This is a genomic window from Actinomadura rupiterrae (assembly GCF_024172125.1).
Lineage (GTDB): Bacteria > Actinomycetota > Actinomycetes > Streptosporangiales > Streptosporangiaceae > Spirillospora > Spirillospora rupiterrae.
In genome coordinates this window covers 229,259-286,929 of the sequence record NZ_JAMZEA010000004.1, presented here as the reverse complement: position 1 = coordinate 286,929, position 57,671 = coordinate 229,259, and the positions used below count along the sequence as shown (strand labels likewise).

51 protein-coding genes and 2 pseudogenes (2 of these 53 running past the window's edge) are annotated in these 57,671 nt (G+C 67.6%); 36 read left to right on the top strand and 17 right to left on the bottom strand.

From position 1 onward, the window contains the following. The 9 genes from FHU30_RS14300 to FHU30_RS46070 all read left to right on the top strand — a co-directional run. A protein-coding gene (locus tag FHU30_RS14300) for a helix-turn-helix domain-containing protein (RefSeq protein WP_253875906.1) crosses the window boundary here: on the top strand, window positions 1–1,048 show its 3' portion. The gene continues 320 nt to the left of window position 1, outside the view; 1,048 of the gene's 1,368 nt are visible here — the last part of the coding sequence; its start codon lies beyond the left edge, outside the window; the stop codon is at window positions 1,046–1,048. Continuing rightward, window positions 1,045–1,587 (top strand): GNAT family N-acetyltransferase, encoded by a 543-nt coding sequence (locus FHU30_RS14295; protein ID WP_253875904.1) that lies wholly within the window; start codon window positions 1,045–1,047, stop codon window positions 1,585–1,587. Before FHU30_RS14300 ends, FHU30_RS14295 begins: the two co-directional genes overlap by 4 nt. A gap of 656 nt (window positions 1,588–2,243) precedes the next feature. Next, entirely contained in the window at window positions 2,244–2,729 is a 486-nt protein-coding gene (locus FHU30_RS14290) for an ATP-binding protein (RefSeq protein ID WP_253875901.1), read from the top strand. A 914-nt stretch (window positions 2,730–3,643) separates the two neighbouring features. Next, on the top strand, window positions 3,644–4,417 hold the full coding sequence (locus tag FHU30_RS14285) for a transposase family protein (RefSeq protein WP_253874200.1): 774 nt from the start codon (window positions 3,644–3,646) through the stop codon (window positions 4,415–4,417). 1,618 nt (window positions 4,418–6,035) lie between these two features. Next, window positions 6,036–7,955: a recombinase family protein gene (locus FHU30_RS14280; protein ID WP_253875897.1), complete on the top strand. Its 1,920-nt coding sequence runs from the start codon at window positions 6,036–6,038 to the stop codon at window positions 7,953–7,955. Window positions 7,956–8,174: 219 nt separating this feature from the next. Further along, on the top strand, window positions 8,175–8,852 hold the full coding sequence (locus FHU30_RS14275) for a DUF2637 domain-containing protein (protein ID WP_253876838.1): 678 nt from the start codon (window positions 8,175–8,177) through the stop codon (window positions 8,850–8,852). 952 nt (window positions 8,853–9,804) lie between these two features. Beyond that, window positions 9,805–10,575: a hypothetical protein gene (locus FHU30_RS14270; RefSeq protein ID WP_253875895.1), complete on the top strand. Its 771-nt coding sequence runs from the start codon at window positions 9,805–9,807 to the stop codon at window positions 10,573–10,575. A 491-nt stretch (window positions 10,576–11,066) separates the two neighbouring features. Continuing rightward, on the top strand, window positions 11,067–11,282 hold the full coding sequence (locus FHU30_RS47060) for a LuxR C-terminal-related transcriptional regulator (RefSeq protein ID WP_308211314.1): 216 nt from the start codon (window positions 11,067–11,069) through the stop codon (window positions 11,280–11,282). A gap of 206 nt (window positions 11,283–11,488) precedes the next feature. Beyond that, the gene (locus FHU30_RS46070) at window positions 11,489–11,614 is read left to right on the top strand and encodes a hypothetical protein (RefSeq protein ID WP_301323128.1); all 126 of its coding nucleotides are present in this window, start codon (window positions 11,489–11,491) and stop codon (window positions 11,612–11,614) included. A 222-nt stretch (window positions 11,615–11,836) separates the two neighbouring features. On the opposite strand, the gene FHU30_RS14260 is transcribed toward FHU30_RS46070, so the two are convergent. The 9 genes from FHU30_RS14260 to FHU30_RS14220 form a co-directional block, all read right to left on the bottom strand. Continuing rightward, window positions 11,837–13,045 (bottom strand): serine hydrolase domain-containing protein, encoded by a 1,209-nt coding sequence (locus FHU30_RS14260; RefSeq protein ID WP_253875890.1) that lies wholly within the window; start codon window positions 13,043–13,045, stop codon window positions 11,837–11,839. Continuing rightward, window positions 13,042–13,944, bottom strand: a complete 903-nt coding sequence (locus FHU30_RS14255; protein WP_253875887.1) for an aKG-HExxH-type peptide beta-hydroxylase — start codon at window positions 13,942–13,944, stop codon at window positions 13,042–13,044. Before FHU30_RS14255 ends, FHU30_RS14260 begins: the two co-directional genes overlap by 4 nt. Before the next feature lie 69 nt (window positions 13,945–14,013). Continuing rightward, window positions 14,014–14,172, bottom strand: a complete 159-nt coding sequence (locus tag FHU30_RS14250; RefSeq protein WP_253875885.1) for a hypothetical protein — start codon at window positions 14,170–14,172, stop codon at window positions 14,014–14,016. Between the two features lie 20 nt (window positions 14,173–14,192). Further along, window positions 14,193–15,077, bottom strand: a complete 885-nt coding sequence (locus FHU30_RS14245) for a protein kinase domain-containing protein (protein WP_253875881.1) — start codon at window positions 15,075–15,077, stop codon at window positions 14,193–14,195. Continuing rightward, a complete protein-coding gene (locus FHU30_RS14240; protein ID WP_253875878.1) occupies window positions 15,074–15,670 on the bottom strand; it encodes a nucleoside/nucleotide kinase family protein in 597 nt (198 codons plus the stop codon). The genes FHU30_RS14245 and FHU30_RS14240 overlap by 4 nt, the downstream gene beginning before the upstream one ends. 2 nt (window positions 15,671–15,672) lie before the next feature. Further along, window positions 15,673–16,398 (bottom strand): 2OG-Fe(II) oxygenase, encoded by a 726-nt coding sequence (locus tag FHU30_RS14235; RefSeq protein ID WP_253875875.1) that lies wholly within the window; start codon window positions 16,396–16,398, stop codon window positions 15,673–15,675. Continuing rightward, complete coding sequence (locus FHU30_RS14230) at window positions 16,395–16,946, bottom strand: hypothetical protein (RefSeq protein WP_253875873.1); 552 nt, start codon at window positions 16,944–16,946, stop codon at window positions 16,395–16,397. Before FHU30_RS14230 ends, FHU30_RS14235 begins: the two co-directional genes overlap by 4 nt. Continuing rightward, window positions 16,943–18,733: a radical SAM/SPASM domain-containing protein gene (locus FHU30_RS14225; RefSeq protein WP_253875871.1), complete on the bottom strand. Its 1,791-nt coding sequence runs from the start codon at window positions 18,731–18,733 to the stop codon at window positions 16,943–16,945. Before FHU30_RS14225 ends, FHU30_RS14230 begins: the two co-directional genes overlap by 4 nt. Before the next feature lie 18 nt (window positions 18,734–18,751). Further along, on the bottom strand, window positions 18,752–19,186 hold the full coding sequence (locus FHU30_RS14220; RefSeq protein WP_253875868.1) for an NUDIX hydrolase: 435 nt from the start codon (window positions 19,184–19,186) through the stop codon (window positions 18,752–18,754). Window positions 19,187–19,497: 311 nt separating this feature from the next. On the opposite strand from FHU30_RS14220, the gene FHU30_RS14215 reads away from it, so the two are divergent. Next, entirely contained in the window at window positions 19,498–20,796 is a 1,299-nt protein-coding gene (locus FHU30_RS14215) for a helix-turn-helix domain-containing protein (RefSeq protein ID WP_253875865.1), read from the top strand. Then, complete coding sequence (locus tag FHU30_RS14210; protein ID WP_253875862.1) at window positions 20,793–21,650, top strand: NAD(P)-dependent oxidoreductase; 858 nt, start codon at window positions 20,793–20,795, stop codon at window positions 21,648–21,650. Before FHU30_RS14215 ends, FHU30_RS14210 begins: the two co-directional genes overlap by 4 nt. A gap of 180 nt (window positions 21,651–21,830) precedes the next feature. Here the strand turns inward: FHU30_RS14210 and FHU30_RS14205 are convergent, their stop codons facing one another. The 4 genes from FHU30_RS14205 to FHU30_RS14190 form a co-directional block, all read right to left on the bottom strand. Continuing rightward, entirely contained in the window at window positions 21,831–22,007 is a 177-nt protein-coding gene (locus FHU30_RS14205) for a hypothetical protein (protein WP_253875859.1), read from the bottom strand. A 108-nt stretch (window positions 22,008–22,115) separates the two neighbouring features. Then, complete coding sequence (locus FHU30_RS14200) at window positions 22,116–22,931, bottom strand: ExeA family protein (protein WP_253875856.1); 816 nt, start codon at window positions 22,929–22,931, stop codon at window positions 22,116–22,118. After that, a complete protein-coding gene (locus FHU30_RS14195) occupies window positions 22,928–24,340 on the bottom strand; it encodes a DDE-type integrase/transposase/recombinase (protein WP_253875854.1) in 1,413 nt (470 codons plus the stop codon). The genes FHU30_RS14200 and FHU30_RS14195 overlap by 4 nt, the downstream gene beginning before the upstream one ends. 80 nt (window positions 24,341–24,420) lie before the next feature. Next, window positions 24,421–25,023, bottom strand: a complete 603-nt coding sequence (locus FHU30_RS14190) for a DUF6431 domain-containing protein (protein WP_253875851.1) — start codon at window positions 25,021–25,023, stop codon at window positions 24,421–24,423. Window positions 25,024–25,070: 47 nt separating this feature from the next. Here FHU30_RS14190 and FHU30_RS14185 point away from each other — a divergent pair, with 47 nt between their 5' ends. The 6 genes and pseudogenes from FHU30_RS14185 to FHU30_RS14160 all read left to right on the top strand — a co-directional run. Further along, entirely contained in the window at window positions 25,071–25,325 is a 255-nt protein-coding gene (locus tag FHU30_RS14185; protein ID WP_253875849.1) for a hypothetical protein, read from the top strand. 685 nt (window positions 25,326–26,010) lie between these two features. Continuing rightward, on the top strand, window positions 26,011–26,520 hold the full coding sequence (locus tag FHU30_RS14180) for a DUF8711 family protein (RefSeq protein WP_253875847.1): 510 nt from the start codon (window positions 26,011–26,013) through the stop codon (window positions 26,518–26,520). A gap of 186 nt (window positions 26,521–26,706) precedes the next feature. Continuing rightward, window positions 26,707–30,465 (top strand): LamG domain-containing protein, encoded by a 3,759-nt coding sequence (locus tag FHU30_RS14175; RefSeq protein ID WP_253875844.1) that lies wholly within the window; start codon window positions 26,707–26,709, stop codon window positions 30,463–30,465. 116 nt (window positions 30,466–30,581) lie between these two features. Further along, window positions 30,582–37,676 (top strand): RHS repeat-associated core domain-containing protein, encoded by a 7,095-nt coding sequence (locus FHU30_RS47055; protein WP_253875841.1) that lies wholly within the window; start codon window positions 30,582–30,584, stop codon window positions 37,674–37,676. A 382-nt stretch (window positions 37,677–38,058) separates the two neighbouring features. After that, a pseudogene (locus FHU30_RS14165) lies at window positions 38,059–38,757 on the top strand (formylglycine-generating enzyme family protein); the annotation flags it as partial. Window positions 38,758–38,814: 57 nt separating this feature from the next. Further along, window positions 38,815–39,037: pseudogene (locus FHU30_RS14160) on the top strand (transposase family protein); the annotation flags it as partial. A 10-nt stretch (window positions 39,038–39,047) separates the two neighbouring features. Here the strand turns inward: FHU30_RS14160 and FHU30_RS14155 are convergent. The 3 genes from FHU30_RS14155 to FHU30_RS14145 form a co-directional block, all read right to left on the bottom strand. Next, window positions 39,048–39,836 (bottom strand): SUKH-4 family immunity protein, encoded by a 789-nt coding sequence (locus FHU30_RS14155; protein ID WP_253875838.1) that lies wholly within the window; start codon window positions 39,834–39,836, stop codon window positions 39,048–39,050. Between the two features lie 95 nt (window positions 39,837–39,931). Beyond that, entirely contained in the window at window positions 39,932–40,696 is a 765-nt protein-coding gene (locus tag FHU30_RS14150) for an ATP-binding protein (protein WP_253875835.1), read from the bottom strand. An 855-nt stretch (window positions 40,697–41,551) separates the two neighbouring features. Further along, a complete protein-coding gene (locus FHU30_RS14145) occupies window positions 41,552–41,791 on the bottom strand; it encodes a hypothetical protein (RefSeq protein WP_253875832.1) in 240 nt (79 codons plus the stop codon). 451 nt (window positions 41,792–42,242) lie between these two features. Here FHU30_RS14145 and FHU30_RS14140 point away from each other — a divergent pair, with 451 nt between their 5' ends. Together FHU30_RS14140 and FHU30_RS14135 are read left to right on the top strand one after the other, a co-directional pair. Continuing rightward, on the top strand, window positions 42,243–43,106 hold the full coding sequence (locus FHU30_RS14140; RefSeq protein WP_253875829.1) for a helix-turn-helix domain-containing protein: 864 nt from the start codon (window positions 42,243–42,245) through the stop codon (window positions 43,104–43,106). Between the two features lie 25 nt (window positions 43,107–43,131). Continuing rightward, window positions 43,132–43,335: a DUF397 domain-containing protein gene (locus FHU30_RS14135; protein ID WP_253875826.1), complete on the top strand. Its 204-nt coding sequence runs from the start codon at window positions 43,132–43,134 to the stop codon at window positions 43,333–43,335. Between the two features lie 264 nt (window positions 43,336–43,599). Here FHU30_RS14135 and FHU30_RS14130 read toward each other — a convergent pair whose 3' ends face one another. After that, window positions 43,600–44,052 (bottom strand): hypothetical protein, encoded by a 453-nt coding sequence (locus FHU30_RS14130; protein WP_253875823.1) that lies wholly within the window; start codon window positions 44,050–44,052, stop codon window positions 43,600–43,602. A 334-nt stretch (window positions 44,053–44,386) separates the two neighbouring features. Here FHU30_RS14130 and FHU30_RS14125 point away from each other — a divergent pair, with 334 nt between their 5' ends. The 17 genes from FHU30_RS14125 to FHU30_RS14045 all read left to right on the top strand — a co-directional run. Beyond that, window positions 44,387–44,893: a hypothetical protein gene (locus tag FHU30_RS14125; RefSeq protein ID WP_253875820.1), complete on the top strand. Its 507-nt coding sequence runs from the start codon at window positions 44,387–44,389 to the stop codon at window positions 44,891–44,893. Beyond that, entirely contained in the window at window positions 44,872–45,687 is an 816-nt protein-coding gene (locus tag FHU30_RS14120) for a hypothetical protein (protein ID WP_253875818.1), read from the top strand. Before FHU30_RS14125 ends, FHU30_RS14120 begins: the two co-directional genes overlap by 22 nt. A gap of 108 nt (window positions 45,688–45,795) precedes the next feature. Continuing rightward, window positions 45,796–46,392, top strand: coding sequence for an SAF domain-containing protein (locus tag FHU30_RS14115; RefSeq protein ID WP_253875815.1), 597 nt, complete (start codon window positions 45,796–45,798; stop codon window positions 46,390–46,392). Continuing rightward, complete coding sequence (locus FHU30_RS14110; RefSeq protein ID WP_253875812.1) at window positions 46,392–47,186, top strand: hypothetical protein; 795 nt, start codon at window positions 46,392–46,394, stop codon at window positions 47,184–47,186. The genes FHU30_RS14115 and FHU30_RS14110 overlap by 1 nt, the downstream gene beginning before the upstream one ends. 38 nt (window positions 47,187–47,224) lie before the next feature. After that, the gene (locus FHU30_RS14105) at window positions 47,225–48,652 is read left to right on the top strand and encodes a TadA family conjugal transfer-associated ATPase (RefSeq protein WP_253875810.1); all 1,428 of its coding nucleotides are present in this window, start codon (window positions 47,225–47,227) and stop codon (window positions 48,650–48,652) included. Window positions 48,653–48,870: 218 nt separating this feature from the next. Continuing rightward, on the top strand, window positions 48,871–49,530 hold the full coding sequence (locus FHU30_RS14100) for a type II secretion system F family protein (protein ID WP_253875808.1): 660 nt from the start codon (window positions 48,871–48,873) through the stop codon (window positions 49,528–49,530). After that, window positions 49,527–50,378 carry a type II secretion system F family protein gene (locus FHU30_RS14095; RefSeq protein WP_253875806.1) on the top strand — a complete coding sequence of 284 codons (852 nt, stop codon included), beginning with the start codon at window positions 49,527–49,529 and terminating at the stop codon, window positions 50,376–50,378. Before FHU30_RS14100 ends, FHU30_RS14095 begins: the two co-directional genes overlap by 4 nt. Before the next feature lie 14 nt (window positions 50,379–50,392). Beyond that, on the top strand, window positions 50,393–50,596 hold the full coding sequence (locus FHU30_RS14090) for a hypothetical protein (RefSeq protein ID WP_253875803.1): 204 nt from the start codon (window positions 50,393–50,395) through the stop codon (window positions 50,594–50,596). A 47-nt stretch (window positions 50,597–50,643) separates the two neighbouring features. After that, window positions 50,644–51,012, top strand: a complete 369-nt coding sequence (locus tag FHU30_RS14085; RefSeq protein WP_253875800.1) for a TadE family protein — start codon at window positions 50,644–50,646, stop codon at window positions 51,010–51,012. Window positions 51,013–51,038: 26 nt separating this feature from the next. After that, the gene (locus FHU30_RS14080; protein WP_253875797.1) at window positions 51,039–51,437 is read left to right on the top strand and encodes a TadE/TadG family type IV pilus assembly protein; all 399 of its coding nucleotides are present in this window, start codon (window positions 51,039–51,041) and stop codon (window positions 51,435–51,437) included. Beyond that, window positions 51,434–51,859: a pilus assembly protein TadG-related protein gene (locus tag FHU30_RS14075; protein ID WP_253875794.1), complete on the top strand. Its 426-nt coding sequence runs from the start codon at window positions 51,434–51,436 to the stop codon at window positions 51,857–51,859. The genes FHU30_RS14080 and FHU30_RS14075 overlap by 4 nt, the downstream gene beginning before the upstream one ends. Then, the gene (locus FHU30_RS14070) at window positions 51,856–54,627 is read left to right on the top strand and encodes a BTAD domain-containing putative transcriptional regulator (protein WP_253875789.1); all 2,772 of its coding nucleotides are present in this window, start codon (window positions 51,856–51,858) and stop codon (window positions 54,625–54,627) included. The genes FHU30_RS14075 and FHU30_RS14070 overlap by 4 nt, the downstream gene beginning before the upstream one ends. Before the next feature lie 532 nt (window positions 54,628–55,159). Then, window positions 55,160–55,399, top strand: a complete 240-nt coding sequence (locus tag FHU30_RS14065) for a hypothetical protein (RefSeq protein WP_253875786.1) — start codon at window positions 55,160–55,162, stop codon at window positions 55,397–55,399. 103 nt (window positions 55,400–55,502) lie between these two features. Then, window positions 55,503–56,294: a hypothetical protein gene (locus FHU30_RS14060; protein ID WP_253875784.1), complete on the top strand. Its 792-nt coding sequence runs from the start codon at window positions 55,503–55,505 to the stop codon at window positions 56,292–56,294. 239 nt (window positions 56,295–56,533) lie between these two features. Further along, on the top strand, window positions 56,534–56,875 hold the full coding sequence (locus FHU30_RS14055) for a hypothetical protein (protein WP_253875781.1): 342 nt from the start codon (window positions 56,534–56,536) through the stop codon (window positions 56,873–56,875). 112 nt (window positions 56,876–56,987) lie between these two features. Then, complete coding sequence (locus FHU30_RS14050; protein ID WP_253875778.1) at window positions 56,988–57,401, top strand: hypothetical protein; 414 nt, start codon at window positions 56,988–56,990, stop codon at window positions 57,399–57,401. A gap of 44 nt (window positions 57,402–57,445) precedes the next feature. Then, window positions 57,446–57,671, top strand: the 5' portion of a protein-coding gene (locus FHU30_RS14045) for a DUF8033 domain-containing protein (RefSeq protein ID WP_253875775.1). The gene runs 74 nt beyond the window's last position; 226 of the gene's 300 nt are visible here — the first part of the coding sequence; the start codon lies at window positions 57,446–57,448; its stop codon lies beyond the right edge, outside the window.

Here is a 57,671-nt window from a genome sequence, read left to right as displayed (position 1 = left end):
ACGGAGGGAACCTGTGAAACGCCGCGAGTTCGGGTCGGCGGTACTACTGGTTGGACTATCGGCCTCCCTCCCAGCAGGAACATCCGGCCAGCCGCGCGGAGTCCAAGACGTCCTGACGTCCTTGAAAAGGCCCAGCGACATCGCCGCCGACCTGTACGCCATGGACGATCGGTTCGGCGGGGCGTCGCTGGTGGAGATCGCCCGAGCCCGTCTCGCGAGCCTCCGCGAGCAGATGAAGCGGGTGACGCTACCTCCCGAGCGTGAACGCATGGCGGTCTCGGTGGCCGGGGAACTGGAGGTGTGCGCAGGCTGGTTCAGCCATGAGGCGGGCAAGTACCGAGAGGCCGCAGAGCACTACAGCCGCGCCCTGTACGCCTCCCACGAAGCCGGGAACGAAGCCGTCCGGCTCCATGCCCTGAACCTCATGGCGATGCTCGCCATGGCCGAACCCGATCCCGGCAAACAAGGCCCCGGCCCGACTCCCGACAAGGCGCTCCAGATCGCGGGCACCGCCCTGGACACCGCACCTGACGCCGACCCACGCCTGCGGTCCCTGCTGGCGATGCGACAAGCCCTCGCTGCCGCCAGGATCGACGACCCGAAGGACTTCGAACGCTTCCTCGGCCAGGCGTGGGACGAGTTGGACGTCAATCGGGCTCGCGAGGACGAGCCCTGGTTCGCATTCTTCTCCGTGCGGGAACTGCGGGGCCTGGAAGCGATCGGCCGAAGCTACCTCGGCCAGCACGACCGCACCGTGGAGATCCTCACCGGCGCGATCCCCGGAATGCTGCCGCGCAATGCCGCCTACTACAGCCTCGATCTGGCCCGCTCGCTGGTCCTGGCCGATGAGGTCGACGCTGGTGTCGACACTTTCCACCGGGTGCTTCCGTCGCTGATCGAGGTGTCGTCGATCCGCGTGCGGAAACGTATCGGGGAGTTCGCCCTCACCCTGAGCCCGCACGCCCGCCGCAGTGAGGACGTCGCCGAGACCCGTCGCGTCGCCCTCAAGGTGGCGGGGAACACCACCCTCGCCGGAAGGACGTCATGAGCGACTACATCATCTCTCGCATCGGGACCGACGAAGCCGTAGCGATCGAGGACGAGCTGACGCGGCTGTACGTCGCGGTCTACAACGAACCGCCTTACAACGGCCACGGCGTCTATAACGAGGAGGGGTTCCGTAGCCGCAACGCCAGCCAGCTCCGCGCACCCGGGTTCAGCCTCGTTACGGCCAGAACCGACGGCGACGAGCTGGCGGGATTCGCGTTCGGGTTCACCATGTCCGGAGATAGGTTCTGGAGCGGCGTGGACGAACCCGCGCGGGTGAAGGGACGCGACAAGTTCGCCTGGATCGAGCTGGTCGTGGCCGCGGCCCATCGCGGGCGAGGGCTGTCGCACCGGCTGCGTGACGAACTCCTCAGCGACCGGCCTGAACCGTTCGCGACCCTGTGCGCGCACCCCGACGCCGAACCGGCCCGGTCAATGTACGAGCGCTGGGGATGGCAGAAGGTCACAACGATCGGGCTGGCCGACGACCAGGCCGACATCATGCTTCTCGACCTGAGCACCAACCAGGCCCGAAAGTAGACGCTCCGGAGAAACGGGCGGTCCGGGTCAGCGGTCTCGCTGGGCCGGACCTGCGCTGTTTGTGATCGGCAGCGCAAGGAAGCGAGGAACTGCCCGGCTGGTTGAGTCCAAGGCGACCAGGGCCTCCGTCGTGGCGTACGGAGGCGCAACCTCTGAGCGCCAGCCCCTGAGTGACGAGGCCAGTGAGTTCCTGAGCGGGGAAACGATCGCGCCGCGGCAATACGCGTTGAGCGGTCAGGCTCGTTGAGTTGGATAGCCAGGCTCGCGTGTTCCGCCTGCCAGTACTCGGGACTACTTCGACCAGGTGCCGGCGTCCCCTCGACCTGCCTGGCTGGGGTGCCCCCGAAGGTCGATCACCGCGAAGGCCCACTTGCCGTCCGCCTCGGTGAAGCCCGGCTCTGCCCAGGCGGGGTCCGCTTCATCAGCGGTTGCCGCACAGCCCCGGTTTAGGTCCATATCGACCGCTCCTGTCGAGGCCGACGTTCACATGGTGCGAGAAGGCAGAAAGCTTGTGGTGCCGCTGCGTCGCAGGTGGGGCGGAGGGGTGCGCTGCCTTGACCTTGGTTTCGGAGGTGTTGGTGGATGTCGGTCGGTTCGCCCGTGGCATATCCGGGACCGTTGATCGGTCGGCGGGCGAGGGACCAAGGAGGACATAGATGGGGTTCAACAGGTGCCCGTTGGGTTCGGCGGGTGACTGGTTGTGGGGGCCGGAGGAGATGCGGTGGCGGCGTACGTTCTCGGGCCGTCCGGAGCAGACGGCCTCGGCGCGTGATTTCGCCGCGACGTTGTTCGCCGGGGCCGAGTGCGTGGACGTGGTGAAGTTCGTGGTCGCGGAGTTGACCGCCAACACCCTCCGGCACACGCGCAGCGGTGAGGACGGCGGGTGGTTCGGCTTGGAGGTGGTGTTCGACGACCCGGCTTATGTCGCGGTGGTCGACAACGGCGGGCGGGGGATTCCGGCGGTGCGGCAGCCGGTCGACCTGCTGGCGACCGGCGGCCGGGGCCTGTACGCGGTGTCGCAGCTGGCGCACCGGATGGGGATCGAGGGTAGTCCGGTGCTGGGTCACCGGGTGTGGGTCGAGGTCGAGCTCGACAAGCCGCTGACCGACCCGTTCGGCACGCTGCGCTCGGTCGCCTCATAGCGAGGGACCAGCCTGGTCGTAACAGGCTGGTCCCCGGCTCAAGGGTACGTGAGCCGGGTCTTGGCACCCTGTCGTTCCCGTCCTCCGAGGCGGGAACGACAGGGTGCTCTTTCGTTCCAGGACTGTGGCGGGCGCGAAAGATCAGGGCCGTCAAGGATGAACAGTGCCGTCGGGCCTCCGTGTGGATGACAGACGGGAGCCGGGAGGGCGAGTTCGGGTCCTCGTGGCGGTGCGTAGATCATCCGCGTCCCCTGATCCTGGAGGCGCAAGTCGCCTTGCCGAGCGAATTGTCGGCACCAGATGAGGCTTTCCATCTCGAACGACACCCGAGAGCGACCACTCCTCAGTCTGCCTCTACAGATATAGATACACCAACTGAAGGCAACAATCGGCTCGATGCGTCATTAGTGCCCGACGCCCAGAAAGACGCTCTAGAAAAGATGGCAATAGGGGCCGCCGACGGCGAAGCTCCGCCGAGGCGTCGTCGGATGGACGGACCCGGCCGCCCGGCAGCCCGAACTGTTGACATTTCTTTGCGGCGAAGAAGTGTCGCAAGAAAAACGGCCCGTTATTGGGAGAAAGTGGCTGATTCTAGGTCATCGTTTTTGGTGGTCGGTTCCGTATCCGTTTCCGTGGTCGTTTCGGTGGTCTCCTTAAGAAGAGGTGGGGCCGGGGACTGCATAGTTGCAGGTGGGTTCGCGTGTCGGAGGTTGGGAAGTGCCCCCGACTCGTCCCTGTAGACGACAGGTAGTAGGTGGGCGCATGGGGGCCGGACCCGTGAACCTTTTCCAGCAGCCTCTTCAAGGCTGCTGATCACAGCATGATCGCGGGCGGCGTGGCTGGCCGTGGACGTGAAGAAACCCCTGGTAGGAGAGGGGTCTCTGACCTCCGCCCCCCACAACCAGAGGTTTCACGTGCTTTTCTATCGTGCTTCGCTGCCGTTGTCGCGTTCGACTCTGAACTACCTGACCGGTCTCGTCCGGCGGGAGCGGACGAAGCTGAAGAGCAAGGGCCGGGCTTTGAACGCGGGGCAGCAGGCGCTGATGACGCTCGCATACTTGAAGAAGGGCGATACGTTCGCGCAGCTCGCGGCAGGTTTCGGGGTCGGGACGACGACCGCGTGGAGGTATGTGAACGAGGTCGTGGCTTGGCTGTCGGCCCGCTCACCCAAGCTCGGCACCACACTCGCCAGGGCGAAGAAAGACGGGCTGGGACATCTGATCCTGGACGGCACTCTCATCGCGACCGACCGCCTCCGCGCCGACCGGCTCTTCTACTCGGGCAAGCATCACAAGCACGGCGTGAACCTGCAGGTAATTGCCGGCCCGTACGGGCAGATCGTGTGGGTGTCGGGTGCGGTACCCGGCTCGATCCACGACCTGAAAGCGGCCCGGAACTGGGGAATCATCCGCGCCCTGGCAGCGTGCGGGCTGCCGGTCCTGGCCGACAAGGGCTACGTCGGCGCCGGTCCCGCGATCATCGTTCCTTACAAGGGCAGGAACAAGCCCGCCTCCCAGAAACAAGCCAACCGGGCCCACGCCAAGCTCCGCGGACCAGGTGAACGCGGAAACGCCCAGCTCAAGTCATGGAAGATCCTCACCAAGCTCCGCTGCTGCCCCTACCGCGCCGGCCACCTCGCCAAGGCCATCAGCGTCCTACAAAACCGCGAGGCCGCCCTCGCCCCGTGATGGAAAAGGCTCCGTGTAGCTATCTCCTGAAGCGCCATCTCCCTCTCCTTCTTTTAGGCCGGTACTTAAACAATCGCCATCCACTCCGAACGACTCAAAGGATGCTTCGCGCGCGGATCCGCAGATGAGGCACGTGCCGCCGAGTGCTTCAATCCTGGGTGACACGTCCTCCCGAATCTCGGGATGAAGAAGCTCTGAAGGATCGGATATTTCCGGGCCGGGGAAGGGCTCGGCACATTGGACCCGAGGAAGAAAACAATGCTTATCGGGCGAAGGCCCGCAAGGGGTATCGAAACTTTGAGGGTGTCGTGAGTGGTGTATGAGTGGCGCTTGGGTGTATTTCCCTGACGGCAACCCCCACGGGGTATAGAAATCGCAGGTCAGAGGCCATATAGGCGGCCTTAAGGCGCCCCGACTCGTCCTCACAGACGCCCCAGTGGCAGACGTGCGTGAATCCAGGGGAGGTGACTCAAGCCCTGAACCGGCACCCTCGCCCCCTTCACGCCTACCGACGCGAGTCGTAGGCCAAGGTGGCGAGACGAGGCTACGGTCCCTCGATCAGCGGCACCCGAATGGCGCTACGCGCCCGTGAGGGCAACACTGCGGGCCGATCGCCGTCACCTGGTGTCCGGGGAGGCCGTCGGCGGATTTCGATGCGGGAGTCGCCAGATCAGCGCGTCTCATCCGACTTGGGGAGAACTTTGAACTTCCCCACGGGAATCGGTTCCGGTGACGGGCTTCAAGAGGTGTCCGAGATTCCTGGCCCTCGCGGCACCACCACCTGCCGCTCGAGAGGAAAGTGGAGGTTGTAGTTTGTTGTCCGATTTCGTGTGCTCGGCAATCAGGCGCGATTCAGAGAACTGCCACAACCGGAGTTGTCGCGCGCCGAATCGACCTGTGAGTTCGGCCGCCCCTTGGACGATGGCCGATCTCCTTGGGGCTGGGACGGTCAGGCAGCGCCTGATGCGGTTTGGCTTGATCATTACCTGGCCGGATGGCGAATCTGCGGTTACGGACCCCTTCTACATAGTGAAGGGGGAAGTCGGTTGGGGCGCCCAGGCCGCCGGCGAACACACCATTCGCAGACCAGAGCAGTTCGAACCGGAACAACACCAGCAGGCGCGGTGGAACGAGTCGACCGCGTGCGCACACCGCCGCCGTCCGCCAAGCCCACTGCTGGGCCGCAAGGTTGGAGCGGTCCGCCAGAGAGGTGAGGAAGGGGGATCGGAGGAGCGGTCTCGGGCAGTTGTCACACGAAGCATTCATCGACCGGGCCCAGACCCCGCGCGAACCACGCTGACCAGAGCGTTCCAAAGATACGACCGCTTCGGCGGTCCGGCTCGGTCGCAGGCCGCGCCGGGCCGGTGCGGACTGGACCTTGACCGCCAAGCCGAGCGTCAATGCTGGTCCCGCCGCCATGCGGCCGGTGACCCGCACGGGCACCGGAACCGGCGGCGTCGGGCAAGTGTCACCGGCCTGCCGGAGGCCCGTTGACAGGGAGCGAGCCGATCTCCGGCGGCAAGCCCCCTGACTTCGTGTGGACGATCGTTCATCTCGAAGGCGAGCAGGGGCGACGGGTCCAGATCCTTCAGGCGCAAGCGATCAAGGAGGCGTTGGAATGGCTCAAGAACCACCCATCCCGCTCGAGGTCTTCGTCACCCGCCACAGCGGCCGACCAGCCGTGACAGGCCAGCGCGGCGGCCACCGGCCTCCCGGACCGCTGCGGGTGGCGTTTCTGGGGCGCACCTCCACCGAGGACCAGCAGGACCCCACCTTGTCGATCCCTCGGCAGCTGGCCAACTGCCGCCAGGCGCTCCCCGCCGAAGCAGTGATCGCAGCACACTTCTATGACATCGAGTCCGGCCGCAAGGAGCTGGCCGCACGCGGGCAGGGGCGGGGGCACGAACGGTTCGTGATCCCCGTCCCGCGTGAGGGCGGCATCCGGGACCTGCTGACCGAGGCCGAAACCAGCGACCGGCGTTTCGACGCGGTGATCTGCGAGTCCATCGACCGGATCGCGCGCCGCACCTACATCGGCACCCAGATCGAGAACCAGCTCGAAGCCGTCGGCGTCCCCCTGCTGGCCGCCGACGAACCGATCATCCTGAACAACCGCAAACGCGCCACCCAGGTCCTCACCCGCCGCGTCAAGCAAGGCGTCGCCGAGTGGTACGTCCTGGAACTCCTGGAGAAGTCCCGCGGCGGCACCGAGACCCACACCCAGCAGGGCTACAACATCGGCAAACCGCCCTACGGCTACACCGCATTGAAGGTCCCGCACCCCGTCGCAGCCCGCCGCGCCGAAGGCGCCACCAAGCACCGGCTCACACCAGACCCGGTGCGCGGCGAGGTGGTGACGCTGATCTTCGACCTCCGCGTCGCGTTGCGCCTCGGTTACAAGGCCATCGCCGACCACCTCAACCTCGACCTGGACCGCTTCCCACCACCGGTGCCCGTCGACCCGTCCCGCTCGGCCGGACGCTGGACCCAGTCCTCTGTCCGAGAGATCATCAAGAACCCCAAGTACACCGGCTACATGGTCTGGAACCGCCGCGCGACCAAGACCGCGAGCGGCAGGATCAACCCGCCCCACGAGTGGGTCTGGTCCCTGGTTCCCACCCACGAACCTCTGGTGTCCAAAGACAACTTCATCGCCGCCCAACGGGTAGGCGACCACTGCAAGGGCTCACGCAACGGCGGGGGGCCGAACACCGCACACCCCGACACCCGACGCGAGTACCTGCTGCGTTCGCACATAGCTTGCGACCATTGCGGGCGGCGGCTACGAGGCAGAGCACACCACGGTGTCGTGTACTACGTCTGCGATCCTCCGAAGGACCGCATTCCGGCAGGGCACCCCAAAAGCTACTGGATTCGCGAAGACCCAATCCTGCGGGGCATCGGACACTTCTTCGACAAGTACGTCTTCCATCCCAACAGGCGCGCCTACGTCGGCTCTCTCCTGAACGCCGCAGACGAGCAAGCCGTACAGGACCACGAGGACCGAATCACAGCCGTACAACGCACCCTCCGCGACATCGAAGACCGCCGCAAGCGCTTGATCGTCAGCCTCGAACTCGCCGACCAGCCGAACGAAGCCCTCGTACGCGACGTGAACCTGCGCTCTGCCGAACTGGCCGAACAACACGCGGCGAAGCATCAGGAGCTACGCACCCTGCGCGAGACCCAACCGCCCCGAGCAAACCCCGAACTTCTCGACCGGCTACCGGTGGGCAACGTCGCCTTCGGCTCACTGCCGCAGAAAATCCAGCGCGGTCTCCTGGACGTCTTCAACGTAGAGATGCGCTACAACCCAAACACCGGCCGAATGCACGCTAAAGCAACCCTCACGGGCCCAATACTGCCGACCTTGCAGGAAGCGGCCCAACTCGCCATAGATGCCGCACAGGCAACCAAAGGGGGCGGGGACCCGGTGATCATGGACCCATGGTCCGCGTACCCCCTACCGGCAGCGACCTTCAGGGGCAACAGAGCTCCACGCCTTCGAGTTGCCATGACCAGCGCAAACTCAGGGTAGAAGCGTCCCTCCCGCTCCCCGACGCCCGCCGAGGCGGTCGGCGGGGCAACAAAACTCGGGAGGGCGGCCAGTGATCACGTGCAAGAGCACGTTCATCGTGTACAGCAAGACGGCCCTGCTTGCTTGGACGACCATCCGATTCGTCTCACCGACCAGAGCTAACCCGAATCGCGATGAACAGACCGGTGCCGCCGACTTCCTCCTGGACCGGTGAGCGACATGGCACCACGCGCAGACCGTCTCATTCGCGCGACCACCACGGCCTCGGTTGTCCTGCTCGCGCTGATCGCCGCGGTGGTCTCCTACCGCCACATGCACCACCTTGCTCGACTCCACGGCGAATCAGAGTGCACAGCCGCGCTGATCCCGCTGTCGGTGGACGGCATGATCGTCGCCTCGTCCATGGCCATACTGTCCGCCAACCGCACCCGCGGCCGCGAAGGGCGGCTGGCCTGGGCGCTCCTGATCGTCGGAAGTCTGGCTTCCCTCGCTGCCAACGTCGCCGTCGCCGAACCAACTGCCGCCGGACGGATCATCGCCGCGTGGCCTTCCTTCGCCCTGGTCGGTGCCTACGAGATGCTCATGAACCAGATGCGCGGTAACCGCCCCTCGGCGGCTCCCGCCGACCGCGACGTGTCTGTATCGGAGCCCGCGCCGGAGATTCCTACCTCGATCGACATGCGGGGCGAGCGTCTACAACAGCGGGCTTGGCGCTGGGCCCAAGAACACCGTCGTCTGGACGGGAAGTTGCCTTCTGGGGTGGAGATCGGGCGACAGTTCAACCGGAGCTCGCGCTGGGGACGGCTGGTCAAGCGGAACGGCGGCGTCGGCCTGTCGGAAGTTGACTGCGATGAGGAAATGCCATCGCGATCGGGCGTGCAATCAGACCATGCATGATGGAGCTCCTGCTGCTGGCGCTCTTTAGCCGCGGTTCGGTTCGCCACGGCGCCGGGTGCGTACGACGGTCTGCGGAGTGGCACTGCGCGCCGAGGGGAACTGCCATCCACGGTCGTTGGCGTAGCCGCGGGCCGCGGCTCGTTTCTCTTTGGCGGCCGCGGCTGTGCTATGCGGACCGCTCACTGCTGCTTTGGTCACCACGCGCAGCGCACGTCCCTCGTCGCGGGCTCTGCGAAGGTCGGCCGAGGCGGGGATCCAGCAACGCGCGACCTCCACGACCCCGAGCATCAAGACCATGGCGGCAGCGGGGATCGCCCCCAGCGCGGCAACCACCACGACCAGCACCTGGCTGCAGCCCGAGTGCCACAGGACGGCCGCAAGCCCGCTCGGTCCGGCGACAACTCCCGTCACCGTGGCGGGGGCGCGCCAGGCTGACCAGGTTTCCCAAGCGCCTCGTCGTCTCGGGACATACGTGCCGACCCCAGATGCGCGGCGGCGATCCGAGCCCCGGCTCGGTGACGGACGCGACCGGCGCTGAGAGGACGCGGCGGGAAGGCGGGTGGTGGCCATGCTGACAACTCCCTGGAGGCGCGAGATTGTGGCCTTACACCCGTCGGGTGTAGATGTCCGGTGCGGCGGCTTGCCTCACTCTTGTCTCAGCTGTCGCCGAAAAAAATCTTGGATTTGGGTGAAGAAGATCCGGCAGGGCGTCATCTACAGCGGGTGTAGGTACGGCCGACTGGCCACACCCTGACTGGAGGAGTCGATGGGGAGCGCCGAGGAGGCTGGAGAGCCACCAAGGCCCGACTCGACGCCGATACAACTCCAACGCAGACGGCCGGATACGGACACCTCTCCAGCAGCGACGCCATCGCCGCCGGCGACCACCGCGGCCTGCGATTCAGCCGTCCCGCCGCCTCGGCGGGAACCCCAAGCGGCCAGCGATGAGCTGGTGGAGGAGTTGGAAGCCGACCTCATCGCTGAGGATCTGGCGGATGCGGGAAGCGCCCAGGCCGTGGAACACGCCCGGCGCCGCCTGGCAGACCACCAGTACGTGCTGAAGATGCAGGCGGAGAACTTCGCCGGCCCGGCAACGGCGGTCTGGAAGGCCGAGACGGCCGCCTACGGGTTGGCGGTCATGATGGCCTGGACACGGACCGGGAAGATCGTGGCCGAGTGCCGGGCCAAGCGCCGACCGATCACCTTGGTCGAGGTCGGCCCCGGTCGGTGGAGCCGAGACGACCGGCTGGAGTTGGCCTGCGAGACCGTCGCCAAAGCCCTGGAGTACTTCATCACGGCCGTCCTGGTCCCGGGCCGGTGGGACCACCGCAAGGGCGCCAGCTTGAAGACCTACTTCGTGGGCGCGTGCCTGTTCCAGTTCCCCAACATCTACAACGCCTGGGCTGGTCACCAGGACCGCTGGCGCCGGGTTGCCGAGGTCACCGACGATCCGCAGAAAGCGGAGGAGACCCTCAACCTGTTCGGGCCCAGAGGGCACGATCCCACCAGTTCTGAGGCGATGCTGCAGGTCCTGCGGCACCATGCCCTGGAACTGATCACTGATCCGGTGACCCGCCAAGCGGTCCGACTGATCATGCAGGGCGAAGAGATCAGCCAAGCCGCCCTGAGTGTCGGCCTGAAAGACAAGACGCTGCGAACTCGGCTGGACCGCCTCAAAGGGCTGGGCCAGACCACTGCTCCGAAGGAGGCGGAAGCGCGATGACCCGCACCGACCAGTCCCGCCAAACGCATCCAGGCGGCGCCCGGACCTGCCCGCACGATGCACGTGGTGAAGAGCCCGGCGGACACAACGAGACCACGGCGCGCTACCTGCTTTGGCGGATGGTGCGTGACCGCGCCGCGCTCCCCTGCACCGACAGGTCCCTGGATCGGTTGCTGGCTATGGTCTGGTCGGCGCGGATCACCGATCACGACATCATGCCGATGCTGCAGGCCTCCGCCGGCGAAGATGAACCACCCAACTGGTCGACACTCCTCAAAGACCCCCAGCAACGCCAAGCCCTAGCTGAGCTGCTCAGCAACCTCACCCTGCTGGAACGATCGTCGCTGGGCACCCCGGCAGCGCAGCAGATGCGCGGCTCGACCGATACCGCCGACATCTTCCGGGTCCTTTCCGCCGCACCCGATGGCAGCCCCTCAACCGTTACCGCATCCGCCGATCGCGCGGAGCAGCAGCCGCCCGGGCAGGCAACGCTGCCCCGCAGGTGCCCGGCCGAACCCCGGCTGACGCCAGAGGAGATCCAGTTGCTCGCGCAGATCGCTTCGGGCGTCACGGCCGACATGGCTGCCAAGCGACTTGAGCTGTCGGCGCGCACTCTGCGGCGCCGCCTTCGAACCATCTGCGATCGGCTTGAGGTCGGCACTCCTATCGAAGCCGTGGTCTGGGCCGCTCGACGTCAACTCATCTGACCATCGGCACCGCCTTGCCGCCGAGGGGAGGCTCCAGCAGAACTGAACAGCCGCCTCCTCACGGTTCTCCCGGTCTCGTTCATGAGCGACCTGAGCGATCTCTCCACGCCCAACGCCTGGGTAGCAGGACGCCCCCGGCAGCTCGGCCCAGCGCACGGCGGTCCTTCGGGGCCGCTCAACTGGACGGAGACGTCGAGCCCTGCAGTGTGGAGGACGCTCGACTGCCGGTCGGTGACCACCACGAGCCGCTCAGCTACCTCCTGGTTTCCCAGGGCGGCCCGAGCGACTTCCGCGCAGACCCCATCGAGGACGGTGATCAGGTGCTCATGTGAGCTCATGACGCCCCATTGTAGGTTCTACGGCGATCCCGCAGGACATGCAGTTGGCACTACCGATCTCGGTGATGTCCTGGGGAAACAGACATCGCTCCCCGTGAATCACACGGCCACCGGGCGGTGTGCCGGCACGACATGCCTTGAGTGTGAAGTGAAGGGCATCTGCTACGACTGAAGTGCGGGCGAGCTTAGCCTCGCGGCTCAGCGGGTTGTGAACGCTCAGGCGATTCGTCGGTAGATGAGCCCAGGTGCGCGTTCGAGGTCCAGCCGGAGCCCTTTCCCTTCAAGAGCTGGCTGTATTCGGAAGCCCGGGCCGATCAACCCTCCGCCAGGGATAGGGATGAGGGCGTCGGTTGCTCCTCTCCTGGCCAGCGCGAGGCCGTCGGGTTTGTTGATGATCCGTAGGACACCAGGGACGTCGTCGGATGCGAATTCGCCAACGAGGTGGCAGTAGTCGTCAGTGGCGCGGGTGTTCGACGGTGCGGTCAAACGTTCTGGTGACGGGCTCTGCAGGGGGAGCGCGCTGGAGACGGCGGAGTTTGAGAGGCGCCCGGCGTCGGTGTCGTGTCGGTTGGAGAGGGCGATGACCGCCGTTCCGTCTGCAGTCAGGTGGATTGCGGCGGAGAAGCCCTGCTCGTGGCCATGATGAAAGAAGGATCCACCGGACACGAAGATCCCGGGGCCGTAGTGCCAGTGCGGGCATGACGAGGGCACGGGCGTGGGTGCGCGGAGAGTCTGGTCAGCCGGTGCTTGCCGAGTCTGGTCGAGGCGCCGGAGCCAGCGGTCGAGGTCTGTGGTGGAGGTCCAGAGTGAGCCTGGGCCGGGGAGAGCGACGGGGACGGTTGTGGTTCGCCAGGAGCCGTGGTGGAACCGGTAGGCGGTCGCGGCAGCGTGAACGATCTGTTGCGGGTGGTCCTTGAAGTGGGTGCTGGGCATGTTGAGCGGGTCGAACAGGAGGGCTCTTGCGATCTGGTTGAGGGGCGCGGTGTGGGTCTGTTCGAGGATCTTGGTGAGGAGTAGGTAGCCGGTGTTGCTGTAGAGGAATTGGCCTTTGGGGACGGCTCGGCGTTGCTGGCGGTAGGCGAGTTGGAGGAGGTCGTCGGCGGTGTAGTGGTCGAGGTCGCGGAATCCGGCGAGGGACAGGAGGGATTCGGCGTCTCGAATGCCGCCGTGGTGCTGGATGAGGTCGGTGACGGTGACGTCGGGCACTTGGAGGTTGGGGAGCCAGTGTTGTGCTGGGGTGTCGATGTCGATCTCTGGTGTGAGGAGCGTCAGGTGGGCGGTGATCTGCTTGGCGACCGAGCCGACGTTGAAGGCGGTGTCGGTGGTGATCGGGATGCCGTGTTCGAGGTTGGCGAGGCCGTGGCGGTCGAGGGTCACGGTTCCGTCGGGGTGGCGGATGTGGAGGATGTGGCCGGGCTCGTTCATGCGCTGGCCTTGAGGGCGAGGTCGCGGACGGTCCGGAGGCGTTCTCGGAGGGGGCCTTGCGGGATGAGCTTCAGGGCTTCCTGGTGGTCGGGTACCGCGGTCTGCAGCAGTGCGTTCTGCTGGCTGAGGTAGGCGGCCAGGAAGGCGTGTACTGGCGGCTGGACGGTGGGGAGGATGCGGGCGCAGTAGATCATTGTGAGGGGGAAGGCCCAGCAGGCGTGGAGGAAGCCGAAGGCGGGGCGGTCGCTCTGTTTCCATGGGGAGGGGAACGCCGGGGCGTCGTCGAGCTTGATGCCGTCGGCGGCCAGGGCGTCGTTGAGCCAGTTGTGGCCTGCTTCGTGGATCAGGTCGCGGGTGAGTACCGCGGGTTCGGTGCTGTAGTCGGTGAATAGGGTGCCGGGCAGGCGGCTGACGGTCCAGCTGTCGAAGGTGCTGGTCATGGCCTTCTCATGGAGGAGGCACACGATGGGGGCGTGGGGGCCAAGTAGGCCACCGAAGCCAGTACGGGTGCCGAGCGCGGCGGCTGCGGCCACCAGATCGCGGAGGCGCTCGTCGGCAGCGTTGGTGTCGGGGTTCAGGAGCACGTAGGGCGTCTGGGAGATGTCGGACTGGACGAATTCATGGGGCCGGGGAGCGAGGACGATCCGGTCCCCTGATGCAAGGCGATCGGTGAAGTGCAAGGCGGATTCGCGGTACCAGGTGAACAGAATGTCGTCGCCGCTGCGTGCGGCGTGTTCGGCACCTTCGAGAAGGTGGTGGGCGACGGCGTAGGTGAATCCGGCGTTCCTGCGGGCGACGGGCGGTGCGTCGAGCTGGAGGACCTGGTGGATCCGGGCGGCCCGCGAGCGGTGAGTGCGGAGGATCGGGGGGTGGCGGAAAATCTGGGCGAGGTCGTCCATGGGTGCCTCCAGGCGGGCCGGCCGCAGCTCTCGGCTGCGCCCCAGAGCTGCGGCCGGACCATGTGGATGTCAGGACTCGTCGGAGCTGCTGGCTGCGCTGATTTCGGGGTCGCTGGTGGGCCAGCCGTCGGCTGAGACGCTGGAGGTATGGGCGGTGGTCCGGACGGCTGTGTCGTCGGCGCGCAGGTCGTCGACGGCTTGCAGGAACTGGCTGATTTGGTCTTCCACGGTGATCCCTTCGTGAGTGGCTAGCTGCTGGTCGGGAGGGGTGGTGTGGTGGCTGCCTCCTTGAGGGCGTGGTGCAGTTCGGTCATGGCGGGGCGGTTGGAGGAGGCGGGCAGGAGTGCTGCGGAGATGACGTCTCGCAGCGGGGCGGGGAGTTGGGTGAGGTGGGCGTCCCCGTGGAGGCGGGGCAGGTCACCGCTGGTGAACCGGTAGGTGAGGACGGCGAGGCTGTAGACGTCGGCGGCGGGTGTGGCGGTGGCGTAGCTGGTGGAGTATTCGGGGGGCCAGTGAGGTTCGGGCGGGCGTCCGGATGGGCCGCGGGGGATGCCGAGACGGCGGGAGGCGCCGAGGTCGGTGAGGTGCCCTTTGCCGTTGTCGAGGAGGATGTTCTCGGCGTAGACATCGCGGTGGACGACGCCGAGCTGGTGGAGGCCGACCAGGGCGGCGGCGATGTCAGCGAGGACCCGGTAGCCGTATGCGAGATCGGGATCCGGGGCGCTCAGGAGCGTCCGGAAGTCTCCCTCGGCCAGGTAGGGCATGGTGTACCAGTCGAAACGGGGCAGGGTTCCTTCGTCGAGGAGCGGGACGACCTGAGCGACCCCGGAGGCGTCTCGGGCAGTGTCGATCTCGTGTCGGAAGTCGGCGCGGCTGAGCCGCCGTTCCTCAGCGGTGAGGGCGCGGTACCAGTAGAAGCCGTACGCGGCTGCCCGCAGGTCGGGGTCGAGTTCGGAAAGGACGTGGTCGTTGCCGAATCCGGCCTTGAGGACGACCGGGGTCTGCCCTGGGCGGTGGATGAGGGCCAGGGTGCTGGCGCGGGTGAACGACAGCAGCCGGTCGACGTGCCAGCCGTTGTCGCCGAGCTGGTCAAGGACCCAGGCAGCGGGGTGCAGCGGGTGGAGGACGGTCATCGGGGCCCTTTCTGGTGACTGAGCACCGCTTCGGTGAGCTCGACGAGGTCCGAGGGCTGGTTGGACGGGCGCGTGATGACGGGATCGGGGCATGCGGCAGCGGCGTCGGCGTAGAGCCGGGTGAGCGGGCCGAGGTTCGCGTCGGCATCCAGGAACCGGCGGGATGCGGGTCGCTTCCGGATCCGGTCACGGCACAGGTCGGCGGGGGTGGTCAGCAGGATGGTCATGTCAGGTAGGGCCTCGGGAAGTGCGAGTTCACCAAGCAGCGGTCCGACGGGCTGCTCGTAGAGCAGAGCCAGCAGGCATGCAGTAGAAGGCGTCCACCGGTCGGCGACGATCAGCGGTGCGGTGCGGCACAGGTTGTGGCGTACATGCAGAGCAAGGTCGTCGCGAACGGCCGACACCGCACTGGCCAGACTCGAGGTCACCTGACCGGCGCGGAGGGCGACGATCGTCCTGGTCGCGGTCAGGGAGAGCCAGGAGAACTGGCCGAGGTGGACTCCGCGGATGCCCCGCTCAGCTGCAGCGTGCAGCAGTTGATCGCGCAGGGCGCTCTTCCCGCTTCCCGCCGGGCCGTCCAGGACAATGAACACCGTCAGGCTCCCTGTGGAGCTTGGGCGGTGAGCCAGCTGATGAACTTGCGGGCCCGGCCCTCCCGCACAGGCTCGGTTCCGTGGGTGAGCTGGGAGCCGTACAGCAGTGCGGTTCCGGCTGCTGCCGTGACCTGCCAGCGCGTGCGTGTCATGGCTTGGAACCAGTCGGCGGATTGGTCCGCGCCGTCTCTGGCAAGGTGCATGCCGGGGGAGTAGCCGTCCTGCTCGCAGCTGCGTTCCCAGAGTTGCTGGTCGCTGGTGGTCTCAACGAAGAACCCCCCGCCGGCTGCCGCTTCGGTGATGACGATGCTGATTCCGGCGATCTGGCGCGGCCAGGACAGCGGGTCGGGGGCGATGCCGTCCAGGTGCGGGGTGATGTGCTGGCCGGGGCCGTACTCGACGTAGGTCCAGGGGCGGCAGCGCGAGATCGACGGCATGCCCCGGTTAATCGCGGGGAGCGCGCGGGCGAAGGCGTCGCTGAGGATCTGCTCTGCGGCGCCGGGGATGCCGGTGATCTCGATGCGCCCGGCCGGTTCGTAGACGGCCATGGCCTGGACGGCGGTGTGTCCGGGAATCTCGTGGATCGAGGTGGTGCGGCGGGTGCCGAACCCGGCGGGCCGCTGGTCAGCCAAGAAGGCGTCCATGATGTCGCGCAGGGCGGTGGCCTCGGCAGGGGTGAGGAAGTCTTCGATGCTGCCGATGGCCAGGGTCTCAGCGAGGTGGATCATGAGTGGTCCTTGAGGAGAACGACGACGTCATCCAGAGAGGCGCAGTGGTTGAGTGCGCTGGTCACGGGCGCCTCCCCGGGAGCGGCCCAGAGCGTCAGCAACTCGTCGGTCAGCGGTAGACCGGTCGCCGAGTGGGGTCTGAACTGCAGCGGGGGGCGCGAGCAGGCCGTGTGGGTGAGGGACGCGAAGCGCGAGGCGATCTGATCGCCGACCGTCCGTGTCTGGACGTTGGTCTCGGGACGGGCGTCCACGCCGTAGGCACGGCTCTCGGTTGAGGCCCAGCATTCGGCGATGGCCGTCGCGTAGGTCCGGACCCGGCAGACGGCGCAGCACCCACCGGCGTCGGCCGGGCAGTCACGCGGCACGCCGAGATCGGCGGCGATGTCGCGGAGCACCGCCCACGGGCCGAACTCGGCGGGCACGGCCGGATGACGGCAGCAGGTCACCTCAGACGGCGGCGACGGCCTGGGGCGGCGGGGTTCGATGAACTGGACGTGGAAGTAGCAGAGCCGCCCGAGGAGCTGATTGATCACCAGCGATTCGTTCATGCCGACCCCGGCCTGCAACCGCAGCAGGAGGTGTCGACGGCGCTGGTTTCCAGGGCTTCGGCCAGCAGGCGCGTTGCCTGGTCAACGCTTGCGGCGTAGGCGGCCCACTCCCCAGAGACAGGCTCCAGGTGCAGGTCGAGAACCGGGACGGACCGCCCGCTGCTCCGCGATGTCAGTTCGGCGCGGCCGATCACCACCGCCACCGATCGGGGCAGCATGGGGCGGACTGCCGTGACCGCCTGGCACAGCCGTGCCGCGAGGAGTGCGTACTCCTCCCGGTCGCGCGGGAGGACACCGACCCGCCTTGAGGACGGCACAGCGTCAACGCCTTGATTGAGGTGGCCTTCGCAACTGTCGTAGGTGATCGCCCCGAAACTGTTCGTGCAGGCGTCGACCAGCGGCCTCACGCCGGGCTCGATGCCCTTATCCCATTGGGGGTGACGAGGATCGAGATCGGCGGCTTCATGGACACCGGGTTCCCCGACGGCGTTGCGGTTGCCGAAGGCACTGGTTCTGATGACCGCTTCCAGCCGGGGCGCTGCCGGGTCGTCCCACAGCGCGACGAACGCAGCCACGTCGTTCATGACGTTGGGGTTGCGGGGCATCCACCGTGCGGTCCGGCACCACACCCCTTCGGGATGGGAAGGCTGCGCAAGCAGCGCCGCCACACCGTCGACCAGCCGCATGCGCGCGTCGCAATAGGCGTCCTCATCCTGCACATTCCGCAGACGCGTCGCGATGCACCCGCCGCCGCAGGTACTCCGGTAAGCGCACGACGCGCACCGGTTCATCAGCGACCGCCCCTGGCGCAGCAGCGGCGACGCTTGCTGCGCCGCGCCGACGTCAAGACCGTCCCCCAGTGTGCCCAACCGGGCAGCCGGCCACGGCAGCTCGTCACATCCGCCGAAACGCCCCTCGGGGTAGAGGGTGAAGACGTGATCGCACTTGAGGTCGGAGAAGTGACAGAAGCCGGTATCGAGCCCGTTGATCCGGCGGATAGTCGACACTACCGGCTCCAGCTTGACCTTCGCCGACAGCCCTGACACCACCCAGTGCGCGGCGGCGGCCAGCACGAAGCCGGTGTACTGCCCCGGAGTGATCGCCCACGCAGGACTGCCGCCGCTGACGGCTTCGCGCTGCCGCAGACGGCTGGCGGGAACCCTCCTCGGGGCGGCTGTCGCGGCCGCGACCGTGCTGTCGAAGCACGGGACGAAGCTGATCGCGTTGACCGCGTCGAAGCCCGCCAGATGGTCCAGGACCGCTTCGGCGCGCCCGAGGACCGCAGGTGTGACCACGGCGATGACGCCGACCTGCCTGCCGCGGCGGCCGAGCAACTCCAGCGCCTTGACGACCTTTGGATAGACCGGCTGGGCGTCGTAGCTGACTCGCCAGGCGTTGCCCGCTGCGTCGCCATCGAGCGAGATTCCGATCCGCAGGCCCGGATACACCTCGTCGAACAGGTCCAGCCACTCCTCATCGAGGAGCACGCCGTTGGTCTGCATGGACACACCGACGACCGACGGCTGCGCGGCCAAGGACTTCAAGACCGAGGCCAGATGGTCTCGGCCAGCGGTCAGCGGCTCACCACCGTGGAGCTCGACCAACATCGGACGCCCCCGGAACAGCTGACCCAATCGGTCGACGTCGTCGGCACTGATCCTCGCGCCGCCGGGGGCTTCCTTCCGCTTCTCAAAGCAGTACAGGCAGTCGATATCGCAGGTCTCACCGCGGAGCTTGAGGATCACCGACACCGCGGCATCGGAGCCGGCGAGGGTCTGGTAGCTCATCGGCCACCGCCCAGGCAGCTACTCCACGAGCCTGCCCAGCAGCGCACCCTGACCGGACTGGAGGATGTGCGCAGCCTCCAGCGGGATCCAGAAGCACTCGAAATGCGTCGGTTCCTGCTCGCCGTCGTGGTCTTCCTGGCTGGACCACCGCTCGGGCGTGTCCTCTGCCAGCTCCAAGTGGAACACGTGCCGGTTCTGGATCTCATACCGGTACGGAGTGATGTCGTAGCTCGTCTCGCCGAGCTTCCGCACGATCTTGAATTCCGACAGGCCGGTCTCCTCGCGAGCCTCACGAAGCGCCGCATCCTCGGGCGACTCATCCGGCCGGATACTGCCAGCCGGAACCTGGATCCCGACCTCTTCATAGGAGTAGTCGGTGTGGCGGAAGACCAGCAGCTTCCCGTCGCGCACGACGTAGACCAGCACCTTGTCCTTGATGACCTTCTCGGGCATGGCTCCCCTTCGATGATGACGCCGCGGTACCTCGAGCCTAGGCACTGCACGACGCCCGCCACCGCGAACAGCAAGAAGTGTCTGGCAGATGTTGCGCGCATCAGGGCCCTCCGCATCGCCGCTTGGCTCACCAGCCTCGCCCGAGGCCCCCACACCCGGGAATGAACGAGCGCCGCAACACCGCCGAACGACCGCCGAACTTCCGCCGCACCAAGGCGGCCGACCAAGGAGACAGCGTCGGGCAACCCCCTGTCTCGCCTGGACGTGATCGCTTAGGCTGACGGAAATCCTTACTGGCGAAGGGCTCCGCTGTGATCGCAGTCGAGAAGTGGTCCGGCCGTGAGGCACGGGCGCTCCGCGAGGCGATGCGGCTCAGCGTCCGCGATTTCGCAGCCTGCCTGGGGATCAGCGACCGCACCGTGTCGATGTGGGAGGCAGCCGGGACGGCCAGGACGCCCAGACCGCATATGCAGGCCATCCTTGACACCACGCTCGCGAAAACCAGCCCCGACGTCCAAGAACGCTTCTCCCAGAGCCTGCACATCCGCGCGCCACGCCCCCGCGTGCTTGCGACGAGCAACCGGCCCGAGTTCTCCGCAGACCAAATGATTACGAGAGCTGCTGCCGACTCGGAGAGCTTCTTTCACCACATCGCCGCGTCCGCTGAAGGAACCTCACCAGTGGACGTCCTGCACGCCGAAATCAGCAGGGCAGTCGAGACCTACCCGCGTCAGCCGGTCTATCCGACCTTTCTCGAAGTGCTGGGAATCCGGGACGCCGCGTTCTCCCTGATCAAGGCACATAGCCACCTGCCGAAAGCCTGTGACCTCTACCTGATCTCCGGTGTCGCATGCGGAGTGCTCGCCAACGCCTCCTTCGACCTCGGCCACCTGCCGGCCGCGGAGGCGCAAGCCAAAGCCGCCTACAGCTGCGCCGAGGCCGCAGGCAGCAACTGGCTGCGAGTCTGGACCCGGGGCATGCAGAGCCTGATCGCCTACTGGGACGACAGGTTCGCCGACGCCGCGGCCCTCGCTGAGTCCGCCAGTACCTTACGCCCAGAATCCGGCAGCGCCGCCGTGCGACTGGCGAGCATCGAAGCTCGCGCGCATGCGCGTCTGGGTAACGCCGAAGCCGTCCAACGCGCGCTCCACCGAGCCAACACCGCCCGTACGGCGATCGCTAGCACCGAACCGTACGGAGGCATGCTCGCCTTCCCCGAGGAAAAGCAGCTCTTCTACGCCAGCACCTGCAACGTATGGCTACCCGGGGCCCGCCGCGCGCAGTGGGCCGCCCACGACGCCGCCCAAGCCATCCAACTCTACGAACAGGCACCAAGCCACCAGCAACGAACCGGCGAGCTGCTCCTGGCCCGGCTCGACCTCGCCAGCGCCCTGCTCGGCCTCGGCGACCTTGACGGGACGGCATCAGAGGTCCGCACCGTGCTGGCGACTGCCCCTGACCGCAAGACCGACAGCGTCCGACGCCGCCTGCTTCAAGTCCGCGACTTCATCACACCCGCCTACGCCACCGCCCCCGCAGCCCGCGAGATCCGCGAGGAGATCACGGGATACTGTGCCCGACCTAGCCCCCGGCCGCCGGAGACACCATGACGAACATCGCCATCCTGCACCCCGGCCGCATGGGCGCGGCAGTCGCCGCACAAGCCATCCGGACGGACACCCATGTCCGCTGGTGCCCGGCGGGGCGAAGCCAGGCCACTAGGGAACGGGCCGACACCTACGGGCTGGAACCCATCGACATCCTGCCCAAACTAATGGCCGGAAGCGACGTCACCATCTCTCTGTGCCCACCGTCCGCCGCAGACGACGTCGCCCGATCCGTCGCCGACAGCGGCTTCCGCGGCTTGTACGTCGAAGCCAACGCCATCACTCCCGAACGTGCCCAGCGCATCGCTGACGACCTCGGACAACACGGCATCACGGTCGTCGACGGGTGCATCTTCGGCGCACCCCCGGGCCCGGACTCCACCGTCCGTCTTTACCTCGCCGGAGACCCAGCAGGCGTCCGCACGATCAGCGACCTATTCACAGGCTCCCAGGTCGAACCTGTCGCGATGAACGGCTCCGTTGGCCAGGCCTCAGCCATCAAACTCGCCCAAGCCTCTTACCAGAAAGCCAGCAGAGCACTGGCCGCCGTCGCCTACGCCTTGGCCGACCACTACGGCGTCCGCGACGAACTCCAACAGGAATCACAGAACTTCGCCCGATCCGCCCTGACAGCCCCTAACTACCTCCCCAGCGTCGCTGCCCGAGCCTGGCGCTGGGCCCCAGAAATGGCCGAGACAGCCAGCGCCCTCCACACCGCCGGCCTCCCCGACGACCTCGCCCGCGGCGCTGAAACAGTCTTCAAACTCATGGCCCAAGCCAAGGACGACTACAACATCCCGCTAGAGGACGTCCTCGCGATGCTCACGCCGGGCCAATCTGACGAGACTGCTCCATGACATCGGCCTAGGCTGGTTTTGCGGGGACGGTTTGCCGTGATGGCCGTGAAGGAGGGCAATAGCCAAGACCTGTGGATGTGTTCGGTCTTGGCTGCTTGCTCGCGACGCGGCAGGGTCGCATCTCGGGCATCTGGCCGTTCTTCATACTGATGAGCCAGACCAGGTGTGTGTGGCCGAATGTTATGCGGTCTGGCTGGCGCTGCCGACGAAGGCGACGAGGCCGTCGGCGGTGAGGATAGTTTCGATGTGGAATCGCAGGTCCGGTTGGGCTGCCCGGATCTGCTCGACGGCCCGTTGCACGCCTTGGGGACCGGTCACCTCGGGATGAGCGTCGTCGATCCAGCTGTGCGCGGTCATTCAAGATGAGGACGAGCGCGTCGTTGCCGATGGTGATGTGGGGGTGTGAACAAGGCCCTGCCGGGGGTGGTGGGCAGGGCCTTGGTGTGCAGCTTGTCGGGGTGGTGGTCACTCTGTCGCGATGACTTCGTTGACGGCGGCGCGGGCGGAGGTTTCGTCGACGATGGTCTTGTCGGAGATGAAGGTGGCCAGCAGGGCTTGGATGGCCAGGTTGTTGATCGCGCGGGGGTAGCCGCGGCTGGCGGTGTGGATCAGCGCGGCGGCGTCTTCGGTGAACAGCGGGTCGGTGCGTCCGGCGAGCGCGGCGTGGTGGCGCAGGTAGTCGATGGTTTCGTCGGGGGTCATGCCGTTCATGTGGTAGCGGACCGAGATGCGCTGGTCGAGCGCGGCCAGGACGCCGAGCTTGATCTTGCGGCGCAGGGTGGGCTGGCCGATGAGCAGGCAGGCGAACGGGCTGGTGGAGTCCATTTCGAAGTTGGTGAGCATGCGGACCGACTCCAGCTGGTCGTGGTCGAGCATGTGCGCCTCGTCCAGGATCAGGACCGGGGTGCGGCCGCGTTCGGCGAGCTCGGTGGCCAGCGCGTCGCCCGCCTGGGGGATGAGGGTGGCCTTGTGCTGTTTGGGGACGCCGCCGAGCGCGGTGACGATCGCGGTGTGGATGCCGCGAACGCCGACGTCGGGGTTTCCGATGTAGATGGGGATGTGCCGGGCGGGGTCCAGGGAGGCGATCGCGGAGCGGGTCGCGGCGGTCTTGCCGGCGCCGACCTCGCCGGTGATGACGCCGAGGTTGCGTTCGGCCACGCACCAGGTGATGCGGGCGGTGGCCTCGCCGTGCGCGGCGTGCCGGTGCATCATGCCCGGGGCCAGGTCCCGGCCGAACGGCATCTTGGTGAACCCGAAGAAGCCCTGAAGGCGGTCGATCACGGCTGGTCCTTCCCGTCGGATTCTTCGTCGTCACGCTGCCGGTCGCTGTCTTGAGAGGCGTCTGCGCTGGTCAGGGCGGTGTAGTTGATGCGTCCGGCGAGGCTGGCGGTGTGGGTGTCGTCCAGCAGGCGCAGGTAGTCGATCCCGGTCGGTGCGGCGGGCTGGTCGGCGGGGGTTTCGGGTTTGGCCTTGGGGTGGGCGTGGCGGCCGATGTCCTGGGGCTGGGCCAGGCCCATCGACTCGCCGTTGAAGCGGACCTCCATGACCGTCAGGTCGAACGGGTCGAAGACCAGCTCGACCTTCCGGCCGACGAGCGCCGGCTCAACGCAGTAGGCGTTCCCGAACAGCCTCACCGTGGCGGTCTTGGTGACCTGGCGGATCTCGCTCCACTTGAACGCCTCGCGCAGTTGCGCGGGCGTCGGTGTCGCAAACGGCGCCCCTGTCATCCAGCGCGCCAGCGGCGCCTGCCTGGTCTCGGAATGGACCCGCTGGTGGTAGTGGCTTTCGACCCATGCGGTGAACAGCTGGTTCAGCTGGGCGGTGTCGGCGACGCGGGTGCCGGAGGTCTGCCCGTCGGCGGCGATCTCGACCAGGAACTGCTGGCGGACCGTGCGGAAGAACCGTTCGATCTTTCCCCGGCCCTCCGGCTGGCCCGGCGCCGAGTGGATGATCCGAATCGCCAGCTTGGCCGCGGCCCGCTTCAAAGCGGCGTCCACGAACGCCGACCCGTTATCGACGTAGATCGCCTCGGGGACCCCGCGCGCGGCCAGCGCCGGGCGCAGCGCGGCCGCCAGGCGGACGGTGTCCTCGAAGTAGCCCCACCGGTGCCCGACGATCGCGCGCGAGTGGTCGTCGATGAAGGCGAACAGGAACGTCTTGCGGCCACCGATCTTCGGGCCGTGCAAGGCGTCCCCGGTCCAGATCTCGTTGGGCCGGTCGGCCTCGAACCGGCCGAACGCCTGCGGCGAGCTTCCCTCGGGGCGGCGCAGCTCCAGGCCGTCGAAGTGCCGCAGCAGCGTGCGCTCGTTGGGCGACCAGCCCAGCGTCGAACGCAGGATCCGGGCGATCTGCGCCCCGGTCCGCTCCGGCCTCTCCTTCTTCAACGCCACCGCCAACTCCAGAACCTCGGCCGGTGTGCGCGGCGTGGGCTTCCGGGTCGGCGGGACCAGGCCCTCAAAACCCCGCTCGCGCCAGGCTCGGATCCACCGGTCCAGCGTGCCCCGCGAGACCGTCACCGGATCACCGAACGGCCCCTCGTGCGCCTGGTCGGCCAAAGCGCGCACCAACCGGCCCCGCTGCCGGGTCGTCAACTCCGGATCAGCCGCTTCCCTGATCAGCTGATAGCGCCAGAGCGCCACCTGCTGCGCGCGTTCGGCCCGCCGCCGCGCCTCATCTTCGGCCTTGGTCACCTTCGGGTCCCTTCATGATCACCCTGCGTGTTGATGCGCGGGCGTCGAGGATCTCCGGTCGGCATCCGCCCGGCCAAGGGTCAGTTCGTGTTGATCGTTTCGGGCGCCCAGCCCGGTGCCAGCAGACCCCCGCGCGAGACCGCGCAGGCCAGCGCCCAAACCGACAACGTGTCGACGAAACTCGCGCCACCCAGGCGGCGGCGCGCGGTCACCGCGACCGCCACCAACACCGCGCCCGCGCCCGCCGTGCCGCCGTCCAGCGCCACCAACAACGCGGTGAACGCCGACCTGAGCCGCTCGGCCCGCGCCGCGAACCGCCGCAGCCAACCCCGCACCGTCTCCGCCGGCCGCCCCAGCAACCTCGCGATCGGCCGATGCCCCCGCCCACCAGCCGCGGCCTCCACCGCCGCGCCGATCACCTCCACCGTGTCGGCCCGCCGCGCCAGCAACCCGACCGGCAACAACACGTGCGTGCGCCCGCAACCCGAGCAACGCGCCCGCCGCGGCCGCACCTCCACCCGCCCGTCCGGCCCGCGCACCCCACGCGACCGCCCATGCCCCCAAGCCACCAGCACGCCCGAACAGTCCGGGCAGGACAGCTCACCATCACGCAACCTGCGCTCGACGCAACCCGCGTCGGCCTCTACCGTGACCACCAGTGCCTCCAATGGCACGACGTTCACGGCCCTCCCGCGCTCGGCAGCAATCGAGGACGCGGGAGGGCCGTGGCTTGTCCACGAACGTGGTCACGCTGACCTTTGCCCAGCACCGGCATCAACCGGAACGAACCGATCGATTCCTCTTCGTCACCATGTTCCGACGAAACCCCAGGACGAACACGGTTCATCCCCACCATGTCGTCGCACACGAAAACGGACACAGGCAACACCCGCCACAGAGCTTCGTCCTCGCCCCGAGTGACTCACAGGCGCTCTACATCAACATCCTGAATGTCGCTGAACACCAGCCGGGATCGATGATCTGAGAGGCGTCCGAGGTGTCGCCGGTGCTCCACATCTGGGAGTAGCGTGCGGCGATCTGCGCGGAGAGAGGGCGTCATCGGTGCTCGCCTTCGGTGTCGGGGGCATCCGGCTGTGGCTGATTGAGTGTCGTGCTCAGGTCGCTCGATGAGCTTGCCGTTCTTGAACGTCGCTTCAGGGCGACCAGGTGGGGGTGCGTTCACCGCGCGCCAGCGGGTCTGGGCTGACTCGATGAGCTAAAGGCCATGGCCGGGCCCGCGGCGGCCCTGAACCATGGCACGAGGCCGTGAGGCTGCGAGAAGCCTCATCGATAGCAACTACTCAGAGTCACTATCTCTCGCGGTTTTTGGTGAACGCCAGGCAAGGGCGCCTGAGCTTAAGTGACGATTTGCCATGCTCTGACGTGATCCAGATCTCTCAAATCAAATGCGGTACGAAGTCAAGTTATAACAGTCTGCAATATTCTGGGCGGTTCATGCTTGTGTGCCCGAAACGCTTGACGTTAACGGCATGTGAAGCCGGTAGAAGTTCCCGTGACGGCCGTGATGTGATTCATGTCTCTATGTCCGATTCATTGACTACGCTGTGTGCTCAGGCTAGGTTTCCGTCGTTCGGAAAGGTTTCTTTGCAGTTTCGGCTCGTTCATCCCTTCGCGCCGAGCTTGCGACGGCGTTGGGCGAGGAGGGCGACGTGCTGGACGCTGCTTGCGATCGAGATGACCGCTCGGCCGCGTGTCCTGGGGTGCTGGTCCCCTCGGCGGTCGAGGTGGGAATCGGCCGACAGGCGGCCGGGCCGTCGGCTCTGAGCCGCCAGAACGCTAGCGCCTGGCATGTGCGCGGGCGCCGCGTCCTGGCCGCCCTGCTGACCATCGCGGCTGCGGCGGGTGTCGCCGTCGGCTGTGGTGGTGACACCGGCAAGGCATGCGGCCAGATCCAGCAGGAGCTCGCCGGTTTCCGTGACCGGCCACTCACCTCCCCGCAGGCGGCGTCGGCGGCATACGAGCAGGCGGCCGCCAGGGTGCGTTCCAGCGCCAAGTCTGCTGGCGACAAGCAGGTGTCCCGGGCCGGGGGAGCACTGGCGGACGCTTTTGACGATCTCGCTCGTCGGTCGCGGCAGCGCCCGGGGACCGCTGGCGCCGCCCTGGACACCAGCGTCGTGACGGCGGCTGGAGCCGAAGTGCGGCGGGCGTGCGCCCGCTGACCGGACCTGCGAACCACCCGTCTCGGCCGGGCCACGCTCGCGCCGCGACCATCACCAACATCTCAAACCGCGAATGGCTGGCACACAGCCACGCGACGTCTTGCACTGGAGGCCCGTGTGGCTGGTAGAGGCACAATGCGTTCCAGGAGCGCAACCTTCGGCTTCCTGCGAACGCGGACGACCCGCATGCGGGCCCTGGCCGCGATCGTGGCCGGGCTGCTGCTGGCCGCCCTGGCCCAGGTGCTCACCCCTATCGGACACCCGGCCTTCGCCGACACCACGCCCGACACCTCCACCGAAGCCGGTGCGCTCGCCGAGGCGAAGAAGACCGGCACCAACGTCGAGGTGACGGGCCTGCGCAGCGAGACCCGCGAAGTGCTAGCCCGCCCTGACGGTTTGCTGGAAGGGGTGGAGCACCTGCGGCCGGTCCGGACGCTGAAGGCCGGCAAGTGGGTCGGGGTCGACCCGACACTGCACCGTGCCGCCGACGGCACCATCGCTCCGGCGGCCACCACCGTCGGCTTGTCGTTCTCCGGCGGCGGGTCCGGGCCGTTGGTGAAGCTGACCCGCGCCGGGCGGCAGCTGGCCCTGACCTGGCCCACCGCGCTCCCCAAACCCACCCTGGATGGGGAGAGCGCGATCTACCCCGAAGTCCTGCCGGGTGTGGACCTGCAGGTGCGCGCCGACGTGGACGGCTTCGGCCAGACGCTGATCGTCAAGACCCCGCAGGCGGCGGCTGACCCGCGCGTCGCGCAGATCAAGCTTGGCCTGAACAGCGGCGGCGTGACCGTCGCCAAGGGCGCAGACGGGACACTGCGGGCCACCGATTCCGGCAGCGGCGGCACCGTGTTCGCCGCGCCTGCCCCGCAGATGTGGGATGCCGGGCCCACCGACACACCCGACGCCTCCCCAACTCCGTCCGCATCCCCGTCCAGCTCCCCGACGGCGTCCCCGTCGGTCTCGTCAAACCTGCGCGTCCAGAACGTGCGGGTCGCCGACACCACTCCAACCACCAGCCCGACCCCGAGCCCGTCGGCTTCGCCCACCGCGACCACGGGAGCCGACGACGCCGCCGCGGCCGCGCCCGAGGGTGCCAAGCTCGCGCCGGTGGCGGTCAACGTGGACAGCTCCTCGCTCACCCTGACCCCGGACAAGAACCTGCTGACCGCCACCGACACCAACTTCCCGGTGTACATCGACCCGTGGTGGCAGGGCACCCCGCTGAGCACCGACTCCGGCGGGGAGTGGGGCATGGTCGGCAGCTACTACAGCAAGTACAAGTTCTCCTCCAACGAAGGCGTCGGGTTCTGCGACGTCTCCTTCGACGGCAACTGCGGTCGCGACCAGACCAAGCGGATCTGGTACCGGTTCCCGATCGGCAAGTACATCGGCAAGGACATCAGCAGCGCCTACTTCGTGGCCAACGAGTACGCCGCCTCCCAATGCCCCAGTACCACCGCCCGCCGGATCAACCTGTACCGGCCCAAGGCCGGGACGGGCTTCAACTCCAGCTCGACCTGGGGCTCCACCAACGACGGTGACCACTTCAACACGTTGCTGTCCTACCGCAACTCCACCCTGTGCTCGGGGCTGCCTGCGCCGATCAAGTTCGACAACTCCGACGACACCGGCTCAATCAGCAAGACCACCAGCTACCTCAAGGAGCGGCTGGACGGGAAGATCGACACGATCTTGTTCGCGCTGAAGGCCGGCAGCGAGTCGGACATGCTGTACTACAAGCGGCTGACCACCAAGGCCGAGCTGCACATCACCTACAACACCCGGCCGAACAAGCCCACGCTCAGCCAGATGAGCATGGTCAGCGGCGGCGCGTGTACCAACTCCGACGGGTCGCTGAAGTACACCCGTACCCACCCGGCGATGCTGAACGACCTGCCGCGGGCGTGGGTCAAGAACGTCACCGACCCCGACGCCAGCCAGGGCGACACGGTGCGGGTGCAGTTCGGGCTGTCGTGGGATGCCGGGGACGGCACCGGCTGGAAGGGCCGGTGGGTGTCGAACTACACCGCCTACAACAAGAGCGGATCCAGCTTCAGCTGGGGCCTGGACCAGCCGTCCCCGCCGGTGACCATCCCGCAGAACACGCTCATCGGCTGGCACGTGGTCGCCAACGACGGCAAGTCCAGCAGCGCCTGGAGCTGGCAGAACGGCGGCGACGACTGCTACTTCAAGTACAACACCTCCTCGCCCAAGGTCGAGGTCGCCTCCACCGACTATCCGGCGCTCAACCCCGACAATCCCGACGACCCGCCGTATGGCGGGGTGGGGCAGTACGGTGCGTTCACGGCCAAGGTCGACGCCAACGGTGCTGGTGTTAACCAGGTGTCCTGGGAGATCAACCACGACGCGCGTAACAGCGGTACCGCTCCGGTCGTGAACGGGGTCGCGACCATCAACGCGATGCCGGCCAAGGCCGGTGACAACGACCTCAACGTCACCGCCACCAACAGCTACGGCACCAGCAGCACCACCACCCACCAGTTCCGCGTCAAATCCGGCTCCGACCCCAAGGCCTACTGGAAGCTCGACGAGGCCGCCGACGCGACCAGCCTGACCGACTCCGGCACCGAGAACCCCACCGCCCCGATCACCCCCTACGGCGGCGTGACCCTGGCCCAGGTCGGCAAGGTCGGCAAGGCCGCCACCTTCAACGGCACCGACGGCTACGGGCAGACCTCCGGCCAGGTGGTCGACACCACCAAGAGCTTCGCGCTGTCGGCCTGGGTCCGCCTGACCGACAAGACGCTCTACCACGCGGTGATCAGCCAGGGCGGCGGCACCACCAACGGCCTGCTGATGTCCTACTCGCCGGCCAAGGACCGCTGGACCTGGATCCTGCACCATCAAGACGGCACTGACGACGCCATCGCCTCCGACCAGGCCCCCGTCGCCGGGCAGTGGACCCACCTGGCGGGCGTCTACGACGCGGTCACCAAGCAGATGGCGCTGTATGTCAACGGGCTGCGCCAGCAAGGCACCGCCACCCACCAGGCGTGGGCAGCGACCGGGCCGCTGTACCTGGGCACTGGTTGGACCCCCTCCAGCCTTGCTGCCAAGTGGCGCGGCGACCTGGACGACATCCGCCTGTACGACCGGCCTCTGGGCGACGGCGAGGTCAGCCTGCTGGCCACCGCCCGTCAGCAGATCACCGGACGGTGGCGCCTGAACTCCGGCGCGGGGTCCCCGCTGGCCAGCCCGAACGAGATCACCGGCGGTGCGCCGCTGACACTCGCTGGTCAGTCGAGTCTGGTCACCGGTGACCCGCTGATCGATCCGTCGGTGAGCCCCTTGGTCGCCACCGACGGCACGTCGCCAGTGGGGTCGTTGTCGCTGAACGAACAGGGTGGGAGTGACGGCACCGCCGCCACCACCCAGACCGTGGACGGCGGGCACAGTTTTACCGTCTCAAGCTGGGTGTGGGCCGCGGCCGAACCCACCAAGCCGATGACCGCGCTCAGCCTGGCTGGCACGGGCGGCGACGGGCTCACCGTCCGCTACCTGCCCGGCGCAGGCGATGCCGACCATCCGGGCAAGTGGGAGGCGGCTCTGGTCGGCCGCAAGACCGACGCCACCGCCAGCACCACCAACCTGGCGCACTACGTCGGCTGGGAAACCTCCCATGGTGACGGCTGGCAAATGGTCACCGTGGTTTTCGACGCGGTCAAGCAGCGCCTCACCCTGTATGTCAACGGCGCGCAGCAAGACTCCAGCGACACCGACACCACCGACGACGGCTCCATTGTCGAACTGGTCTCCGGCTTCACCGGCTCCGCGCCCGCGCGGCTGGGCCGTACCGCCACCGGAACTGAGTCGTGGAGTGGCCGTATCGACGATGTGTGGACCGTCGACGGCGCGCTGAGCGATGACGAGGTGGCCTGGCTGTCGACGATGACCAGCGAACTGGGCCCTGACCAGATGCCCTGATGCGCGATTGCCATGTGCCCGGCCGACGGCTGGCCGGGCACATGGCGTCCCTGGACCTTGCTCAGCTCACCCCCTGACCCCTCGATGGGGCTGCAGGACGATGCTCGGAGGACTCGGTGAACTTCACCGGACGCAACTACCTGGAACGGGCCAAGACAACCAGGCTGTCGCTGGCGGCGACGGGCCGCGGATGGCGTCGCCTCGCCGCCACGAGCGCGGTCGTGGCGGCCGCGTCGCTGCTGACATCGCTCCCTGCGCTGGCGGCGCCCTACCGGCCGTACGCGCCGCAGGCGGACCGCAAGGTTGCCGGCCACAACCTGAAGGCCAAGGCGCCGACCGCCACCACACGCGGACTACTTAAGTCCACACCCCCTGTGCGCTGGCCGAAGTCCTCCACTGCCAAGGTCACCGTCCCCCAGCCTGCCGCAACCAGGGGCCGCGCGATGCCGTCCGCAGTGCGGGCCGGGGCCTCCCCGATCTCGGTCACCGCTCCCGGCCAGCGGCTTGCCCGCTCCAAGGCGTCCCGGACGCCCGCCGCGGGCCAGGTCCAGGTCACCGTGCTGGACCAGACTGCCGTGCGCAAAACCGGACTACACGGCGTGGTGTTCACCGTCGGCCGCACCGACACCCTCGGCGGCGCATCGCCCAAGCCCGGCGCTGTCGGCGTCCAACTGGACTACTCCGGCTTCGCCCAAGCCTTCGGCGGTGCCTACGGCACCCGGCTGCGTCTGCTGCAGTACCCGGCGTGCGTGCTCACCACCCCCCAGCGACCTGACTGCCAGAAGGCCATCCCGGTGCCGTCCGCCAACGACGCTACCCACCGGATGCTCACCGCCGACGTTCAAGCCGCACCAGTGGCCGCGCCCGCGTCGGCTCCCTCTTCCCCGGCATCTCCCACCACCTCCCCCGCAGCCACCAAGCCTCCGGTGCCGTCGTCCTCGCCTTCCACCAAGCTGAGCGGCAGCCCGACTGCATCGCCGCAGCTCCGCGCCGCCGCCCCCGCCTCGACCCTGCAAGCCACCGTCCTGGCCGCCACCGCGGCGCCTTCGGGGAGCAATGGAAACTTCGCCGCCACCGACCTGGCGCCCTCGGCGACCTGGAACGTCGGCGGAAACACCGGCGACTTCAACTGGTCCTACCCGATGCGGGTTCCGCCGGTCCCCGGTGGGCTGACGCCCAAGCTGGAATTGGGCTACAACTCGGCCGGCACCGACGGCCGTACCGGGAACACTGGCAACCAGCCGTCCTGGATCGGTGAGGGTTTCGACCTGTGGCCCGGCTACATCGAACGGCGCTATGAGTCCTGCAAGGACGCCGGAGCAGCCAAGAACACCGACAAGGGCGGTTATCCCGGAGACCAGTGCTGGGGCTATGACAACGCCACGCTCACCTGGAGCGGCAAGGGCGGCCAGCTCATCCCGGACGGGAAGGGCAGCTGGCACCTGAAGGACGACGACGGCACCCGCGTTGAGAAGCTGACTGGCGCCGCCAACGGCGACGACGACGGCGAGTACTGGAAGGTCACCACCACCGACGGAGTGCAGTACTACTTCGGCCGCAGCACCTGGACCGCCGGCAAGCCGGCCACCAATTCGGCCTGGACCACCCCGGTGTTCGGCGTGCACTCCGGCGACCCGTGCTACAAGGCCAGCGGCTTTGCCGACTCCTGGTGCAACCAGGCTTACCGCTGGAACCTGGACTACGTGGTGGACCCGCGCGGTAACGCGATCGTCTACTCCTACAACCAGGAGACCAACTACTACGGCAAGAACCTCACCGACACCGACGAGACCAAGTACATCCGCGGCGGCTGGCTGGACCACATCGACTACGGTCTGCGCTCGGATAACCTGTGGCCTGCGCACGCCCCCGCGCGCGTCGACTTCCAGGTCTCTGAACGGTGCATTTCGGCTACTAGCAGCGACTGCGACCCTTCCAACATCACCGCTCACCCTGAACTGTGGCAGGACACTCCCTGGGACCTGCATTGCGATGCTGGACAGGATTGCAAGGACAACCACGGCACGCTGTCGCCGACGTTCTGGTCCCGCAAGCGCCTCACGAAGGTCACCACACGGGTCATCAAGAACGACGGCACCGACTGGCGCGACGTTGACTCCTGGAGCCTGACCCACGAGTGGCGGGATGCCGATGTTGACCGGGACCTGGTGCTGACCGGGATCCAGCACACCGGCCTTGCGGGCACCGACACCGGCGCCAGCCCGATCAAGCTGCCGGCGGTCCAACTCGGCTACATGCAAATGCCGAATCGCGTCGACGTCCAGGGGGACTACTTCCCCACCTTCTATCGCTACCGACTTCAATCGGTCGTCGATGAGAACGGTGGCCAGACGCTGGTGTCTTACTCCGGCGAAGGATGCACCGCCGGTAACTGGCCTGCGCCCGAGTCCAACACCAGCCGCTGTTTCCCGGTCGTGGAGTTGGACCCGACCGGCGCCCCAGACTCCGACCAGACAGTCACTAACTGGTACAACAAATACGTCGTCACGGCCGTCAAGCAGACCGACCTGACCGGTTATTCCGCCGACAGCCCCGTCACCACCTACGACTATCAGGGCGGGGCCGCCTGGCACTACAGCGATGATGACGGCCTCACCCGCGTCAAATTCAAAACCTGGTCGCAATTTCGCGGCTACGGCAAGGTCATCACCCGCACCGGCCGAGACAACGACCTGATAACTCAACGCGCCGCCTATTACATGCGGGGCATGGACGGTGACCGCAAGGGTCCCTCCGGCGGCACCAAGGACGTGTCGGTGTCTGACGGTGAAGGTGCCAGCTACCCCGACCACGACTCGGCGCAGGGTTTCCAGATCCGCACCGAAACCTATGACAAGGCCGACGGGGCGGTCGTCGCCAAGACCGTGGCCGAGCCCTGGCACAACCAGACCGCCTCCCAGACCCGATCCTGGGGCACGGTCACTGCCAACCAGACCGGCAACAAGTCCAACCACAGCTTCACCAAACTGGCCGACGGGTCCTGGCGCGAAACCAAGACCGTCAACAACGCCTTCGACCCCGTCACCGCCACCCCCACCGAGACCGACGATTTCGGGGACGTCACCAAGACCGGCGACGAGCAGTGCACCACCACCAGCTTTGCCGACAGCGGCGGCACCGGCAGCGGAATCGTGAACCTTCCGTTCCAGGTGCAGGCAGTTGCGGCAACGTGCGCGAACAAGGGCAGTGTCGACTACACCAAGAAACTGATCTCCGCCACCCGCAGTTACTACGACAACGGTGGATTCGGCGATGCCCCGACCAAGGGGCTGCTCACCCGTACCGACAAAGTGTCAACCGGGACCACCGCCTCCCAGGTGGTCTTCGTGCCTGCGACCAGGAAGACCTACGACACCTACGGGCGCACCCTGACCGCAGTGACCGCCGACAACACCACCGGCACCGAGGTCGACAAGACCACCACGACCACCTACACCACTCCCAACGGGCTGACCACCGCGGTCTCCTCCACCACCCCGCCGGTGACCATCAACGGCACTCCCACACCCCTGTCCACCAGCCAAACCGTCGATCCCGCCACGGGCCAAGCGCTCACCAAGACCGACGAGGGCGGCAAGACCACCACGATCAGCTACGACGCGCTCAGCCGCACCCAGAAGGTCTGGCTACCGGGCCGCAGCACGGGGGCCACCCCCAACTATGAGTTCACCTACCAGGTCGAGCCCGGCAAGATCGTCGCGGTGGGGACCAAGACCCTGCACAACGACTCCACCCAGGCCACCAGCTACGCCTTCTACGACGGGCTGCTGCGCTCCCGCCAGACCCAGGCACCCGGCCCCAACGGCGGCCGGCTGCTGACCGACACCTTCTACAACGCGCTGGGTAAGGCCGCCCGCACCTACGACACCTACTACGCCGCCGGGGCGCCCAGCCCTGACCTCTTTGGTGTGGACACCCCCGGCGACGTCCAGTCCCAGCACACCTACGACTACGACGGGCAGGCCCGCGTCACCGCCGACCACTTCTGGGTCGGCCAGGGCAGCCGCGCGGTGGAGAAGTGGCAGACCACCACCAGCTACAACGGCGAGTCCACCACCGTCACCCCGCCCGAGGGCGGCACCAAGACCACCTCGATCACCGACGCCCAGGGCCGCACCGTCGAAACCCGGCAGTACACCGGGGCCGGCGCCAGCGACTACCTGTTCTCTACCTACACCTACACCCCGGCCGGTCAACCCGCCACGATCACCGGCCCCGGCAAGGCCGGCACCATCCCGGCTACCACCTGGTCCTTCGACTACGACGTCCGTGGCCGCAAGACGTCCCAGACCGATCCCGATTCGGGCACCACCCGGTACGGATACGACGACCTGGACCGTCTCACACTGGCTACCGACGCCCGCGGGAAGAAGATCGCCACTAGCTACGACGATCTCGACCGCAAGACCACCCTCACCGACGCCACCGCCGGTGGCGCGGGCACCAAGCTCGCCGACTGGACCTACGACACCGTCGTCAAGGGCCAACTCACCAGCAGCAACCGCTACGCGGGCGGATTGACCTACACCTCAGCTGTCAGCCTCTACGACAACCTCAACCGTCCCACCCGCACCTACGTCCGGGTCCCAACGGCGGCCGGCCAGGACAAACTCGCCGGTACATACGTCTTCGGCACCACATACAACCTCGACGGCACCGTTGCGGGACAGTCCTATCCCGCCGCGGGCGGCCTCGCCGCCGAGACCATCACCAGCAGCTATGACGCCGATCAGCTTGGCCGGCCGATGAAGCTGACCGGCTACGTCACCGGCGCCCGCTACTCCTACAACGGCAAGCCCGAGCAGGTCGAGCTGTCCACCGGCGGCAAGCACACCTGGATCACCAACACCTACGAGACCGGCACCCAGCGCCTGCTCACTTCCATGACCGAACGCGAGAACATCGCCGGTCTGGACCGCCACGCCGCCTACGACTACCACGACTCCGGCACCCTGAAATCGATCAACGACACCAGCCGCGCCGGCATCGACAATCAGTGCTTCAGCTACGACCCGCTCGGCCGCCTCACCGCCGCCTGGGCCCAGGACGCCGCGACCTGCGCCAGCGACGCCGCCTCAGCCACCATCGGCGGCCCCGCCCCCTACAAGCAGACCTTCGCCTACGACGCCACCGGCAACCGCACCGACGAAACCTACGCCGACCCCACCACCTACTTCACCCGCACGTATAAAACGCCCACCGTCGGCCACCAGGTCACCGACGTCACCCAGACCGGCAGCAACGCAGGAACCAGCAGCTACGGCTACGACAATGCTGGCCACATCACCAGCCGCATCACCGGCGGCAAGACCGAGAACCTGACCTGGGACAACGACGGCACCCTCGCCAAAATCAGCGACGTCGGCAGCGGCGACACCACCTTCGTCTACGACACCAGCGGCAACCGACTCCTGCAAAAGGACCCGACCGGCGCCAGCCTTTACCTGCCCGGCATGGAGCTGCACCAAGCCGCCGGTGCCGCCACGGCCACCGGCACCCGCTACTACGGCTTCGGCGGCGCCACAGTGGCGCAGCGCACCAGCGACGGCAAGGTCCAGTTCCTAGCCAGCGACAACCAAGGCACCAACCAGATCCAGATCGACGCCTCCTACACCGGAACCGACCCGGCCCAAGGAACCGCCACACGCCGCCAACTCCCCTTCGGCAGCCCCCGCGGCAGCAACACCGGGACCTGGACCGGCAACCGCGGCTTCGTCGGCGGCACCACCAACCCCACCAACATCCCCCTCACCCACCTCGGCGCCCGCGAATACGACCCTGCCCTCGGCCGTTTCATCAGCGTCGACCCCGTCTTCGACAGCACCGACCCCCAATCCTGGAACGGCTACGCCTACAGCGACAACAACCCGACCAACCTCAGCGATCCCTCCGGGCTGTGCCCGCCCGACCGCTGCGGCGCCGGCATCACCAACGTCGGCCAGGACCACCCGACCATGACCGGCGGCTGCGGCCTCGACTGCGGCACTCCCTACCCACAGCGCAGCTGGCCCTCCTGGGTCAACCCCGACCGCGTAGCCGCGGTCAAGCGCGCGATCGCCATCACCGGATGCCGCAGGCAGGGCGGCTGCGGCGGCAGCCGCAACGTTCTCGCTGGCCGGTCCCCCGACGACCCGCTGTTCCTGAAGTACGCCAGCTACGGCACCAGTGGCACCCACATGTGCGGCAGCGAAGACGTCGTGTGTCAAACCCAGAAGGAGCTCATCGCCCAGGGCTTCGACCCGCAGATCGCCGACGACTTCGGCGACTCCTACTGCACCTACCTTCACTGCAATTCCCCAGGCGAAGCCCTGATGACGGGCCACCTCATGGACTGGCCCTGGATCCATGGCCCCAGCAACACCGACATGCTCGAAGACAGCCTCCTGGGCGGCCTGCGCGGTCGTGCCCGAGGCGGCCGAGCAATCCGGGGCTGCAACAGTTTCGTCGTCGGCACCAGGGTGCTCCTGGCCGACGGGACGACCAAGCCGATCGAGAAGGTCCGGGTCGGCGACAAGGTCCTGGCCACCGACCCCAAGACCGGTCGGACCAGGCCCCAGAAGGTCATCGCCGCCTTCGGCGGCTCCAACTACGACCACCTCATCAAGATCAACATCGTTGGCGACGGAACCCCCCGCAGCACCGGCGTCATCATCGCCACTGAACACCACCGCTTCTGGGATCCGGCCCACCACCGCTGGGTCCGCGCCGACCAACTCACCCCCGGCGCCACCCTCCGAACCCCACAAGGCCACACAGCCCACGTCAACCTCGTCATCACAGTCACTAGCCACCCGGAAGTCCATGACCTCACCATCGCCAACGACCACACCTTCTACGCAGAGGCAGGCGGTACGGCTGTTCTCGTTCACAATGAAGAGTGTGTAATTGGTCGCGATATCAGCAGGCAGAAGCAAGGCAGGCACTTGCAGGGTGACCGGCTCTACAATGGAGGCGGCTATTTTGTTGACATCGATGACGCACAATCCGTCCTGGATGCCTATCACCAAGGCACCGCCACGGTCCTTGGCACTACACGGACGGGTAATACTGTCGTGCGATATGATGGCGTGACGGGTTTCAACAACAACCCGGCAAGTGGGTACGTGGATCAGCCCACAAACGTATACATGATTAAGGGGAGTAAAAGCCCTAGCGTTGTTCCGATTAATCCTAATTGGACGAGTCAATGAATCTGCTAGAGCGTGAGAATCTGCTAGTACTCCAGGTGGTTCAAGCGTCACTGGGTCTCATCTCGCCAAGCATTTTTGGTATCTCGGTTGAAGTGTGCCCCGATCGAGCGATCGTGCACTTCGCGGTGGATGGGGAGAACGCCGAAGTCGCGGAAGATATTTCCGACCTAGTGTTTGAGCTCGATGCGCTATTGGAGGGGGCGGAATGCTTGGAGTCGAGGATCTATGCGGGCGCTCCTGATGAGACATGGCCTGGGCGTAATTTCCGTCTCATTTTCCTCTTGAAGCTGTAGCTGGCCGGGGATATCTGAATGATCGTCATCGCGTAGCCCACCAGTTGGTCGAGAGGCCTGAGTTGGGCGCTTGACGTCGGCTGACGGCGGTGGCGTGTGCCCGCGTTGCCGTCAGGGTGGGCCAGAGGGCGGTCGCAGAGGGTCTGCGACCGCCCTCTGGGCGTTCAACGGCTGGCTGTGCCAGGTCGGCCCCGGAGGGCCCGCTCCCGGCGGGGGCTGCGCGGCTCGGCGGCCCCCGCCGGAGGCGGGCCCTTGAAGACCTACAGCCCCATCCGGGGGGGCTGTGGGACCATCCGGAAACACCGTCCGGCCATTCCCATCATCCGTGGCAGGATCGGCTCCGCCTCCAGGACTACTACCTCAATCCCGCCTACGAGAACCATCCGGCGGTCTGCGTGGACTGGTGGAGCGCCTTCGCCTACGCCCGCCACATCGGCAAGCGCCTGCCGTCCTCCCTGGAATGGGAAGCCGCCGCCCGCGGCGCCGACGGACGCCTGTTCCCCTGGGGCGACGACATCGACCTCGACGCTGTCCACTGCGCCGACGCCTACGCCGGCCACGCTTTGGTCACTTACGAGGCCTGGCTCGCCGAGCACGAACGCGGCAACCTCCGACACGCCCTCCCGCATGCCGTCGACACCCACCCGCGCAACCGCTCTCCGATCGGCGTCCGGCACATGGCCGGCAACGTCTGGGAACTGACCTCGACCACCCTCGGCCAGGACGACATGGTGGTCATCTGCGGCGGCGGCTTCGACAACCCGTACCGCGCCGTGCAGGCGTCCTCCAAGGGCCTCTACCGCCGTCACGGCTCCAGCAACGTCGTCGGATTCCGCTGCGTGGAGGACCCCGCCGTCCTGGTCCCGTACAAGGGCAAGAACAAGCCGCCGTCGCAGAAGCAGGCCAACCAGGCGCACGCCAACCTCCGCAGCCCGGGCGAACGCGCAAACGCCCAGCTCAAATCATGGAAAGATCCTCACCAAGCTCCGCTGCTCCCCCCACCGCGCCGGCCACCTCGCCAAGGCCATCAGCGTCCTCCAAAACCGCGAAGCCTCAACTCACCCATGATGGAAAAGGCTCATTCTTGCGGCGGCCTCTGCGAATTGCGAAGGTGGGCGCCCAGAAGATGTCGCCACCGTTTGAAGGCGGTTGTGGCTGGCAAGTGGGACCTCGTCCATTTGGCCCTCCGCCTGGTGGGCTGAGCCTTGCTCTGTCTCGTGGATGCAGGCGCTTCGTGCCGGAGCAGTACGGGCCCGGCGTGGCGGCGGTACTGGGAGTAGCCGGAGTCCAGCAGCGGCAAGGGCATGAAGGGCCAGAGCACGGTGCGGCCGGTGGTCTTGTCGACCACGAGGACGCGTTCGGAGTTCGGGCCGACCCGTGACGGTGCCGGCGGTTCGATGACGAGGCTGCGGACGACGTAGGCGTCGGCGATCTCGTGGACGATCGAGACGATATCCCCGTCGTGAGTGGGGCGATGCCGGGCGTGGGCCCGCCGCCAGGCCTCCGCGGCGTCGATGATCGGGATCCGCCGCATTTGAAGGAGGGCGAAGGCATCGGCGATCTTGGTCAGGGTCTTGCAGGTCGTCGTGGCGTCGGTGCCGCAGGCCAGGCACCCGGCCCCAGCGGCCTCCGTTTGAGGCTCGCCGCGATGGGTGTGAAGGACGGCGTTGAGGGCGGTGGCCAGCCCGATGACTGTCCGTGGTGCGTCTTGCAGGAACTTCGCTGACGGGTCGTCGAGCAGGTCGTCCTTGACGCAGAGCCGAGCGGCCCGGCTGATGGCCCGGTGGTCGGCGCGCATCGCCAGCGCTTCGGCGGCGTGAACGCTGCGAACCAGCTGGGCGTGGATGTCGGTGGGTGTATCTGGCACGTGGTCTCCCGGTGACGGTTGTGGGGCGGGGGACGCGGCGGTGGGAGGCGCCGCGTCCCCCTGCTAGGCCCCTCGGTTAGCGGAACCGAGGGAGTTCAAGGGGCGTCAGGAGCGGTCGTCTGCTCGCGAGGACTCGCGCTCACCCCTCCTGCTTCTCGGGTCTCGAGGTGGGAGACCATCACCTCGATGGAGTCCTGGAGGTCGGGCAGCTGATGAGTGATGGTGGTTCCGTCGGCGGTGCGCCAGGTGAGGCGCGTCCGGGAGATCTCGATGCGCAGGTCGTCCACCGCGACGACGGAGTTGCCGCCGACATCGCCGACGTGGTGTGCGAACAGGCCGCGAGTGCACAGCTCAAGCAGCAGCAGACGGGCCGTACGAAGAGGACTCTGCGACCGCGTGGGGAGAGGGCGGTCGTCCGGCAGCGGCAGAGCGAACCAGGTGGCCTTCCCGCTGACCGGCGTGGGGCGGAGGCGCGAGCGGCTGCGATGGATTCCAGCATCGGTAGCCAGGGCCGCCACAATGGCGAGGCCTCTGCCGCTCTCGCTGAGCACATCGTGTCGGACGGGATGGGGGAGAGATCCGGAGCCGGTGTCGAAGACGGTGACGATGAGCGTGGGTGAGGCGGCGGAGCGAAGCCAGATCCACAGCTCGGTGTCGGTGCCGCCGGCGTGCAGCAGGGAGTTGGTGACCAGCTCCGAGACGGCGACCGTCCCGTCGGCGACGAGTTCGGCCGGGAGAGCGAGCTTGGTCATCACGGCCGAGAGCATCGACCGAGCCGTCGACGCGCAGGTCCGGTCGGGCGGCAGTGGGAAGGTTCGTGCGCGCCCGAACTCCAATGGCGGGTCGTTCTTGCTCAACACGACGAGCTCCACCGGTCGGACTGGCGGCGGAGTGCCGGATTGCAGCACGCGTGCGTGCACCTTGACGGCCTCTCGGAAGGACGCCGGGTCAGGCGCTGAAGCGTCCGGCGCATCCGCCCCGGCTGCCGGGAGGGAGTCTGCGATGAGGAAGTGGCGAGGCTGGTCGCAGTCCTTGCCGACGTCGTGCGGCGGACGTCTGCGGGGAGAGGACGGGCTGCCGGTTCCCGACAAGGGCGACGGGGGGAGCGAGCGGACGGCGCGGGCGGGAACCAGGCCCCCAGGAGGCGGGTGAGCTCATCCTCGTCGGCGGCCTCGATCAGGGTCTGGTTCGGAGAGAGGAACCAGTAATGCCTGGTGAAGCATCCGTACCAGCAAACAGCAGCCGGGTAGCGGACCCGGGCGGCGCTGAGCGCGGTGTCGGGACTGAGCCTCGGCCAGGGAGGGGTCCCGCCGGGCGGGGGCGAGGCGAATTGGACGCGTACGGGCGGGCGCTCCAGGACGGCTAGGGTCGCCGCTCCTGCTATGGATTTCGTGGGATCCTGTCCCATGTCGGACCTCCTGTGTCCGATAGGTCCCGGCCGGTGCTCAACCATCGCGTCCGGGACCGCCTGTTTTCGTGCCAGGCGAGCTGACATCACCAGCTCGTGCGGGTGAGTTGGCGCACGTGAGTGGAAGTGCGGGGGCATGCTCGCCAGGATTCGCGGACGTCCTGGGCACGAGCGCGCTCTGCACGAGAAAAGGGGATCCGCTGGCGCTCCCGCGTCTGAGCTTCAGCCGGGGTGGTCTGACTCGGTCGCGTCGTCCGGAAGACGACAGCACCGCCCTCAGCCGATCGCGCTCATCGGCCCTTTGTGATCAGAACCTTCGCCCGTACGCGCGTTCGCGGGCGTCCTGCTCCATCAGCGCGAGGCCGAGTTCCTCGAGACTGCCGCAGACCAGAGACTGGTCCAGCCCCTGCCAGAGCTCCCGGGCGGACAGGTCACGCCGACGCGTCGCACACCACATCACGCCTGCCTGGGAGGACCACAGCCGCCACCCGGGGTGCTCCCGCTCCAAAGCGGATTGCGGGCTCACCGTCATCGCTGCGTCTACCATGACGGCATACCTCCTTCGTGAGGTTGGGCCGCGCGGCCAGGGGGTTTCCTAGGCCTTGTACCTGGCCGCGCGGCGGCTCTTTCTCGTTTGGGTTCCAGCACTGGTCATATGAGGTGCTGAAGCATTGGCAGTTCTTGTCCTTGGCCACGTGAAGGCATGCAGACCTTGCCGAGCAAGGCGCCTCACACAGCCCCAGGGCTGATAAGCCGAGCCTTTCGTCGCCAGGGCCACGGAAGATCAGGCGTGGAGTGATCATCCTGTGGCTCAATGTCACCGATCTTTGTCGCTCCACACCCCGGTGCGCGGTCGTCGGATGTACTGTCATCCTGGACCGATGAAGTGAGTTTCGCAATAATGCGACTCGTATTAATGCCAAAAAATCTTGGGCATCGGGGCGCGGCCAGAAGATATGCCCGAACTTGCCTGGAAATGCCCGTGAGGGGAGACGCTCGTGACGGCCCACCTCAGCCCGACTGCGCGGCATCGACGTCTGATCTTCGAGCTCAAACGTCTTCGTGAGGGAAGGGGGTTGTCGCGCGGGGAGGTGGCTGAGCGCCTCGGCACCTCTGAGACGACGGTCTTCCGGTACGAGAAGGGGCAACACCGGCCGAAGCCCGCGGACGTCGCTGCGTTGCTGGACATCTACGGGGTCACGGACCGAGCTGTCCGTGAGGAGCTGCTTGAGATGGCCAAGGACGCCCGTAAGCGCGGCTGGTGGCATCGGTACCGGCGGACGCTCAAGCCGGGCTTTGACTCCTATATCGGCCTGGAGGCCGCCGCTTCGGTTATCCGTACCTATCAGCCACAGGTCGTGCCCGGCCTGCTCCAGACCGCCGATTACGCGCGAGCGGTCATCGAGGAGACCGCGATGAACTTCACGCCCACCGAAGTGGACGAGAAGGTCGAGGTGCGCCTCTCCCGGCAGGGGTTGATCCAGCGGGAGGTCGACCCCGTTCAGTTCATCGCGGTTCTCGACGAGGCGGTCCTGCGCCGTCTGGTCGGAGGTCCGGACACGATGCGCGCGCAACTGCGCCACCTCGCGGAGGTGAGCAAGCGCCCGAACGTCGAGGTCCGGGTGATCCCCTTCTCCGCCGGGGCGCACGCGGCGATGGACGGCCCCTTCTGCCTGCTCGGATTCCCCGAGACCGATGCTCCGGACCTGGTCTACCTCGAGCAGTCAATCAGCGCGCTGGTCCCCGAGGACCCGGAAGAGGTGCGGCACTACACGCTGATATTCGGGAACGTGCTGGCCAAGGCCCACTCCGCTGTCGAGTCGGTAGCCTTCATCAAGGCAATCGCGGACAATGTGCCCTAAGTCCTCGACGGAGGGAGATCAAGGGATGACCACACCGGACAAGCGGGCCCGGTGGGTGAAGAGTTCCTACAGCACCAACGGCGGTGACTGTGTCGAAGCGGCCGTCCTCGACGGCTTGGGCCTCATCCGCGACTCCAAGGATCCGGACGGCCCGGCGATCGGCCTGGAGCCCGAAGCCTGGGCCCAACTCCTGCACTGCCTCAAGATCGGCAATGCCCCTCGCAGCTAACGATTGATCTGGAGCCGTCTCCTGGGCGGCGATGCCACGGTTCCTCGTGCGGGAGTGAATGTGCGGGGACGCCGTGCCCGCGGCCCGAAGCTGGATGCCGGCGAGCCTTCATTTGCGATCTTCCGCACCTCGTGGTGTTCCCATCGGCTGGAACGCCACGAGGTGCCCAAGTGACAGCGGCCAGGGTGAAATCATGTACGGCCAGACGGTCGACCACTCTCCGCAATCGGAACGCGAAAGGGGTTCACCGGCTCCGTAGGCGACTCATCGGGCGCTCTTCCACCTGACCCAGGTGTCGATCCCTTCGGCTCGGTAACGAGCGCCCCGGCCGAAGCGCCAGTCGGCTCGGAGTTGCCAGGCATCTGCCGGAGCTTGGCGGTGTGGCGTGAGCAACGATGCCAGTTCGTCATGCCGAGCATCGACCCCTCCGTGCCCGGGATGGCTGTCAAGCCCAGCCTCCCGCGCCTCGTAGCGCTGATTCCACTCCAAGTAGATCGCCCATTGCTCACGTTCCATCGCCACGGCGTTGTCTGTCGCTGGCCACACGTCGTACTCGACCTCTTCAACCGGGCCGACAGGGTCGCGGCTTTGGAAGTAGTGCGCCTTGCCGTCGAGCTCGGCGAGTCCAGCGCGGAGGCCGTCGTACCAGTGCAGCTCGACAAGGACGCGTCCGAAGCCGTCGGCGGTGAGTCGATCTTCATCCCAAGTCTCCGCCACGTCGGCAGAGTAGCGCTTGAGGCCATGGCGACTTGATCTACGGCGGCGTGATGAATGACGGCCAGATAGATCCCCCGTATCTGGCCGCCGACGCGGGAGTCAATCCCAACCGGCCACTGCTTATCGCCTGTGTCTGGACACATGGGGATTGCGCACCAGGGGTGACATCACGATCGGGTCAAGAGTGTCGGTTGGAAACTGACCGGCTCTTGTGGAGTGCGAGACCGTCTTCCTAGGCTACTCACAGCTTTCATGTGACTACTTACTGTCGCTTGGGGGGTTGATGACGAATTGGCGTGCTCTTGCTCGAGGTCGGAGAGCCCAGGGAGCGGGCTTGGTTCTGCTCATCGCGGGTTGCTCGTCGCATTCGGCCGACGGCCGTACTGCCGACGAGCCGTCATCGAGCCTCGCGACCTCGCCGGTATCGGCCGAGCAGGCGGTCGTCGATGCGTACACGGCCTATTGGCCTGCGAATGTCCGGGCGGCCAAGCTGCCCCGGGAGCAGGGGCGAGCCGAGTTGTCGCCGTTCGCCGAGCCCGATCACGTGAACAAGACCTTGGACGGGGCGGCGGATTGGCAGCGCAAAGGCTATGAGCCGTGGGGGCATGTGATCGTGCACGTGTTGTCCGTCCAGGTGAAGGGGAACACGGCGCGGCTGTTGGAGTGTCAGGACGCTTCGAACGCGGGAGTCGCGAACGCTCATACTCACCAGCTGATCCGCGGCACGCAGGGGAGTCCTCACGTGCACCTCTCGGCAGACATGCAGCAAGACGCCGATCACCGCTGGCGGCTCAAGCAGGTGGCAATTCTGAAGGCGCCGTGTACCGCGTCGCGGCCCTGACTTCGGCCGCCGCGTTGCTGCCACAGGCAGCCGGTTTCACTAGCACTCATGCGAAACCGAATGATCCGAAGCCCGATCGGGGCGTCGTCACCCAGCCCTATGGCTACACCGCTTTCGCCAAGGATCCAGAGGTCTCCGAGCACAAGAGCGGTGGCGGTTCGGGTGGTTCGTCCACGGAGACGAGCAAGCCATCGTGCGTGTTGCTGCCGGGGACGGCGACATCGTTCGACGTATGCGGCCAGAACGTTTCGCCAAACGCGGCAGATCACGCCGCATCGATGGGACCGGATTCCACGCCGTCGGTAACCCCGCAGGAGTTGGCGCAGCAGGCGTTCAGCAGCCTGAAGCTCCCGGCGCTCACGGTGCGAACCGCGCCGCCCCGGGGCCGGGACGGTCTGGTAGGGCTGCGGGAGTTCTTCTGGGCGGAACGCGCGAGATGGCATCCGCTCAGCAAACGGGCTGAGGCTGGTGGCGCCTGGGCGGAGGTCACGGCGGTTCCGTCTCGCCTGGTCGTGAGACCGGGGACCGGTGATTCGGTGATGTGCGAGGGGTCGGGAACACCGTTCGACTTCTCTCGCCCGTCCGCCGCACAAGGCACCGGCTGCACGTACCTCTACGAGCGCTCGTCCGCCGGGATGCCGGGTTCGGCCTACCAGGTCACGGCCGAGGCGGTATGGACCGCGACCTGGGTCGGCTCCGGCGGAGTCGGCGGCGTGTTGCCTTCGCAAACCAGATCGTCCAGCTTTTCCCTCCGTATTGCTGAGGGCCAGGCACTGACTCAAGGGAGGTCGTAGTTGGGACGTACGGGGCTTCCGAACGCCCCCGCCGATTCGATCGGGGGAGGCCCGCTGCAGGCAGGGCCACCGCGTCTGCCACCTCAGCCGAGGCAGCGCAGGCGGGCCGTGATCGCGGTCGGGGCGCTGGTGATGGCGGGCGGCGCGTTGATCTCCAGCCAGGCGGCACTGCGGCTGAGCGATCGCCAGCCGGTGGTGGTCATGGCGCGTGACGTACCGGTTGGGCAGCAGATCAGCGCGGCGGACCTGACCACGGTAGACGCCGGTGTCGAGAGCCCGGTGGCCGCGATCCCCGCTGAGCAGGAAAGCCGTGTTGTCGGTGGCTTCGCGGCTGTGGACCTGCGGCGGGGGACGATGATTCCGCCGACGGCCGTCACACGTGACTTACGTCCTTCGGCCGGAGAGGATCTCGTCCCGGTCGCGATGAAGCAGAGCCGCCTTCCGGCGCGTGGTCTCGCCCCAGGGGACCGGGTCATCGTGGTCGCCACAGCGGACGGGGGCGGGGACGCTCCGAACGGGAAAGTGTCGGCGCAGACACCGCCGCCAGGCCAGGTCTCGGCGACCGTGGACCGGGTCACCGGAACGCCGGACGCGGATGGGCAGATCGTCGTCGACCTGCTCGTGCCCAGCGCGGACGGTCCGCAGCTCGCCCAGCACGCCGCTGACGGCAAGGTCGCGTTGGTCCTGGCCAGCCGGGGGCAGTGATGGCGCTGTACACACTGATGTCGCCGAGCGAGTCACCCGGTGTGACCACTACCGCGCTGGCACTCACCTACACATGGAACGGGCGCGCCCTTCTTGCCGAATGCGACCCGAAGGGCGGCGACGTCCTAGCCGGTTTCCTGCGCGGCCGGATGGCGGCGGATGCCGGTCTTCTCAACTGGGCACTGTCGATCGCGCACGATCCGGATCCGGCGCGCCTGTGGAACAACGTCATCTCCCTCGACGGATCCGCTCGTGAGTGGCTGCTGCTGCCGGGGCTGCGCGATCCGCGTGAGGCGGCCCAGCTCGAAGGAGCGTGGGCCCACGTCGCCGGTGCGTTCGAGGTGGCGTCCTCGGCGGGAGTGGACGTCATGGCCGACATCGGGCGGATCGGCGGACCCGAGACCCCGATGGGACTGGTGGCTGCGAGCGACATGGCGATCATGCTGCTGCACCCGAGCCTGCGGCAGGTGACTGCGGCCAAGCCCCGGCTCGACGCGCTCGGCCGGCATGTCGGGTCGGACGTGCCAGTGGCGTTGTGCCTAGTCGGCCAGGGCGAATACCCAGCGCGCGCGGTGAGTGAGGCCCTGTTCGGGCTTCCGGTGATCGCCGAGATTCCGCACGATCCGCGCTCGGCCGAACTGCTGTCGGACGGTCGCGGGCCCGGCCGCGCCGCACGCCGGACGCCGCTGATGAACGGCGTGGCCGCGCTGGCGACTGCGATGCGCGCGCATGCCGAAGCCATGTCCGGCCGTGGAGACCAGGACGTCGCAGCCGTGGCAGGGGGGAGCTGGTGAACCCCAAGCCGCCACGTTCCACATGGCCGCCGTCGACGGTGAACACCCCGGCTCTGCGCGCGATGGGCCCGGTAGCGATGGGTTTGGGCGTCCAGCGGACGAGCCCGTCCCCGCCGGACGTTACCGACCTGAACGGCAAGGAGTTCCGGCGGGCCGTCGCAGCGATCACCAGGTCGGTGACCGAAGACCTCCAGGACGTCGAGACCGCCGACGCAGGCGCGGCGCGTCCGCTCATTGAGGCGCACGTCCAGCGTTGGGCGCGTGACCGGCTCGTGGACGAGACGCCGGTCGGGTTCGCCACGCAGCGCCGCCTGGTGGACGCGGTCTACGACGAACGCTTCGAGCTGGGAGTGCTGACGCCCTACATCCGTGATCCGGCGGTGGAGAGCATTGACATCAACTCCTGCGATCAGGTGTGGATCAGCTACAGCGATGGGGCCCGTGTGCGGGGACCGGCGGTCGCGGCGTCCGATGGCGACCTGATCAACATGATCCAGATGTGGGTGCTGCACAAGAGTTACACGGCCCGTGAGTTCTCGACGGCCAGCCCGCTGGCCAACGCCGCGCTGCTACCAGGCGAGCGCGATGTGAGCGGCGTCGGTGTCCGGCTCAGCGCGGCGATGTCGGTCACCGACCGTCCCTGTGTCAGCATCCGCTGCCACCGACTTGTCGACGTCACCCTCGACGACCTGACGCGGCTCGGGACCATCAACCGGAGCTTGCGCGCGTTCCTGTCCGCCGCCGTCCGGGCCCGCAAGAACATCGTCATCACCGGCGGGACCTCCGCAGGGAAGACGACACTGCTGCGCGCCCTGTCGGCGGAGATCGACCCCGGAGAGCGGCTGATCACGCTGGAGACCGACTACGAGTTGTTCCTGCACAAGCTGCCGGAGCGGCACGGCAATGTGGTCGCCTACCAGGCGCGACAGGCCAACTCCGAAGGCGCGGGCGCTATCACGTTGCACGAGCTGATCCCGGACGCGCTGCGCAAGAACCCCGACCGGATCATCGTGGGGGAGGTCCGGGCGGACGAGATCATCCCGATGTTCGAGGCTATGAACACCGGCCATCCCGGCTCGATGTGCACCATCCACGCCGATGGCACCGAGGAGATCTTCAACCGGATCGTCATGCTGTGGACCCGCGGTGCCGGAGGCCAGGCAACCCCTGCGCCTGTGATCCACCTCAATACCGGCGAGACGATCGACTTCGTCGTCCACCTGCGCACCGACCGCAGCACCAACCAGCGGTTCGTGTCCGAGGTCATCGAGGTGCTGCCACCCTGCGACTCGGACCTCCCCGCCCGCAACCACATCTACCGGCCTGCCGGCCCCGCCGGACGCGCCCTTCCGCACGTCACCCCGCAATGCCTGGACGACCTGGTCGACGCTGGCCTGGACCCCACACTGCTGGACATTCACGCGGCGACCTGGCCCCTGCCCGGCCGGGAAGGGGGCGGACGGTGAATGCCTCCGCTCTGCTGTTCACCCTCAGCATCACCGCCGTCCTTGGAGGAGGCTGGCTGGCGGTCGCCGGCTGGCGTGGCTGGAGTCCATCGGTCGACCGTCCCATGCCGTCCGTAGCACGGCGCCTGTTCCACCGCTTGTCGGATCGGCGACTCACACGGAGCCTGCTGATCGCCTGCGCTGCCGCGCTCATGGTCCTGGCAGTGACCGGGTGGCCGGTGGCGGCGCTGGCGGCGGTCGCCGCATCGGTAGCAGTGCCGCGCATCCTCGCCGGCAGGACCGCCGTCGACCGCATCGGCCGACTGGAGGCCCTCGAGCAATGGACGCGAAGGCTGGCCGACATGCTGTCGGCCGGACGCGGACTGGAACAGGCGATCGAATCCAGCGCCACCCGAAACATTCCGGCACCGATCGCCTCCCACGTCCAGACCCTGGCCCGGCGGTTGACCGTGACGCGGATGCCGGCCGAGCAGGCGCTTAGGCTGTTCGCGGACGAACTGGACGATCCGGTCGCCGATCGGATCGCCGCCGCGCTGATCCTGCTCACGCGCCGCCGCGGTACGGGCGCGAGTTCGGTACTGAACGGCTTGGCCGAACTGGTCGCCCGCGACGTCACCGACCGCCGCGAGGTCGAGGCCGCACGTGCCGAACACCGCACGACCGTCCGCTGGGTCGTCGGCATCCTGCTCGTCCTCACCGCGGCCGCGGTCCTCCAACGCTCCTACGTCCGCCCCTTCGATACCGGTCTCGGCCAGGCCGTCCTGGCCGTGATCGCAACCTGCTACGCCGGAGCGTTCTGGTGGCTGCACCGGCTCGCGCGCCCTGACAACGGACGCCGCTTCCTGGGAACCCCCACCGCAGGACGGGAGACCGCATGAGCCTGCTCTCTCTCACCGGCGGAAGTCTCATTGGCCTCGGCGCGACCGTCCTGGTCGGCGAGCTTTACCCCGCGCCGCCACGTCTGGCCGACGCCTTGGCCCGTCTGGAAGGAACCGCGCCCGCCGAGCCGACGGGGCGGCTCCGTCGGCTCACCCGTTGGGCGGACGTCCACAACCCGCAGTCGGACCTGGAACTGGTCGGGCTGACGGTCGAGGCGTTCGTCCTCAAACGCCTCGGGTACGCGCTCCTCGGCCTGGTCTTCCCGACGCTGCTCAACCTGACCGTCACCCTCGCGACCGGTGCCACGCTGCCCTGGCAGATCCCGGCGGCGGTCGGAGTGCTGCTGGGCGCGGCGTTCGGACTCGCCCCCGATATCGCGGTCCGACGCCAGGCCGCCGAACTGCGCCGTGAGTTCCGCGCTGCGCTGTCTACCTATCTGGACCTGGTCGCGCTGGAACGCGCCGCCGGATCGGGCCCCGGCCAGGCACTGCACGCGCCCGCCGACGTCTGCGGCGGCTGGGTGTTCGAACGCATCGCCACCGTCCTGCGCCAGGCCCGCCGCTCCGGCGAACAGCCCTGGCGCGGTCTGGCAGAGCTCGGGCGGCGGGTCGGCGTCGCCGAACTGACCGAACTCGCGGACATCGCAGAGGACGCCGGGTCCATCGGCGCCCAGGTTCTGCCGACCCTGCTGGCCAAGTCCCAGTCCATGCGTACCGCCGCCCTCACCGACGCGCGTGCCCGCGCCAACTCCCGTACCAGTGAGATGCCGGTGGCCATCGCCATGTCCATTGGCGGCTTCCTGCTGCTCGTCACCTACCCCGCTCTCTACCGGCTGTTCATCGCATAGGAGGAACCCTGGCCATGCTCCCCTGGGAACTGCACTACCTGGCGACCGCCGCTGCGCTGGCCCGGGACCGTTGGCGGCGGAGGCCCGCCGGGGACCGGGGGGCGATGTCGGCCGAAGCAATGATCATCATTGGGATCCTGGTCGCCACCGCGGTGACAGCCCTGGGGATCATCGGCCAGAAGGTCATCTCCAAAGCCAACTCCATCAACCTGAAGTGAACCGCCCAGGACGAACCCGTCGCCGGGGTCCGGGCGACGACGGGGCGATGAGCGTCGAGACCGTGCTCGCCGTCCCCGTCCTGATGATGACGGTCCTGGCCTGCACGCAGGTGTGCCTGCTGTTCCTCGCCCGCTCCATCGCCCTGGCCGCCGCGCAGGAGGGCGTCCGCGCGGCTCGCCCCGAACATGCCTCACATGCGGGCGGCGGCACGGTCGCCCGTAGCTACGCCGTCCAAACGGCCGGAGGCTTCCTGCATTCCGTCACCGCGACGTCGAGAGCGGACAAGACGACCGTACGAGTTCGTGTCACCGGACAGGCCCTCTCACTCGTCCCGCTGCTGCCCTCTCTTCCGGTGCACGCCGAAGCCGCAGGCGCGATCGAGAAGTTCACCACCCCGTCGGGACGTCCACGATGACCGCACGCACGGCCGACCATGGGAGCGTGACGGCCGAGGCCATGGTGGCCATCCCCGTCGTCGTCCTGCTCCTGCTTCTGGCCGTCGCTGCCGGACGAGTGACCATCGCCCTTGGAACCGTGGAAGCGGCCGCGCGCGACGCGGCCCGCGAGGCGTCCATCGCCCGGACACCCTGGGCCGCCAAGCACGCGGCCGTGGCGAGCGCCCAGGCCTCCCTCCGTTCCGGGGGACTACACTGCGCCGACGCGGCGGTCCAGGTCGACACCGCGGGATTCGCACGTGCTGCAGGGTCTCCCGCGAACGTGGGTGCCACCGTCTCCTGCCGGATCACCCTGTCTGACCTCGGATTTCCCGGCATGGCCGCGAGCGTGACAAAGAGGGCTCACTCGATCAGCCCCCTTGACCCTTACCGGGGGCGAGGATGAGGAGCCTCTGTGACGATCGCGGTTCGATCACCCCCTACGCCCTGATCTTCATCATCATCCTGACGATGTTCATCGGCCTGGCCGTGGACGGCGGCGCGAAACTACGCGCCGGATGGGAAGCCGTCGGCACCGCCCAGGAAGCCGCGCGCGCGGGCGCGGGACAGGTCGACCAGACCGCCGCCTACTCGGGGCGCGGACGGTTCGTCATCGACCGGACAGCGGCGGTCCGCGCCGCCGAGAGCTACCTGGCCGCCGGCGGACATCGCGGCAGCGTGAGCATCACCGGCACGCGAACTCTGCTGGTCCGCGTCACGGTCACCAAGCCGACCTGGATGCTTTCGATGGCGGGCATCGGTTCGGTCTCCCAGACCGCCTCCGCCAGTGCGGATCTGGCCACCGGTGTGGAAGGGGAGAACCGTTGAGCAACGCTGTCCGTCTCGCCCGCGCCGCCCTGGCATGGGCCGTCCTGGCAGCGCTGGCAGTGGGCGCTCCACTGGCGCTGCTGGCCGCTGCGGGCTCGCCGATTCCCGGCCACCTGCCAGGCGCACGAGAGGTGCTTGACCGGCTGATGCGGCAGGACGACGGAACCCTGCTGCTGGGCGCGCTACGGCTGGTGGCGTGGACGGCATGGGCGTCGTTCGCCGCCGCGGTGCTGCTGGACGCGGCAGCCCGGGCGCGCGGGCTGCCCGCGCCGCCGCGCCTGCCAGGGCTGGGAGCGCCCCAGCGGCTGGCGAGCGGACTGATCACCGTGGCGTTGCTGGGCGCCGGTTCGCCTGCGATGGCCGCACCGCTGCCGGCGGCCGCTGCGACACCAGTGCACCATCGCCCGGTCGACGCTTCCGCGTCCGTCCACGACCAGGACGACGACTATCAGGTCAGACCCGGCGACACGCTCTCGGGCATCGCCGAACGGAGGTTGGGGGAAGCCGGCCGCTGGAAACAGGTCTGGCGCCTTAACCAGGGCCAGCGACAATCCGACGGCGGAAGTGTCCAAGATCCCGACTTGATCCGGCCCGGGTGGCAGCTTCGCCTCCCCGATTCCACACCTCGTAAGACGGTGTCCAAACCGCGCCCCCACCGCCACCCCGCGCCTCCGGTCGCACCGACCGCGCCTCCGGCCACCCCGTCTGGGCCTCCGGCAACTCGGCCCGTGCCACAACACCCCCAGGCGCGCCCCAAGCCCTCCCACACTCCGGCGTCCGAGCACGTCGAACCCACGCGAGACGGCCGTGACCAGACCCGCGCCCCTGAAGTCACCTCTGTGCTTCCGACGCTGCCGGACAGGCTCCCGCACGGGCAGGACACCGCCGCGCACGATGAGCATGATCGGCCCGGACGGTGGGTGATGCTGCGGTCGGGGAGCATGATGGCGATGTCATTCGCAGCGGGGATCACCACCGCGCTGGCCGCGTCCCGGCTGCGTCGCCGCCGACGCCACGTCCCACCGCCTGTCCGACAGGGTGTCCACATCACCGACGAACCGGCACTCGCACCGAGCGTCCGGGACAGCAGCCGCGCCCACCGGCGCGCCGAGGCCGTCGTACGAACCGGCGCGCCACCGCCCACCGACCACGAGCGGGTCCGCACCGCGTTCACTCTCGCGCCCTTGACCCACCTGGAGATCGGCGTCGACCCGAACGGAGAACCAGTCGAAGTCGACGTGCCGGGGCTGGTGCTGGCGCTGAGCGGGCCCGGCAGTGACGACGTCGCCCGTGCGCTGGCCTTGGCCGTCCTGAACGAGTCCGACCCCGCCCGAGCCCGCCTGATCCTTCCCGCGCCCGAGGCCGAACGCCTTCTCGGCCCGTCCGCCACTACGGTCCGCCTCCCCGGTCTGAAAATCGCGGACAACGCTGAGGTGGTCGGGCAGTTTCTGGAACACCATCGACGCATCCGCGCCGCGCTGGCAGTTCGGCAGGGCCTCGACGGCGTGGCAGCCCTGCGCGCCGCTGATCCCGGGGAAGCAGTACCGACCCTGGTCGCGTTCGGCGGCCCCGATGCCGACGTTCCCCGCCTTCGGCGTGTGGTCGACGACGCGGCTCGGTTTGCCGTGGCCGCGGTGCTGCTGTCGGAGAGTAACGTCGGTACTGCTTGCACCGTTGACGCCGACGGCACCGTCACCAGCGCGACCGGTCCCCTCGCGGAGCGACTGCGCCAGGCCCGGCTGTTCCAGGTCACCGCCGATGACGCGCCGGAGTTCCTGCGCGTGCTGGCAGTCGCCCACGCAGCACTCAGCGACGAAACCGGCGATGTCGACCGTCACGACGACGCATCCGACACCACGACTGACCCGTCCGACCTCGCCGGCCACGGCACCGCCCCCGACCACGTAGCGGACCTCCCCGAGGACGGCGACATGCTGGTGGCCTCCGGCGGACCGGAGAACTCCGACGCGCTGGGAAACTCCGGCGAATTGAATGAGAGCCCGGAGCAGCAACCGCCGATCCGCCTGCGGGTCCTCGGCCGCCCCAGCGTTCGCGCTGACGACGATATTGCGCTGAGCAGCCGCAACAAGGCATTCGAGTTGCTGGTCTATCTGGCGCTGCATCCCGGAGCGACGCGCGGGGATGTGTGCGCGGCCTTGTGGCCCGACCACGAGCCGGGGGACCGGTTCCATAGCGCGCTGCGGCATCTGCGCGATCCGCTCCGCGAGGCGACCGACCGCGATTCACGCTTCGTGTTCGCCGACGGCGACCGATACCAGATCGACCGTGAGGTGATCAGCGTCGACGTGTGGGACTTCGAAAGGGCCCTGGCTGCCGTCCGTGCCGCCCGCGACGACTCGGTCCGACTCACGGCCCTGGAGGCTGCAGCCGATTTGTGCGGAGGCGAGCCGGCCGAGGGTGCCACATGGGAGTGGCTCGACGAGGACCGCTACCCGCTGGTGCGTGCCCAATGTGACGTCCTTGCGCAACTCGCCGAACTCACCGAATCCGACGATCCCGAACGTGCGCTTCACGCCCTGGAAAAGGCGAGGAGCCTGGATCCGGACATCGAAGACCTCTATCGCCGTATCATGCGGGTCCAGGTTTTTCTCGGCCGCGCGGACGCAGCGATGAGAACCCTCAGACTACTCCGGGCGAGACTCAACGAGATCGGGCTGGAACCCGAACGTGAAACGCTCGAATTGGTGAGGCGCATCCGAGGAGCGGCAGGCGAGGGAACGACGATTCCCCGTCGACGCCTCGTGTGAGACCCCCTGATCCCACATCGCCGGAAGTCGTAGTCGTTGCCCTGCCCGGTCCCTCGCGCGATGCCCTGCCCAACTGGACTCCGCTTGACCGGGGTATCCCGGCTGCGGTGAATCCCCAGCTAGTGAGCTTGGCGGGATGCCCGCTGAAGACTCCGACTGGCTGGAAGACCAGGAACCATAAAGGGGCGGCGGTGGCCGAACGGGCGATGTGAAAACGCGGCGAGGGCGTGGATACCATGCATTTATCGCTTTTGATCTTTTTGTTTCATTCTCCGTTCGCATCTCTACTTGAACACTCGCGCCCTCTCCGTGCTGCACATGTTCGGCGAGACTCGCGGAATGGCTGATGGGAGTGCGCTCGAGAGTAAATGACTGACGTCCTTACGTCGGAGTTCCGTCCGGATCGCATTCTGTGTGACGACCGACGGCGGCACCTGCCTTTTGGTTAGAGAAGTAATCCCAGTTCCCCACCTGTGTTCTCGATATGAGTCTGGGAGAATTGAATCAGTGCAGCAGAGAAGGGGAGACGGAAATGGACAAGATCTTCAAATGCGGCGGCTGCTCGTGGTCCAGTCACCGATGGGTGGACTTCACCCGAACGCTCAAGTCCGACCCGACGGTGTCGAATCGTCTGCTGTATGCCGACTGCTGTTTCCGGGAAGTCCGCCGGAACGGCGCGTGGACGGTTGGGATCCACGCCGTGAGCCGTACCAGCAACGTGGCCAAGGAATACCCCGAGTTGGTGCGCGCCGAGCCCGCACGGCGCGGCTGATCTCGCCGTGGCGAACGGCCGGAATCGGTTCCGGCCGTTCGCCACCCGGACCCACACGGAACCGTCCCGCACGCTGGAGTGCGGGAGTGAAACGGAGGCGATCATGAACAAGGCGGTCTTCACCCAGTCCTCTCCCGGCAGCGTTCCGGGCGCCACGCTTGAGCGCGCGGACATGGCGCGGATCACCGGCGACGACTGGAGCGAGATCCGCAAGCTGGCGCGCGGCTACTGCCATGCGGTGGACGCGACCCGATCACGTAAGCGCGCCGACGGCAGCGCCACGGTCGTCAAGCACGGGCACGCGCCGTACGGTACCGACGACGTGTGCGACGACACCGCCCAAGACGCGGTGCTGATCTTCGCGCAGAAGCTGCGGGAGGTCACCGCACACTGCGTGCCCACCTCCGGCACTGGCGCCGCCCCGGAAAACCTGAGCTGGTTGTACGTACGGCGCGACGGCGCGCAGATGACCGTCACCCGCGCCATGCTGCGGCGCTGGGCGGTGCGCGACGCCGCAGCACGCAACGGCTACCGCCAGCGCGGCGGGTCGCAGCCCCAGCGGACTGCACCGGACACCGACGGGACCGCACTGGCGATGCTGCGCGGGTCGGCGCTGGCACAGCACAGCGGAGAGCTGTTCGCGATGGCGTGGGGCGACGGTGGCGACTTCCCGACCCTGGCCAAGCTCATGGAGAAGGCCGATGCCGCCGACGATCTTGGACGGGCCGGCACCTTCGCGGCTCTGGCGCAGGAGCGGCACGGAGGGGCGTACGGGTCGCGCCGTCAGGTGATCCGTACTCGGGAGGAGGCGCTGGCCGAATGGCGGGAGTTGTCGGCGCGGCTTGACGACGCGCGCGACACCTTCGGCTACGGCGACAACGGCAGGACCCCCTGAACATCCCATAGGGAACATGGCCCCGGAAGCCTTCACGGCATCCGGGGCCATGCCCTTTTCCCTAGCGGTGAGAATCCAAAGAATCATTGTCGCTGCGGACGCTTCGAGAGTCGCCGAAGCCGTATTTATATGTGGGCGGAATCGACGCTTGCACCCGAGGTGATCGGTACGCGAATTCGTCCCTCGCGGGATTGTGTTCACTGCCGAGATCGGGGAAATGCTGAGCGGAAGTGAGGGCGATGGACATTCGGTACCCGATCGGCGACCTGGTCGCCGAGGAGCTGCGACAGAAGACGTTCAGCACCGGTTCGCGCGGCTACCGCGCCGGCGGCAAGATCACCGTGGACGGTGAGCGGTACCAGGTGCAGGCCCAGGCGATCCTGATCGGGTCCAAGGGCAACCCGATGCTCGCACCCGAGGCGTCCCTCGGCGAGATGGCCGAGGCGTTCCGCGAGCTGACCGCGCAGGACTTGGTGGCCAAGGACTTCCGCACGGGACGGACGGGTTACTACGCCTCCGGCAAGATCCACGCGGCGGGACAGCGCTACCAGGCCAGCGTGCAGGCCGTCCGACTCGACTGATCACCACCGGCTCCGCATCCCCTGGTGCCCGCGGCTCCCTGGCTCCCATGCCCAGGTGCGACATGCCCGGCGGTGCCACCTGCCCCTGACCGCCCGAAAGGACGGTGCTCCTGTGACGTACAGCCAGATCATCGAACTCCCGCGCGGATGGCGGATCTCGCCCCGCCTGATGGCGCTGTGGGCTGTCGACGAAGCGCACACGATCGAACTCGAGGCGGTCGAGCGCACCGACGACAACCGCATCCGGTGGGCCTACCGGCTCGCCCACCACGGCCGGACGATCTTCGAGGGGCGCGACATGCGCTCGCCGGTCGGCGAAGAACTGTCCACCGACGCTCTGGTCAAGGCCGCCATAGCGATCCTGGCGTTCCTGATCACGCCCTCGGAGGACCCCGAGGACCTCACCCCCGAGCAGACCGCATGGCGCGGGGAGTTCGCCGAGGACCTGGCGCTGTTCACCTTCGACGACTCCTGCGGCTACTGCGGGGACGCCGAGCACCTGTCGCCTACCTGCCCCGACCGCTGATCGACCAACCGTCCCGCTGCGAAAGACAGAACGGAGAACCCGTCATGCCCAAGATCTCCAGCCGCTCCTCGAAGGTCGGCCGGATGCTGCTCAGACGCGAGGCCTTCACCACCGGCAGTGGCCTGTCGGCCGTGACCGACGCGCCGCCGTCGGTGGGGCGGCTGCCGACCGAGTGGTGGCCCGCCTACCATGCCGACCGGTCCGCGCCCGGGATCACCTACGTCGTGCTGTCGTACGCCACGCCGATCGGGTGGGTGTGCGAGGACGGGC

Bases quoted from the DNA above. Each gene is read 5' to 3' on its own strand.
- FHU30_RS14295 (WP_253875904.1), top strand. From the start codon at position 1,045: ATGAGCGACTACATCATCTCTCGCATCGGGACCGACGAAGCCGTAGCG.
- FHU30_RS14145 (WP_253875832.1), bottom strand. From the start codon at position 41,791: ATGGTAGACGCAGCGATGACGGTGAGCCCGCAATCCGCTTTGGAGCGG.
- FHU30_RS14175 (WP_253875844.1), top strand. From the start codon at position 26,707: ATGCGGGCCCTGGCCGCGATCGTGGCCGGGCTGCTGCTGGCCGCCCTG.
- FHU30_RS14275 (WP_253876838.1), top strand. From the start codon at position 8,175: ATGGCACCACGCGCAGACCGTCTCATTCGCGCGACCACCACGGCCTCG.
- FHU30_RS14220 (WP_253875868.1), bottom strand. From the start codon at position 19,186: ATGCCCGAGAAGGTCATCAAGGACAAGGTGCTGGTCTACGTCGTGCGC.
- FHU30_RS14090 (WP_253875803.1), top strand. From the start codon at position 50,393: ATGCTCCCCTGGGAACTGCACTACCTGGCGACCGCCGCTGCGCTGGCC.
- FHU30_RS14135 (WP_253875826.1), top strand. From the start codon at position 43,132: ATGACCACACCGGACAAGCGGGCCCGGTGGGTGAAGAGTTCCTACAGC.
- FHU30_RS14110 (WP_253875812.1), top strand. From the start codon at position 46,392: ATGGCGCTGTACACACTGATGTCGCCGAGCGAGTCACCCGGTGTGACC.
- FHU30_RS14055 (WP_253875781.1), top strand. From the start codon at position 56,534: ATGGACATTCGGTACCCGATCGGCGACCTGGTCGCCGAGGAGCTGCGA.
- FHU30_RS14255 (WP_253875887.1), bottom strand. From the start codon at position 13,944: ATGGACGACCTCGCCCAGATTTTCCGCCACCCCCCGATCCTCCGCACT.
- FHU30_RS14230 (WP_253875873.1), bottom strand. From the start codon at position 16,946: ATGAACGAATCGCTGGTGATCAATCAGCTCCTCGGGCGGCTCTGCTAC.
- FHU30_RS14235 (WP_253875875.1), bottom strand. From the start codon at position 16,398: ATGATCCACCTCGCTGAGACCCTGGCCATCGGCAGCATCGAAGACTTC.
- FHU30_RS14245 (WP_253875881.1), bottom strand. From the start codon at position 15,077: ATGACCGTCCTCCACCCGCTGCACCCCGCTGCCTGGGTCCTTGACCAG.
- FHU30_RS14225 (WP_253875871.1), bottom strand. From the start codon at position 18,733: ATGAGCTACCAGACCCTCGCCGGCTCCGATGCCGCGGTGTCGGTGATC.
- FHU30_RS14065 (WP_253875786.1), top strand. From the start codon at position 55,160: ATGGACAAGATCTTCAAATGCGGCGGCTGCTCGTGGTCCAGTCACCGA.
- FHU30_RS14210 (WP_253875862.1), top strand. From the start codon at position 20,793: ATGACGAACATCGCCATCCTGCACCCCGGCCGCATGGGCGCGGCAGTC.
- FHU30_RS14205 (WP_253875859.1), bottom strand. From the start codon at position 22,007: ATGACCGCGCACAGCTGGATCGACGACGCTCATCCCGAGGTGACCGGT.
- FHU30_RS14075 (WP_253875794.1), top strand. From the start codon at position 51,434: ATGAGGAGCCTCTGTGACGATCGCGGTTCGATCACCCCCTACGCCCTG.
- FHU30_RS14260 (WP_253875890.1), bottom strand. From the start codon at position 13,045: ATGAACGAGCCCGGCCACATCCTCCACATCCGCCACCCCGACGGAACC.
- FHU30_RS14060 (WP_253875784.1), top strand. From the start codon at position 55,503: ATGAACAAGGCGGTCTTCACCCAGTCCTCTCCCGGCAGCGTTCCGGGC.
- FHU30_RS14280 (WP_253875897.1), top strand. From the start codon at position 6,036: ATGGCTCAAGAACCACCCATCCCGCTCGAGGTCTTCGTCACCCGCCAC.
- FHU30_RS14085 (WP_253875800.1), top strand. From the start codon at position 50,644: ATGAGCGTCGAGACCGTGCTCGCCGTCCCCGTCCTGATGATGACGGTC.
- FHU30_RS14290 (WP_253875901.1), top strand. From the start codon at position 2,244: ATGGGGTTCAACAGGTGCCCGTTGGGTTCGGCGGGTGACTGGTTGTGG.
- FHU30_RS14095 (WP_253875806.1), top strand. From the start codon at position 49,527: ATGAGCCTGCTCTCTCTCACCGGCGGAAGTCTCATTGGCCTCGGCGCG.